The sequence below is a fragment of the Arthrobacter sp. W4I7 genome (assembly GCF_030816215.1).
Classification (GTDB): domain Bacteria; phylum Actinomycetota; class Actinomycetes; order Actinomycetales; family Micrococcaceae; genus Arthrobacter; species Arthrobacter siccitolerans_A.
The window spans coordinates 2,981,367-3,037,854 of sequence record NZ_JAUSXU010000001.1 but is presented as its reverse complement, the minus strand read 5'-3'; the positions used below and the strand labels follow the sequence as shown (position 1 = coordinate 3,037,854).

Below are 56,488 nucleotides of genomic sequence, written 5' to 3'. Positions count from 1 at the left end.
GGAACCTGCCGGGCCCACACGCACGCGGAAGCCCAAAGAGCCCGAAAGTCCGCCTGCTCCGCCCTCGGACCCTGTGCCCGCGCCTCCGGAGCAGGCCGCACCGTCGGATACGCCTCCTGCCGGAACCGACCCGGTACCGGCCGCCCCGGCGGCCGAACCGGAAGACACCGCCGCGGGTCCGTCCGCTGCGGCCGCCGCCACAGGATCTGCCGGTTCCCCGCCGCCCACCGGCGCCTCAAGCGGACAGGACTGGAACACGCCCGTCACCAGGTCCGCCCGGGCCAGCCGGGTGGCAGCCGTCAACCCTGACCGCGATCCGGGCTCCGGCGGTCCGGCCCTCCTGCCCATCATCGCAGGCGTCCTGTTGCTGGGCGCCGCGGGTGCTTCCTTCATCTGGTGGGGCAGGAACCGGTTCCGCCCAAGGGCCCACTGACCTGCCAGATTATCTGCCACATCACAGCTGCGCCCCGAGCATAGGCATCGGGTTTCGGGCAAGATAGGTCTGTGAGTACAGGACCAGGCCCCGCAGAACAGACCGCCACCCGCACCACCGAACCCGTCGAGCCGGAAGCAACCACCACCGAACCCGTCGAGCCGGAAGCAACCCCCACCGAACCAGTCCGTGAGGAATACGAGAACCTCGTCGACCTCGTCCGGAAATACAGGTTTGCCTATTACCAGGAAGACACCCCCCTGGTTTCCGACGCGGAATTCGATGAACTGTTCCGGCGGCTGGAGGAAATCGAGGCGCTCCACCCGGAACTGGTGTCCAATGACTCGCCAACCCAGGAAGTGGGAGGTGAAGTCTCCGCCGCTTTCGCCGCCGTGGAGCACCTGCAGCGGATGTACAGCCTGGAGGATGTTTTTTCCCTTGCGGAACTCGAAGCCTGGCTCACCAAAGCAGCGGCCGGCATCGAGAAGCTGGGTGACGGATCGCATCGGCCGGCCTGGCTGACCGAACTGAAGATTGATGGCCTTGCGGTCAACCTGCTGTACCGGGACGGGAAACTGGTGCGGGCCGCCACCCGCGGTGACGGCACCACCGGCGAGGACATTACGCACAACGTGCTCACCATCAAGGAAATCCCGCAGGAACTGAACGGGGAGGGGTTTCCCGCGGAGATGGAAATCCGGGGCGAGGTGTTCATCCCCTCGCAGGCCTTCGCCGAGTTTAATGAAGCGCTGATTGAAGCAGGAAAGGCGCCCCTGGCCAACCCCCGCAACGCCGCAGCCGGTTCGCTGCGCCAGAAGGACCCGGCGGAAACAGCCAAGCGTCCCTTGAAAATGTTTGTCCACGGGATCGGTGCCCGCGAGGGGCTCCAGGCACGCAGCCAGTCCGAAACCTACGCCGTGCTCAAGGACTGGGGCCTGCCGGTCAGCCCCTATTCGGAAGTGCTGGGAAGCCTGGACGAGGTCCTGGACTTTATCAAGCGGTACGGGGACAAGCGCCACAAACTGCTGCACGAAATTGACGGCATTGTCATCAAGGTGGACGATTTCGCCATCCAGCGGGCCCTTGGCTACACCAGCCGCGTGCCGCGGTGGGCCGTCGCCTACAAATACCCGCCTGAGGAGGTCCACACCAAGCTCCTGGACATCCAGGTCAACGTGGGCCGCACCGGACGTGTCACGCCTTTCGGCATGATGGAGCCCGTCAAGGTGGCCGGGTCCACCGTGGAAATGGCCACCCTGCACAACCAGGACGTGGTGAAGGCCAAGGGCGTGAAGATCGGCGACATCGTGGTCCTGCGCAAGGCCGGCGACGTCATCCCTGAAATCGTGGGCCCGGTCCTGGCCCTGCGAGACCAGCAGGATCCGCCGGTCCGCGACTTCGTGATGCCCACCGAATGCCCTTCCTGCGGCACGCCCCTGGCGCCGGCGAAGGAGGGCGATGTTGATATCCGCTGCCCCAACTCAAAATCCTGCCCCTCGCAGCTGCGGGAGCGGGTGTTCCACCTTGCCGGGCGTGGTGCCTTCGACATTGAGGCCCTCGGGTGGGAGGCAGCCATCGCCCTCACCCAGCCGGCAGAACCCGACGTTCCCCCCTTGACCACGGAAGCGGCCCTGTTCGACGTCACCCCGGAAATGCTCGCCGATGTCCGGATCAGGCGGGAAAAGCGCACCAAGGGCGTGCCCACCGGGGAGTTTGAACTGGTGCCCTACTTCTACAGCAAGGGCACTGCGAAGTCGCCGTCCAAGCCCACCGCGACTACCGAGAAGCTGTTCCGGGAGCTGGAGAAGGCGAAAACCCAGCCGCTGTGGCGGGTGCTGGTGGCGCTGTCCATCCGGCACGTGGGGCCGAGGGCTTCCCGCGCCCTGGCCACCTCCTTCGGCAGCATGGACGCCATCCGGAAGGCGTCCGAGGATGAACTGGCCCACGTGGATGGGGTGGGTCCCACCATTGCCGCCGCCCTCAAGGAGTGGTTTGCCGAGGACTGGCACGTCGACATCGTCGAGCGCTGGGCCGCGGCGGGGGTCCGGATGGAGGACGAGCGGGATGAGTCCATGCCGCGGACCCTTGAAGGGCTGACGGTCGTGGTGACGGGCTCGCTGCCGAACTTCAGCCGCGACGAGGCGAAGGAAGCCATCCTGGTCCGCGGCGGCAAGGCCTCAGGTTCGGTCTCCAAGAACACCAGCTACGTGGTGGCCGGCGAAAACGCGGGAACCAAGCTGGACAAGGCCGAACAGCTGGGCGTACCCGTGCTGGATGAGGACGGCTTCCGGCAGCTGCTGGCCCGCGGCCCGGCAGCGCTGGAGGGCGGCGCTGATTCCGGGGCGGAACCGGCAGAGGCGGAGGCGGCCCGATGACCGGCGTTACCGGACTGCTGGAGGTGGCCAGGCAGGCTGCGGCCGCCGGCGCCAGGGTCCTTGCCGGCAGGAACGCTGACGCGCTCCACGCCAGCAACAAGGGCGACGCCGGCGATTGGGTCACCGCGTTCGACGTCGCCGCGGAGAACGCGGTGCGCGATGTCATTGCCGCCGCCCGGCCCGGCGACAGCATCACCGGCGAGGAATACGGCACCACCCGGCCGGCGGATCCCACCGGCTACCGCTGGTCCATCGACCCGCTGGACGGCACCACCAACTTCATTCGCAACATCGTCTACTACGGCACCTCCGTGGCAGTGGCCGATGCCGACGGCGTCTGGCTGGCCGGCGTCGTCAACGCCCCTGCTTTAGGCCGCGTCTACTATGCTGCCCGCGGGCAGGGTGCCTGGCTGGAGGAAGCCGGGACCGTGACCCGGCTGGAAGGGCCCGTGCCGGGCCGCAAGGGGCAGATCCTGGCCACCGGCTTCAACTACGATCCGCTGGTCCGCTCGGAACAGGCCGGGCAGTTTGCCGAACTGCTGGAAGGGTTCGCGGACGTCCGCCGCTTGGGGTCCGCGGCGCTGGATCTGTGCATGGTGGCGGACGGCACCCACGACGCCTTTGGCGAACGTGGGCTCAACGAACACGACTTTTCCGCGGGGGCGCTGATCGCCGAGGAAGCCGGCTGCTGGGTCCGCCGGCCCCGGCTGACCAGCCCGCTGGACGGCGGCCCCACCGATCAGGAGCGGCTGGACGCCTGGACGTGCGCGGCCAGCCTGGAGCTGTCCGGAAAATTTCCGCTCTGACTGCCAGTTTCGCCCGGACTGCCAGTTCCGGTCTGGCTGCCAATTCCGCCTGACTGATAGTTCAGTCACGGAAAGCACCCTTTTGCCGCTTGCTACTGGGCAGTACCACTACCATTGATGGGTGCATCAGCAGATAACCGTCCGTCCCGCCGTCGAATCCGATTTCGACGCCGTTGCCCGCATCACCAGGGATTCCTACCTGGCCGCCGGGTACTTCGACGACGCCGACCACCCTTACATGCGCAAGGTCCAGGACGTTGCGCAGCGCGCCGGCCAGGCCACGGTCTGGGTGGCGGAGCGGGCCGGAAACGTGGTGGGTTCGGTCACCCTTGCCTTGGCCGGCGAGCCCTATGCGGATATCGCACTGCGGGATGAACTGGAGTTCCGCATGCTGGTGGTGGACCCGGCCGTGCAACGCAGCGGCGCAGGCAAAGCCATTATGGCTGCCATCGTGGACCACGCCAAGGCACTGGACGGGATCAGCGCCGTCTCGCTCACCACCGGAAGCACCTGGGAAAGCGCCCGCGGACTGTACAACAAAACCGGCTTCGCGCGGATGCCGGACAGGGACTGGTTCGTCCCCCGAACTGACATAAAGCTGCTGGTTTACCGGCTGGACCTGTAGCCGCCCTAAAGTGGTGCCGACTCATTCCAGCTTTGAAAGGCCCACCATGCGCAAAACCTTCGGCACCGGCTCCGTCTGGGAACAGACCCTCGGCTACTCCCGGGCCGTCCAGGTGGACAACACCCTCTACATTTCCGCCACCGCAGCCAGCGGCGAGGACGGCATCGTGGGGAACGACTTCTACACGCAGACCCAGTTCATCCTGCAGAAGCTCGGCAAGGTCCTCGCTGACGCCGGCTTCAGCCTGGAGGATGTGGTCCAGTCCAAGCTGTACCTGACGGACATCAGCAAGTGGGAAGACGCCGGACGTGCCCACGGCGAGGTATTCGGCGAGATCCGGCCCACGCTGTCCCTGGTGCACGTGCTGCCGTTCCTGGATCCGGAAATGCTCGTGGAAATCGAGCTGGTGGCCCAGAGGAGCGCCAGCTAATCTAGCCAGCCGGCAGGCCGTAGCGGTGCTCCGGCCTGCCGGTGGTCCCGTAGCGGAGCTGGATATCCACTGCGCCGTCGTCGGCCAGTGAGGACAGGTAACGCTGCGCCGTCGCCCGGGAAACACCCACGCGGCTGGCCACTTCCGCCGCCGAATACTGCTCGCCGGGGACCAGGGATTCCAGCACCGCCGCCTCAGTGGCGGACCGCGGCCTGGACGACGGCGTGACGTCACCAGGGATCAGCGCCCGCTTGGCCCGCTCCACCGCGTCCTGGTCCAGCGCCCCGGGCTGGGACAGCAGGCGCCGGTACCGCGCGTAGGACCGAAGCTGCTGCGACAGGGAATCCGCGGTAAAGGGCTTCAGCAGGTAACCCAGCGCACCGCGGCGGAATGCCACCCGGAGGGAGGCGGCGTCGGAAGCGGCACTCAGGATCACGGTGTCCACATCCAGCTGCTGGAGCAGGTCCAGGCCGGAGGCATCGGGCAGGTAGACGTCGAGCAGCACCAGGTCCGGCCGCAGACTGTGGATGGCCTGCAGCGCCAGCGACGCCGTTCCCACCGGCGCCAGCGCCAGGAACCCCGCCACCGAATCCACGTAGGCGGCGTGCAGTTTGGCCACGTGGAAGTCGTCATCCACGATCAGCACCCGAAAATCATCAGCCATGAGTGTCCTTTCCGGCTGCATCCTGCGACGCGGCGTCTTGAGATGCTGCATCCTGAGATGCGGCGTCCTGAGATGCGGCATCGTTGAACCGGGAATTCCTGGCCCCGGCAGTGGTGCCGGGGAGCGTTGCCATAAAAACTGCGCCTGGTCCGCCGGGCTGCCCGGCTTCAAGCAGGCGGACGTCCCCGCCGCGGCGCCGGGCCAGCTGGCGGGCCAGTGCCAGCCCGAACCCCTGGCCCCCGCCGGCACGTACAGGACCGGACGCCGTGGTGAAGCCTTCGGCGAAGATCGCCTCGGCGTCCGTTTCCTCCGCCAGCCCGTCCCCGGAGTCGGCGACCACCACGTGGAGCGTGCCGCCGTCGTCGCCCGGCTCATCCAGCACCTCCAGCTCAACCCACCGGTCCCGAGCTGAGCCGGCCACGGCGGCGTTGACGGCATTGTCGATCAAATTGCCCAGCACGGTGGTGACGTCCTGGGCGTCGGTGACCTGCCCGCGGACCAGGGTTTCGGGCCCGATCCGCAAGGCGACCCCGCGCTCGTCAGCCTCTACGCCCTTGGCTCCGACGAAGGCCTGCAGGTAAGGGTCCTGCAGCAGCTCGGCCTGGTCCACCGGAAACTTCAGCGGCCCTGTGGCGGCCAGCCGGGCCAGGTAGTCGCGCGCCTGCTGGTGCTGCCCCATGCTCATGAACCCCGCGATGGTATGCAGCTGGTTGGCGAACTCGTGCCGCTGGGCCCGCAATGCCGTGGACATGGTGCCCACTGCGTCCAGCTGCCGGGTGAGCTGCTGCAGCTCGGTGCGGTCACGGAGCATCACCACCCAGCCCAGGTCCTCCCGCCTGTGAAGGGCTTTGCGGGCGTTTGCCACGAGTACCCGGCCGCCAGCCACCAGTTCAATGGCGGAAGCGTCACCGGAGCCGGGCCGGGTGAGGGATTTCAACAGGTCCGGCACCGGGGCGTCCTCCCAGTGTGTTCCGGCGAGATCGCCCAGCCCCAGCAGGCGCTGCGCCGCGGCGTTGAACACGGTGATCCGGCCGTCGGCGGAAACGCCGATCACGCCGTCGTCCACACCCTGCAGGACCGCCACCTGGTCGTGGACCAGGGAGCTGATCTCTTCCGGCTCCAGGCCCAGGGTGAGGCGCTGCAGGCGGCGGCGCAGCAGGAAGGACCCCAGGATGCCGGCGAACAGCGCGCCGGTGGCCGTCAGGGCTACCGGGCCGATGTCCCGTTCCACGCTCTGGCCCACGGTTTCCATCGAATAGCCCACGCTGACCTCTCCCACCACGGTGCTGCCGCCGGGAGCGAAGACCGGAACCTTGGCGCCGGCGGAAGGCCCCAGTGTTCCCGTGTTCCGCGTGGTGACTTCCTGGCCGGACAGGGCCTCGGACGGATCGGTGCTCACCCTTTCCCCGAGCCGCTGCGGATCCGGATGGGCCAGCCGCAGGCCGGTCTCGTCGGTGATCACCACAAACAGGGCACCGGTCCGGGCACGTGCGGCTTCGGCCGACGCCATCAGCGGCCCGGCAGCGAGTTCGGAGGCCGGGGGAGTGCCGGGTTGTTCGCTGATGGCCAGTACTTTCGGCCCGCACCGAGGGATCCGCGGCCACCGTCCGGGCCAGCGTCAGTGCCTGGTTCTCCGCCTCGCGGCCCACCCGGTCATAGGTCAGCCAGGCATGCACTGCTGCGCTGAGCAGAACCACCAAAAGCACCACCGCCAGCTGCAGCAGCAGCGTCTGGGTGGAGAACCGCAGCGGCGCGCGGGAACTGGAACGCAGCATGATCCTCCTCGATCCGGGTTGGTAAATGGGGCCCGCTGAGCCCGTGAGCACAATGAGCTAAATGCTCGCAATAAGCAGTATGCCAATCAATTGCGCCAAAGGCATTGCCGTGACCCGGGCCACCCTAAAGTCTGTAGCACGCGTCACACCGCTGTGCCGCTGTTCACAAAGAAGGAGCCCAGCCGTGCTGGTATTACTTGGATTCGCCATGATCGCGGTATTCATGGTGCTGATCATGACGAAGAAGTTGACGCCAGTGCTGGCGTTGATCATCGTCCCAACAGTTTTTGGTCTTTTCGCCGGCGCCGGCCTGGGCATTGGCGACATGGTGATGGACTCGATGAAGTCGATGACCTCCACCGCAGCCCTGCTCATGTTCGCCATCATCTACTTCGGCCTGATGATCGACGTCGGGCTGTTTGATCCGCTGGTCCGGTTCATCCTGCGCAAGCTCGGCAATGACCCCGCCAAGGTGGTCCTGGGCACCGCCCTGCTGGCCGCAGCAGTCTCCCTTGATGGCGACGGCTCCACGACCTTCATCCTCACCACCGCAGCCATGCTGCCGATCTACCTCCGGCTGAAGATGAGCCCCGTGGTCCTCACCTGCGTGGCCGGCCTGGCCAACGGCACCATGAACATCGTCCCCTGGGGCGGCCCCACCGCCCGCGCTGCCAGCGCCCTGAAGATCGACGTCAACGAGGTCTTCGTCCCCATGATCCCGTCCCTGGCCGCCGGCCTGGCCGTCGTCCTGGTCTTCGCCTGGGTGCTCGGACTGCAGGAGCGCAACCGCCTCCGTGCCACACAGCCTGAAATCTGGGGCGTCCCCGATACTGCCGAAGGGTTCGACGGCGGCACGCCTGCAGGCGGAACCGGCACGTCCCGCGGTGGTTCAGGCCGCGGCGGTTCGGGACGCGGTCCCGCACCTGTTCCGGCAACGGGAGGCCCCGCCGTCGGAGGCTCCGGCGTAGCTGTCCTGGAACGCACCGAAGACCTCGTCGATGCCAGCGACACCGCCATGGCGGACACGGCACTGGATCCCAACCGCAAGACCCTGCGCCCCAAGCTCCAGTGGTTCAACCTGGCCCTCACGGTGGCCGTGATGGGCATGCTCATCGCCGACCTCGTGCCCCTGCCGTACGTCTTTATGGTCGGTTCGGCCATCGCCCTGCTGGTGAACTTCCCCCACGTCAAGGACCAGGCCGCGCAGATCGTGGCCCACGCGCCGTCAATCGTTGCCGTGGTCAGCATGGTCATGGCTGCCGCAGTCCTGACCGGCGTCCTGAAGGGCACGGGCATGGTCGAAGCGATGTCCGCGTGGCTGGTGCAGATCATCCCGTCCAGCATGGGCCCGCTGATGGCCGTCATCACCGGCCTCCTGAGCATCCCCATGACGTTCTTTATGAGCAACGACGCCTTCTACTTCGGTGTGCTTCCCGTCCTGAGCGAGACGGCTGCCCACTACGGCATCAGCGGCGCCGAAATGGCCCGGGCTTCCATCACCGGACAGCCGTTCCACATGCAGAGCCCGCTGGTCCCCGCCATCCTGCTCCTGGTCTCGCTGGCCAAGGTTGACCTCGGCGACCACCACAAGAAAGTCCTGTGGCGCGCAGCAGTGGTTTCGCTGGTCATGCTGGGAATTGGCATACTGACCGGAGCCATCGGAATCGGCTAGTCTGTAGCTGCCGCGATGTTGCCCCTGGTGGGCGGTATGCGGCAAGAAGGTGCCCGTCTGACGCCCGCTGGGGGCCGTCAGACGGGCATCATCGTTTCCCCACTAGAATGGATCGGAAATCAATTCAAACTTTGCAGGGGAGATCCATGGCTGCGATCAACCGTGACGACGTTGCGCACCTCGCGCGGCTCGCTCACATTGAGATGAGTGCTCAAGAGCTGGACAGGATGGCCGGAGAACTCGCCGTCATCGTTGATTCGGTCAAATCCGTCAGCGAAGCCGCCGGCGACGACGTGCCCGCCACGTCCCACCCCATTCCGCTGACCAACGTGTTCCGCGAAGACGTTGTGGGCCACACCTTCACCGCGGAACAGGCACTTTCCGGTGCGCCGGACTCCGACGACAACCGTTTCAAGGTTCCGGCAATCCTGGATGAGGCATAACCATGACTGACAGCAACGAACTCATCCGCCTCTCCGCCGCTGAACTGGCCGAAAAGCTGGCCGCCGGCGAGGTGACCTCCGTCGAGGTCACCCAGGCCTACCTGGACCGGATCGCCGCCGTGGACGGCGGCGAACGCGGCGTCAACGCCTTCCTGCATGTCAACGCCGAGGAAGCGCTCGCCGTCGCCGCCGAGGTGGACGCCATCCGCGCTGCCGGCGGCGCCGAAGCCGAAGCCCTGCATGTCCTGGCCGGTGTGCCCATCGCCGTGAAGGACCTCATCGTCACGGTGGGCCAGCCCACCACGGCAGGCTCCAGGATCCTCGAAGGCTGGCACAGCCCCTACGACGCCACCGTAGTGGAGCGCCTGCGCGCCGCCAGGATGCCAATTCTGGGCAAGACCAACCTCGACGAGTTCGCCATGGGCTCCTCCACCGAGCACTCCGCCTACGGCCCCACCCGGAACCCCTGGGACCTGGACCGCATTCCGGGCGGCTCCGGCGGCGGGTCCGCTGCCGCCGTCGCCGCTTTCGAGGCTCCGCTCGCCCTGGGCACGGACACCGGCGGCTCCATCCGCCAGCCCGGCGCCGTCACCGGCACCGTGGGCGTCAAGCCCACCTACGGCAGCGTTTCCCGCTACGGGGCCATCGCCATGGCGTCCTCCCTGGACCAGATCGGCCCCGTTTCGCGGACCGTCCTGGACTCGGCCCTCCTGCACCAGGTCATCGGCGGGCACGACCCCCGCGACTCCACCTCACTGCCGGACCCGCTTGCCGACCTCGTCGCCGCAGCTAAAACCGGCAACGTCGAGGGCCTGCGGATCGGCATCATCAAGGAACTGCACGGCGAGGGCTACCAGGCCGGCGTCGAAAACCGGTTCAACGATGCCCTGGAGCTCCTCAAGGAGGCCGGTGCGGAGATCGTGGAGGTTTCCTGCCCCAACTTCCAGTACGCCCTGGGCGCCTACTACCTGATCATGCCTTCCGAGGCGTCCTCCAACCTCGCCAAGTTCGACGGCGTCCGGTACGGCCTGCGCGTCCTCCCCGAAGAGGGCCCCATGACCATTGAACGCGTCATGGGTGCCACCCGCGCCGCCGGCTTCGGCGACGAGGTCAAGCGACGCATCATCCTGGGCACCTATGCCCTGTCCGCCGGTTACTACGACGCCTACTACGGCTCCGCGCAGAAGGTCCGCACCCTGGTGCAGCGCGATTTCGAAGCCGCGTTTACCGTTGCTGACGTCCTGATTTCGCCCACGGCCCCCACCACCGCTTTCCGCCTCGGCGAGAAACTGGACGATCCGCTGGCGATGTACCTGAACGACGTCGCCACCATCCCGGCCAACCTTGCCGGCGTGCCGGGCCTGTCCCTGCCCGGCGGCCTTGCCGACGAGGACGGCCTCCCCGTGGGCATCCAGCTGCTGGCCCCGGCCCGCGAAGACGCCCGCCTGTACCGCGTGGGTGCGGTGCTGGAGTCGCTGCTCGAAGCGAAGTGGGGCGGCCCGCTGCTGGCCCAGGCGCCAGCGCTGGCCACCTCGGTGGTTGAGCCTGTCGAAACCGAAACGGTTGTCGAAACCCTCGCAGCCCAGGAGGCAAAATAATGAACACCGACGCAATCCTGAGCTTCGAAGAGGCCATGGAGAAGTACGATCCCGTCCTGGGGTTCGAGGTCCACGTGGAGCTCAACACCAAGACCAAGATGTTCTCCTCCGCCCCGAACGTCTTCGGCGACGATCCCAACACCAACGTCAACGAAGTGGACCTCGGGATGCCCGGCGTCCTGCCTGTGGTCAACAAGGCAGCGATCGAGTCCTCCATCAAAATCGGGCTGGCCTTGAACTGCAAGATCGCCGAGTCCTGCCGCTTCGCCCGGAAGAACTACTTCTACCCGGACACCCCGAAGAACTTCCAGACGTCCCAGTACGACGAACCCATTGCCTACGACGGCTACCTGGACATCGAGCTCTCCGACGGCACTGTGTTCCGGGTGGAGATCGAGCGCGCCCACATGGAGGAGGACGCCGGAAAGCTGACCCACATGGGCGGCGCTACCGGCCGCATCCAGGGCGCGGACTTCTCGCTGGTGGACTACAACCGCGCCGGCGTTCCGCTGGTGGAAATCGTCACCAAGCCCATCGAAGGTGCCGGATCCCGCGCGCCTGAACTGGCCAAGGCATACGTGGCTGCCGTCCGCGAGATCGTGAAGAACCTTGGCGTGTCTGACGCGAAGATGGAGCGCGGCAACGTCCGCTGCGACGCGAACGTCTCGCTGCGCCCCCACGGCCGTGAACGGTTCGGCATCCGGTCCGAGACCAAGAACGTGAACTCGCTGCGCGCCGTCGAACACGCCGTCCGCTACGAGATCCAGCGGCATGCCGCCGTGCTGGACTCCGGCGTTCCGGTCACCCAGGAAACCCGCCACTGGCACGAGGACACCCGCACCACCACCTCGGGCCGGGCCAAGTCCGACGCGGACGACTACCGCTACTTCCCCGAGCCGGACCTGGTCCCCGTGGTGCCGGCCCGCGAATGGGTGGAGGAGCTCCGCGCCACGCTGCCCGAACCGCCGGCCGCCCGCCGGAAGCGCCTCCAGGCCGACTGGGGCTACTCGGACCTCGAATTCCGCGACGTGGTCAACGCCGGTGTGATGGACGAGATCGAGGAAACCATCGCCGCCGGCGCTTCCGCTTCTGTCGCCCGCAAGTGGTGGATGGGCGAGATCGTGGGCCGGGCCAAGAACGCCGATGTGGATCCCGGCCAGCTCGGTGTCCAGCCCGCCACCATCGTGGAGCTCGCCCGCATGGTGGAGGACGGCAAGATCAACAACAAGATGGCCACCGAGGTGCTGGACGGCGTCCTCGCCGGCGAAGGCACCCCGGCCGAGATCGTGGAGAAGCGCGGCCTGGCCGTGGTCTCTGACGACGGGCCCCTGCTCGAAGCCATCGATGCCGCACTGGCCGCCCAGCCCGGCGTCGCGGACAAGATCCGCGGCGGCAAGGTCCAGGCCGTAGGCGCCATCGTGGGCGGGGTCATGAAGGCCACCCGCGGCCAGGCTGACGCCGGCCGCGTCCGCGAGCTGATCCTGGAGAAGCTGGGCGTCACCGTCTAATCCCTCCCACCCGACTGGGTGGCGCCAAGTGTCGTTTTGACCCCGCATAACGATATTTGGCGCTGCCCAGTTGTGGTTTAAGTAGTACTCGGTTCCCACATGCCCCGGACTACTCGTGTGCAGCCGCGCATCCCAGCCCTACACTGAAGCTCCAGGGTGCCGGTTGCAGGGGCAAACAGGCCCTACTGTTGCTGTGGGAGGTAGTTTTGATGTTTGTTCCGGACCCGTTAAAGATCCGTAAGACCGTGCTGGCGGGGTCGGTGGCCTTGGCCCTAACCGGGACGGGGGTAGCGTTTGCTTGGGCAGCGGGTGACACCTTCCCGCCGTCGCCGTTGCCCTCCCAATCCCAGTCCGTGCAGGGACAGGAAAACGGCAAGGACAAGCCGGACAAAGCCCAGCGCCCGCAGCACCTTCACAGTGAAAGCGTGGTGAAGAAGGCGGACGGCACCTTCCAGACCATCCTTGAGCAGCGCGGCACGGTGGAAGCGGTCAGCGACACCTCGATCACAGTCAAGAGCGAGGACGGCTACTCCCGGACGTACACCGTCAACGCGGACACAAAAATCCACAAGGCTCCCGCCGCGGCGTCGGAGAGCTCCCCGGGATCGGAGAGCTCCGAGGGAACGGACGACGACGGCAAGCGGGTTAAGCCGACGGAGGGAACCATCAGGGACATAGCCACCGGCGACACCGTCCGGATTTCCGGAGTGAAGAACGGGGACCAGGCTACGGCTGGGCGGATCGCCGAGGGCGGCGGCGACGGTCCCGGCCTTGGGCTGGGCCGCGGCCACGGTCAGGGCCACGGCAAGGGGCACAACAACCCCAAGTGACTGGCATTAGGCGTCGTGAAAGCGCGAAATGACGACGTTGAGTGGGACCCAGCCGGGTCAGCCCTGTTCCACCAGCCCGGCCATGATCTCTTGCAGTGCCTCGGAGACAATCATGACCGAACGCCGCTTCAGGTTTTCGGGCCGGGCCAGCAGGTCGATCCGCCGCCGGGTGCTGATTCCCTCCAGCGGCCGCAGCACAATATCGGGGTTGAGTACGGGTCCCGCCGTGTATCTCGGCAGCAGTCCCACCACACTGCCGGCGGCCACGAGTGCCGCAACGGTGGAGTAGTCGTTGATTCGGTGCACAATGTTCAGCTCGCGGCTGGAAACAGCCGCGACGGCGGACAACACATCGGCGGGGGAGTAGCCGGCGTGGCTGGTCACCCAAGCCTCGCCGCCGACGTCGTCCGCTGTTACTGCAGGCTTCCCCGCCAATGGGTGGGCGGCAGGCAAGGCAACGTCGAGCGGTTCGTGGGCGAGGGGTATCACCGTGACCCGATCGGCGGGCCAGCGGGGGCTGTGGTCCATCCGATGGGCGAGGACCAGGTCATACCGCGCGGTCAGGGCGGGGAAGTCCTGCTGCGCCACGTCTTCGTCCGAGAGTTCGATCCGCGGCTGGCCGGGCGCATCGAGGATCCTGGCCAGCGGCGCAAAAACGGCCTGCCCCACGCTGTGGAAACCGGACAGCGTCACCCTGCCCGCCGCAGTGCCGTGATAACTTCCGATCGCAGTGCGCGCCTCGGCCATGGCGCTGACGACGGCGGCACCGGCGTCCGCGAGCACCTGGCCTGCCTCGGTGAGGACCAGGTTCCGGCCCTCCTTCCGGGTCAGGGGCACGTCCACGGTGCGCTGCAGCAGCGCCAGCTGCTGGGAGACGGCCGACGGCGTGACCATCAGGGTCTCCGCGACCGCCTTAACGCTGCCCAGGGCGCCGAGTTCGCGCAGGATTTCGAGCTGGTGTATCTCCACGTGTCCATTCTATGCATTAGCAAAAGCTACATCGTTGATTGAGAAATTAGCGGTTGTGCTAAAGCTTCTTCCTCGTTGTAATGGGGAGGTCAGCATCTGCCGACCACGTAGACAAAGAGTGAGGAAGCCGATGAAGGCTTTGTACAAGGCCGGCCCACAGGCAGGCTTCGAGCTGGTGGACCGCCCCGAGCCGGTGGCTGGCCCCGCCGACGTGAAGATCCGGGTCATGACCACCGGGATCTGCGGCACCGACCTCCACATCCAGTCCTGGGACTCCTGGGCCCAGGGGATCATCGAAGCTCCCCTCATCCCGGGCCACGAGTTCTACGGCGAAGTGGTGGAAGTGGGCGAGGACGTCCGCGACGTCAAGACCGGTGACCGGGTATCCGGGGAAGGCCACGTGGTCTGCGGTATCTGCCGGAACTGCCGGGCAGGCCGGCGGCAGATGTGCATCCACACGGTGAGCGTGGGGGTGCAGCGCGACGGTGCCTTCGCAGAATACGTGGTGATTCCGGAAACCAACGTCTGGGTCCACCACGATCCCTCTGTTACTCCCGAACTGGGCGCTATCTTCGACCCCTTCGGCAACGCCGTGCACACTGCCCTGAGCTTTCCGCTGGTGGGCGAGGACGTGCTGATCACCGGAGCCGGACCCATCGGCCTGATGGCCATCGCCGTCGCCCGCCACGCCGGTGCCCGCAAGATCGCCATCACCGATGTATCACCCCACCGGCTGGACCTCGCCCGCCGGCTGGGCGCAGACCTCGCCATCAACGTTGCCACCACGAGGGTCCGTGACGCCCAGCGCGAGCTGGGGATGCGGGAGGGATTCGATATCGGCATGGAGATGTCCGGCCACCCCACCGCCCTGCCGGAGATGATCGACAACATGAACCACGGCGGCCGGATCGCGATGCTGGGACTGCCCAGCCAGGACATCACCATCGACTGGGGCAAGGTGGTGACCCACATGCTCACGCTCAAGGGCATCTACGGCCGCGAAATGTACGAAACCTGGTACGCCATGAGTGCCATGCTGTCTTCCAACCCCGTACTGCACGCGGGCATTTCCGCGGTGGTCACTGATACGCTCCCTGCCACCGACTGGGAAAAGGGCTTCGACCTGGCCCGCAGCGGCGCCGGCGGAAAAGTTGTCCTCGACTGGACCCGATTCTAAGGAACACCATGTACACCTCGATCAAGGAACAGCTGGGCACCGAGCTGGAGGACATCCGCACCGCGGGACTCTTCAAGACCGAACGCAGCATCAACTCGCCCCAGTCAAGCCACATCAGCGCCGGTGCGCTCGGCCAGCCGGGGGCTGACGTGCTGAACTTCTGCGCAAACAACTACCTGGGCCTGGCTGACCACCCCGACATCATCAACGCAGCCAAGGCGGCCATGGACGAACGCGGTTTCGGCATGGCCAGTGTGCGCTTCATCTGCGGCACCCAGGACCTGCACCTGGAACTCGAAGCCCGCGTCTCCCGGTTCCTCGGGACAGAGGACACCATCCTCTTCTCCAGCTGCTTTGATGCCAACGGCGGCGTCTTCGAGTCCCTCTTCGGCCCGGAGGACGCCATCATCTCCGACGCCCTGAACCATGCCTCCATCATCGACGGGATCCGCCTGTGCAAGGCGCAACGGTACCGGTACGCCAACCAGGACATGGCGGACCTGGAGTCAAAGCTGGTGGAGGCAAAGGAAGCCCGCCGCAAGATCATCGTCACCGACGGCGTCTTTTCCATGGACGGCTACCTCGCGCCACTGGAAGCCATCTGCGACCTCGCCGAGAAGCACGACGCCCTGGTGATGGTGGACGATTCGCACGCCGTCGGTTTTATGGGGGCTACCGGTGCCGGTACGCCGGAGCATGCAGGCGTGTCGGACCGCGTGGACATCTACACCGGAACGTTCGGCAAGGCGCTGGGCGGCGCCTCGGGTGGATACGTCTCCGGCCGTGCCGAAGTGGTGGCCATGCTCCGGCAGAAGGCCCGTCCCTACCTGTTTTCGAACTCGCTGGCCCCGGCCATCGTGGCCGCCACCATCAAGGCCCTGGACCTGGTGGAGAACTCGGCCGGCCTGCGCCGGACGCTCTTCGAGAACGCCGCACTGTTCCGCCGCCGCATGACCGAAGAGGGCTTTGACCTGCTTCCCGGTGAGCACGCGATAGTCCCGGTCATGTTCGGCGACGCCGTCCTGGCCGCCAAAGTGGCTGACCGGATGCTGCAGCACGGCGTCTTCGTCACCGCCTTCAGCTTCCCGGTGGTTCCGCGCGGGGCAGCAAGGATCCGCGTCCAGCTTTCGGCCGCGCACTCAACGGACGACGTCGAAACCTGCGTGAGTGCCTTCGTCGCCAGCCGTGCCTAGGTAGCAGCCTGAAGGCAACCACAGCCTGCCTTAACTCTGCGAGGATGAACGCATGGCAGCACAATACGACGTCCTGATTGTTGGTGGCGGCATAGCCGGGTTGTCCCTGGCCTCGGCGTTGGCGGGCAACTGCTCTGTGGCACTGGTGGAGGCGGAGCAGGAACTGGCGTACCACACGTCCTCCCGCTCCGCCCGCCAGCTCATCCCCAGCTACGGCCCGCCGGTGGTGCAGGAACTGACGGTCCGGACACTGGAGTTGATCGCCGCACGCGATGCCGGGTTGCCCGAGCCCGTGCTCACGCCGCGCAGTTTTATGCTGATCGGTTCGGAGCAGGCGGTGGCAGCCGAAGCGAGCGGCCACATGCGGTCCATCACCCAGGCCGAAGCGCTGGAGCTCTGCCCGGCACTGGTCCCTGACTCGTTCGCTGCCGCCGGCCTGGACACTGGCTCCTTCGGCTGCAACGCACCGCTGCTGCTGGAGGATCACCGGCAGCGCGCGCTCGCCGCCGGGGCGGACATCATCACCGGCGCCCGGGTCCATTCCGCGCAGCGCCTCGGCTCCGGCTGGCAGGTTGGTGCGGGCGTGGAAGCCTTCGAAGCGGGCGTCCTGGTCAACGCTGCCGGCGCCTGGGCGGACGAACTCGCAGTCATCAGCGGGGTGGAGAAGCTCGGGCTGCAGCCGTACCGGCGCACTGCGGCAATTGCCGCCGTCGAACGCCCCTTGCCGGAGCACAGTCCCATGGTGGCGGCGGCGGACAACACGTTCTACTTCCGCCGTGAAGGCGGTGACGTGCTGATCTCGCCGTCCGAATCCCTGCCGAGCGGGCCCGAAGACGCCAAACCGCGGCCAGGGGACGTAGAGCGCCTGGTCGCCAGGCTGAACCAGGTGACCACGCTGGGCATCACGGAAGTCCGCCGGGCCTGGACGGGGCTCCGGACAGAAGCTGCCGACGGCGTTCCCGTGGCAGGTTTCGACGCCGAAGCGCCCGGCTTCTACTGGCTCGCCGGCCAGGGCGGGTATGGCTTCCAGACCTCATCGGCGATGGCAGAGCTGGCCGCGGCACAGATCCTGGCAGGACAGCAAAGTGCCGGTCATCAGAGTGCGGGTCATCGAAATGCTGGTGAAACAGCGGACGCGGGTCCGGCATCCCGGACAGCTCAGGCGCTGGCAGCCACCCGCTGGTCTGTCCGGCGCTGAAGAATGGTCCTATGAGCACCCTGATCACCAATATCGCCGAGCTGATGACCCAGGACCTGGAACACCGGGTCCTCAAAGATGCCGCCGTGGTGATTGAGGGTGAACGGATTTCATGGATCGGCGCCACTGCTGATGCTCCCGCCGCGGATGACGCCGTCGACGCCGATGGCCGTGCCTTGCTTCCCGGCTGGGTGGACTCCCACACCCACCTGCTGTTCGCGGGCGACCGGACGGCCGAATTCGAGGCGCGGATGGCGGGGGAATCTTACTCCGCTGGCGGCATTGCGGTGACCATGAACGCCACCCGGGCAACGTCCGACTTCGACCTCACCCGACTGGCCCTTGGCCGGGTGGCCGAAGCTGTGTCGCAGGGGACCACCTACATCGAGACGAAAACCGGCTACGGCCTGGACGTCGAGCATGAAGCCCGGAGCGCCCGCATTGCCTCCACCATCGCCGACCAGGTGACGTACCTCGGGGCGCATCTGGTGCCCGCCGGGCAGGATCCGGACGCCTACACCGACCTCGCATCCGGCCCCATGCTCGCCGCTGTCCGGCCTTACGTGCAGTGGGCTGACGTCTTTTGCGAGGACGGGGCCTTCGATGCTGAACAGTCCCGCCGCGTCCTGCTGGCCTGCCGCGACGCCGGACTTGGACTGCGCGTCCACGGAAACCAGCTCGGCGAAGGGCCCGGTGTCCAGCTGGCGGTGGAACTCGAAGCGGCAAGCGTGGACCACGTGAACTACCTCGCGGACAAGGACGTGGATGCGCTGGCGGGGACCTGGGCCGGCTGGGATGCCACCACCGGGACCGGGCGGCGGGGCACGGTGGCCACCTGCCTGCCTGCCTGCGACCTCTCCACCCGTCAGCCGCTCGCCCCGGCGCGGGAGCTCCTGGATGCCGGCGTCCAGGTGGCGCTCGCCTCCAACTGCAATCCGGGCACGTCCTACACAAGTTCCATGGCCTTTTGCGTGACGACGGCGGTGCTGCAGATGCGTTTGAGCGTCTACGAGGCGGTCCGGGCAGCGACGTACGGCGGCGCCCTGGCGCTGCACAAGGACAAGGGGAACGACGTCGACGGCGAACGGGCAGTGGGTTCCATCGCCGTCGGACACCGGGCGGACCTCCACCTGCTTAACGCTCCGTCAGCCACGCACCTTGCCTACCGTCCGGGCATGCCCCTGACATACGCTGTATGGCGGGCCGGAGCGCGGGCACGCTGACCAGCCGCTCGGAAATGACGTTAGATGATCATTTGGGTTCTGTTATGATCAGAAAGCGTCATCGAAGCTGGTGGCGGGAGTATTTGGAGGCTTTTGCATGACCCGCACCGACCGCCTGACGGCAATCCTTGACCTCCTCGCCAAAACCGGCCAGGTGGAGGTCGAAGAGATCGTCAGCAGTCTCCACGTCTCGCCTGCCACTGCCCGGCGCGACCTGGACAGCCTGGCCAAACGCCGGCTGCTCACCAGGACCCGGGGCGGAGCGACCACAGGGGCGCTGGCCTACGACCTGCCCGGCCGGTACAACCGGGACGACCACGCCGAGGCCAAGCAGCAGATTGCGCAGGCCGCTTCCGCTCTCATTGCTCCGGGCGCCGTCATTGGCCTTTGCGGCGGCACCACCAGCACGGTGCTGGCGCAGATCCTGGCCACCCGCGAGGACCTGAACGCCCCGTCCAACCAGCCCACCCTGACGGTAGTCACCAACGCCATCAACATCGCCGGGCAGTTGGCCGTGCGGCCCAACATCAAGGTCATGGTCACCGGCGGCATCCTGAATCCGCGGTCCTACGAGCTGGTGGGCCCTTACACGGACATCATCATGCAGAAGGTGGTGCTGGACATCGCGTTTATCGGGGTCAACGGCATCGATCCCGAGGTAGGGCCGACCAACACGGGTGAGGGCGAAGCCTCGGTCAACGCCCTGCTGGCCAGCAGGGCGCGTGTCTCCTACGTGCTGGCCGACTCCTCCAAAGTAGGGGTGCGCGCTTTTGCCACCATGGACGGGTACAACTTCACCCGGCTGATCACTGATGCGGGCATCTCCGCCAAGGACAAGGCCGCGTTTGAGGCCAACGGCACCGAAGTGATTGTTGCCGGCAGCTGACGCTTCCGAGCTGTAACACGTCCCTTGGGCACGGCGGGCCGGGGCACCCGGGCGCAATCAGCGCGGATCCAGAAACAGCAGGCAAGATGGGTACATGCTGGTTCCCTCCCGCCGTCGTTTGCGGATCGAAGTCTGGATAGTCCTGGGTTTGTCGCTGGGGCAGTCTGCCGTCTACTCCGTGGTGCAGCTCCTGGACAAGATGACCCGGGCGCCGCTGGCGGAAGGCACCTCCACACTCAACCGCTCACAGAGTACCCGCGAGTATTTCGACCTGACCTACCAGTTGCTGGACATCATCTTCGCGCTGGTGCCGGTGCTGCTGGTGATCTACTTCCTCACCGACCAGCGGCAGGCGGCGGCGGGCGACGGCGGCCATTCGGCTTCTGCTTTCCGAAAACTCGGGTTTAACTTTGCACGCCCGGGCCGGGACCTGCTCCAGGGGCTGGGGCTGGCGGCGGTGATCGGTATCCCGTCCCTGGGCCTCTATGCGGCGGGCCGGGCGCTGGGCATCACCACCGCCATCATTCCCAGTGCGTTGGACGCCTACTGGTGGACAGTGCCGGTGCTGATCCTGTCCGCGATCCGCCATGCCGTGGTGGAGGAAGTCATCGTGGTGGGCTACCTGCTGAACCGGTTCGGAAAGTTTGGCTGGAGCGTGCCGCTGGCCATCGCGGTGAGCTCGCTGCTGCGCGGCAGCTACCACCTTTACCAGGGCTTCGGGCCCTTCATCGGGAACGCGGTGATGGGGGTCGTCTTCGCCTGGCTGTATACCAGGACGCGACGGGTGATGCCCCTGGTGATTGCCCACGCCCTGCTGGACATCGTCGCGTTCGTTGGCTTCAGCCTCTTCGGCAAGGCAGTCGGACTGGGCTGAGGCAGCCAAGCTGGCGCAGCAAGGTGCGGTGCGACGGCGATCCCTCCGATGTTGTGAGCCTTCACTGACCCCGTGGTCGGTTTCGCTCCCCAAGTTCAGCCACCATAGGTGGTTGGTCAGGCGGGTGGGGCGTGCAGGAACCCCTCCAGGCATTCTTCTCCTGGAGAGATCCCGATGTAGACAAAATCGGGTGGGTCCCCGGACACCGCCTGCCGCTGGTTTGGCCAGTGTGGTGGTTCCCAGTCCTGGTGTTCGCTTTTGTAGTGCCGTCCGGTGGGTGAGGTCCAGCCGGGTGGTGCGGTTTTGGTGGCGGGGGTGGGTTTCCAGCCGCTGGTATGCCGTAGCCGGTGATGTTTGGGGCAGGGCTGTCCCAGATTCGATATCCCGGTAGTGCCGCCTTGATGCCAGGCGAGGATGTGGTCGGCTTCGTTGTCGAGCGAATTGTTGCTGCATCCTGGAAAGGGGCATTTGCCATCCCGCAACCTAAGCCAGTTCCGCATGGCCTGGCTGATCCGGTACTTTGTCCGGCCGATCTCCAGTGGCGCCCCGTCCCTCGGGTCCACCAGGACCCGGTAAAACGAAGCGGCCCCGTCGGCGACGAGTTGACGTGCCATCGACGGTGGAATGGGGCCGTGGCCGTCCAGCATTGCCGGCTCGTCGGTCAGGCCCATCAGGGAGAAAACCGGAACGGTGACCAGCACCTGCGCCCGGATCGACGACGACGGGCCACCCGTTCCTGCGACGACCCCGGCGCTGTCGCCACCACCGACACTTTCATCGGCACCTACCGAAGTGTTGCCGCTGCTGAGAATCGCTGTGGAGAAATTATCGGCCTTCAATTGGGCCAGGGTACGGGGCTCGTCCGGTCCCTGCATCCCCCGTGCGATGGCCGTGAGCCGGTTCCAGCCCGCCAAGGCATGCTGGGCAGGCAGGTAGGCCGAGAGCCAGGCCATGCCGTCCCGATCCGGCCGGTATTCCACCCGCCGGTCTGCCACACCCCTGGCGTGGCGCTTCTCGATGGATTCGGCGTGATGGCGTTCCCGCCAAGTCCTGGCCTTAGCTTTGAACCGGTACGCCGGCATCTCCCCGATGGTTGCCGCGTTGGCCGGCTTCGGTACCTCCTGGTCAAGGAAGTGGGCTTCCAGGGCCGCCGCACCGGCGGGGTCAAGGCTGGCCGTTTCATCAACCATGGCCAGGGCGTGCTGCCAGGTAATCGTCCCGGACTGCAACGCCGAAAGGGTGGGCGGCAACTCCTTGCACAGGGTGTGCGATGCGGCCAGGAACGCACCCGCTGCCCGGGAACCGAGGGCCAGGAGGCAGCCGATTTCCGCGGCGACAGCCATTTCAAGCGCCTGTACCGGCGCGTCCGGCGCTATGGCCTGGGCGGTATCCGCATACGTCACCGCAGCCCGCGCCTTCAAACCCGCGAACCCGGCCTCCACCACCCGCGCTCCGGCAAGAATGTCCAGGCACCCATCAGCCAGTCCGGCCAGGGGATCAGCAACCGAGAATGGCTCCGAACCCCAGCCGTCCACCTCGGCATTGAGCACAGCAAGAGCGGCCTTGATGTCCTCAAACGCCTTAGCCACCGCCGCTTTCCCCATAAACCCATCATGACAAGGGGTTACGACAATTTGTCGGGCTCCGCGAGCGAGGTGTACAGCAGAAGTTGCGTGAGCTTAAAGGCAGAAATGGATTCGGCCGCCATCGGCAGGTGACGCCGTTGTCACAAGCTGATGGCGGCCGAAGTTTGGAAGATCAGGCGCCCAGGCCGAAACCGGGCACACCACTGCGATGCCCGGGCGCCAGTGCCCGGGCATCGTAAGGAGGGTTAGATGGTGACGGCTCCGGTGGAGGTTTCGAAGGTGACGGACAGGATGCCGGGCGTTCCGTGCGGAGCCACCCAATCGACGGCCACATCCTCGAGCGGCTTCTCCACGGGCTCGCCCAGCCACTCGGTGACGCGTGCCGCCGAGCCGGCAATGGTCAGGCAGCTCATCTTGACGTTGCTCTCGTAGGCATTGGACGGGTGCAGGGACGGATCGCCCTCCCACTTGAGCATGTAGGGGACCTGGGGGTCGGCGATCAGGCCGAGGATGCCAATCTGCTGCCAGACGAGTTCGCGGCCGTCCGGAAACTTGCGGTTGCCGTTCACCGCGGAGCGTCCGAGCCGCTCCTCGAACGGGGCGAGGTCGTCCACTTCGACGCACCAGCCCATCCAGCCGCCGCCCGCAGCAGACCGCGCACGCACAGCCTGTCCGAAGGGGGCCTTGTCTGAAGCAGGGTGGTCCAGGACCTCCACGACTTCAAGGTACTTGTGGCCGGCGAGCGGGATAATCATGTTGCGGGTGCCGAACCGGGGGTGTACCCCACCCTTCACTGCCTCAACGCCGAGGGCAGAGGAAATTCGTTCGGTAGTGGCCGCCAGGCCATCGTGTTCACAGGCGTAAGAGACGTGATCCATGCGCATGCCATCATCTTGGCACTTTGTGATCGGGCTCTCAGCTAAGGTTACCCTTACTGGGGATCTTCGTTTGTTAACCCCCGCAAAACGGCGCCCGCGGAAATCTTCTGGACCATGTTCGTCACAATCCTGTCCGGCGCCGGGTGCGTGTTCCTACACTGGGCTCAGGTCATGAGTGCCAGCATCAAGCCCCGGCTCGCTGGCCGGCAACCCTCCAACCGCGGTGGGGTGCCCCGGGTGAGGACCTGGCTGTCCGGCAAGGGCCGGATGGCAAGCGCGGCCCGCATGCTTCGAGCATGCCCGGGCCCATGTCAAAGGAGCCTTGAATTGTCCAACGGATGGTCCTTCGAAACCCGCCAGATCCATGTTGGGCAGGAGCCGGACAGCGCCACCGGCGCCCGCGCCCTCCCCATCTACCAGACCACGTCCTTTGTGTTCCCGAGCGCGGAAAGTGCTGCCAACCGCTTCGCACTTGCCGAGCTGGCTCCCATCTACACCAGGATCGGCAACCCCACCCAGGAAGCCGTGGAACAGCGGATCGCCAGCCTTGAAGGCGGCCTGGGGGCCTTGCTGCTCAGCTCCGGGCAGGCCGCAGAGACGTTTGCCATCCTGAACATCGCCGAGGCGGGGGACCACATCGTGGCCAGCCCCAGCCTCTACGGCGGCACCTACAACCTCTTCGCCCACACCCTGAAGAAGTTCGGCATCTCGGTCACTTTTGTGGCAGACCCGGACAACCTGGACCAGTGGCGTGACGCCGTCCAGCCCAACACCAAGCTCTTCTTCGGCGAGGTGGTTTCCAACCCGCGGCAGGACGTCCTGGACATCGAAGGAGTGTCCCAGGTTGCCCATGACGCCGGCGTGCCCCTGGTCGTGGACAACACCCTGTCCACCCCGTACTTGATCCGGCCGCTGGAATGGGGCGCAGACATCGTGGTGCACTCGGCCACCAAATACCTGGGCGGCCACGGTGCTGCCATCGCCGGCGTGATCGTGGACTCCGGAAAGTTCGACTTCGGCAAGGACCCGCAGAAGTTCCCCGGTTTCAACACCCCGGACCCCACCTACAACGGGCTGGTGTACGCCCGCGACCTCGGCGCCGACGGAGCGCTGGGCGCCAACCTGTCCTACATCCTCAAGGCCCGGGTCCAGTTGCTGCGCGACCTCGGTTCTGCGGTGTCGCCGTTCAACGCCTTCCTGATTGCCCAGGGACTGGAGACGCTGAGCCTGCGGGTGGAACGGCACGTGGCTAACGCCGTGGACGTTGCCCGGTGGCTGGAAGGAAGGGACGACGTCGAATCCGTCGCCTACGCCGGGCTGCCCTCCAGCCCCTGGTACGAGCGCGGCCGCAAGTACGGCCCGAAGGGTACCGGCGCCATCGTGTCGTTCAACCTGGCCGGCGGGGCCGAGGCCGGGAAGCGCTTCGTGGACGCCCTGGAGCTGCACTCCCACGTGGCAAACATCGGTGACGTCCGCTCCCTGGTGATCCATCCGGCGTCGACCACGCACAGCCAGCTCTCCCCGGAGCAGCAGGAAATTGCCGGCGTGACCCCCGGACTGGTGCGACTTTCGGTGGGAATCGAACACATCGATGACATCCTGGCGGACCTCGAAGCCGGTTTCAGGGCGGCCAAGGAGGCCAGCGGCGCTTGATCCGCGGGCAGGCGCCCTGATCCAGACGGCCACCAGCGGCGACAAGCCGGGAAGTCACAACCAGTCACACTCTTGGCGGGAGGCCGGGGCTGTTTCGTACACTCGATGCAGGTCATGAGTGCCAGTGACAGCCCCGGCTTGCTGGCCGGCAACCCTCCTACCGCGGTGGGGTGCCCCGGGTGAAGACCTGGCCTGCCGGTCAGACGACGGCAGGCAAGCGCGTAGAAGAGGTCTTGCCATGACGGTTACCGTCACCCGTACCACTGTTCCCGAGCATGGGATTGTCCGCTATGCCTCCATCGGGGGACTCAAGCTGGAAGCCGGCGGATACCTGCCGGATGTCACCCTGGCCTACGAGACCTGGGGCACGCTGAATGAGGACGGCAGCAATGCAGTCCTGATCGAGCACGCGCTCACCGGCAGCACCCACGTGACAAGGGGCGACACGGATGAGCCCGGTTGGTGGGAACAGCTCGCGGGACCGGGTGCGCCCGTGGACACCGACCAGTTCTTCGTCGTCTCAATCAACATTGTGGGCGGCTGCTACGGGTCCACCGGGCCGTCGTCGCCCGCACCTGACGGCAAACCCTGGGGCTCCCGGTTCCCGCTGGTGACCCTCCGGGACACCAGCGAGGCGGAGGCCCGGCTGGCGGACCAGCTGGGCATCAGCAGCTGGTTTGCCGTACTGGGCGGCTCGATGGGCGGCGCACGTGCGCTGGAATGGGCGGTGACATATCCGGAACGAGTGCAGCGCTGTGCCGTGATTTCCGTGGGGGCCGCGAGTACCGCCGAGCAGATCGCCTTCGCCCAGGCACAGACTCTCGCCATCCGCCAGGACGCTAACTTCAACGGCGGTGACTACTACGGCGGGCCATTGCCGGAGGATGGCCTGGCCCTGGCCCGGCGCATTGCCCACATCACGTACCGTTCGCCGCTGGAACTGGACGGACGCTTCGGCCGGGCACCGCAGGCCCCCGAATCGCCCTTCCAGGGCGGGCAGCTCGCGGCGCGCGGGCGCTACCAGGTGGAGAGCTACCTGGACCATCAGGGCACCAAGCTGGTCCAGCGCTTCGACGCCAACAGCTACATCGCCATCACCGAAGCGCTGATGAGCCACGACATCTGCCGTGGCCGAGGACCCCTCGAGCAAACCCTGTCCCGTGCCGATGCGCGGTTCTTCGTAGCCGCCGTGGATTCGGACCGGCTCTACTTCCCGTCCCAGTCCTTGGAGCTGGCCCGGGCCCTCCCCGGAGACGTGGACGTCCACTTCATCGAGGCGCCCATCGGTCACGACGGATTCCTCACGGAAATAGGCCAGCTGGGAAACCAGCTCCGGACAGGTTTCCTGGTCTGACGGCGGGCTGGTCTGACCGCTGCCTGGCCTGGCTGGTTCCTGGCCTGGCTGCTTCCTAGCCGTTCATGATCTCGCTGCGGCGGGCCATGTAATCCTCCATGGAGAGCTCGCCGTTGCTGTACTTCTGGTCCAGTTCCGCAAGCTTGCGCGCGCGGTAGCCCTGCGGGGCCGACGGCGGAGGGGGAGTGGCCGGGGCCGCGGGCTGCTGCGGGGCTTCTTCGGGCTGGCCGGGCAGGGGCTGTCCGTGCTGTCCGTAACCGGGCTGTCCGTAGCCGGGCTGGCCAAACGTCGGCTGCCCGTAGGGCGGGAACTGCTGGTCCATCGGCGGGACCGGCTGAACGGGCGGCAGCGGCGAGCCCGGGAGGGGCTGGGGCTGGTCAAGCTGCCGGAATCCGCCACCGAAGTAGTCCTGCTGGGTGAAACCGTCCCGGGGCTGGTTGCTCTGCGGGCCGTTGGAACCGGGGTACATGCCGCCGCCCGGGAACTGGTCCGGGTAGCGTCCCGAAAAGCTCTGCTCGTGGTTCCTGCGGGCCACGGACTTCCGGTACATCCGCATGGCCATCGGGACCAGGAACGACAAGACGATGATCCAGAAAAACAAGTTGCTCACGGTGCCGTGCCTCTCATTGGTGTCCTTCCAGCTTAAGCCCGGGCTTGCACGCGGACCGTGCGGAGCTCCATAAAGGCGCCATACCTATCCACGGCTTCCTGAACTGCCGCAGCCAGCGGAGAGCCGGGAGCGGCATCCGCAGAGGAGAGGCGGATGTCCAGTTCGCACCGGCCCGGAAGCAGCGTGTGCCGCCATGATCCGGCCATCCGCCCGTCCAGCAGCACCACATGCATGGGTTCGCCCTTGAACGGAAAGGCCGGCGCCCCGCCTCCCATGTAATGCCGCGTGGCGGAATAGCCCATCACATACTCGTCGTAGCACTGGATCAGGTCTATCCGCGGCCGGACTTCCGAAGCACCACCAACGCCAGCACCATCAGCGCCGGCGCCACCAGCACCAGCGCCGGCCCCGGCGGCGTCGAGGCTTCCCGCGTCCAGACTTCCGTCGTCACTCCCCGCATCGAAGTAGACAACGACGCCGTCAATCACCGTTTCGGCCAGGGCTTTGGAGTGCGCCTCGACAGTGAGTTGCAGGCCCTTGCGGACGTCCGTCATGGTCAGCCCGGACCAGTCGGCGCAGTCCTTGACCGTCGCCGGGCCCCGGCTGGTGAAATAGCGGCGGGCCAATTCGGCGAGTGCTTCAGGCCCGCCGGGCGCAGGTTCCGCCCCGACGGGCACCCGCTCGTCGAAAAGCGCATACGTCTGCTTCAACGCCCCGCCCGCGCTGCGCACGGGCCTGCCGCTCACCAGGACGCCGCTGATTTCGGCGTGCATGATCAGGTAGGCAAGCTGCAGGCCCTTGGCCGGGAACCCGGCGTCGTGAAGGCTCGCGGCGAGGCCTTCCCGGGACAGGTGGTTCCCGCCCGCAACCGCGCCGGCCAGGACCTCGTCACTCCGGGCGGCAACGGCTGCATCGATGCCGGTGTGCCGGTACGTGGCGGCATTGGCTTGCTCGAGCCGCGGTGCGGAAAGCGCCAGAAGCCAGCGGAGATCATCCCGGTGGACAAAATGCCAAGTGGGCCGGAGGATATGCGTCCGCAGGATCCGCCCGTCTGCCACGGACTGCTCGATGTCCGCCGCGGTAACGGCTGGTGCAGCTGCGGCTGACACGCGCTGCGCCAAACTCCACCGGGCGTAGGTGAACTCCTGCGCTTGCACGGCGAGCAGCGCCCGCAGGGCTGTCTCCGGGGATGCGGCGCCGGGGTCGCGGAGCAGCTGCGACCGCAGCCGCCGCCGCGCCACCTGCTCCGGTTCCATGCACAACCCCTTGAAACTACTCAGCTGCCCGCACAGGCCGTCACCACAATCACTCTGCTAGCGCCGGGCAGCCTCGGTGGTCCCGAGCGGACCCTCGCCGGAACCCAACGGAACGCCCGGGCCGAACACAGGTCCCGGCGTCGGCCGCTTTGCGCTGATCCCGTCACCCGAGGACTGGTGCCGCAGCCGGCGCAGCACCCAGGGCACAAAGTACTCGCGCGCCCAGACGAGGTCCCCGGAGCGTGCCTCGCGCCAGGTCTGCGGCGGCAGTGGCTTGGGCTGCAGCGGCTTCAGCGTGTGCTCCACATTCAGTGCATCCAGGACCATGGCCGCGATGGTGTGGTGGCCCAGCGGCGAGAAGTGAAGCCGGTCCACGTCCCACATTTGGGGGTCGCTGAGCTGGCGCAGGGACCACATATCGGCGATGATCGCGTCGTGCCGCGCAGCAACCGTCCGCAGGTTCTCGTTATAGATGGCCACCTTGCTGCGGATCCTGCCCAGTACCGAGGAACCCGTGTCCGGGCCGTTGAAGAGGACCACGGTGGCGCCGCCCAGAGCCAGGAGCTGGACCACGGAATCGAGTTTCTCGGCCAGGGCGTCGGGGTCGCCGCCCGGGCGGAGCAGGTCGTTGCCTCCGGCGGAGAGGGTCACCAGGTCCGGCTTCAGCGCCAGGCACGGGGCCAGTTGTTGGTCCACCACTTGTTGGACCAACCGGCCACGCACCGCAAGGTTCGCATAGGCAAAGTCGGGCTTGGTGCGGCTGAGTTCCTCCGCCACCCTGTCGGCCCAGCCGCGGTAGCCGCCGGGGCTTGAGGGCTCGGGGTCGCCGATGCCCTCGGTAAAGGAATCGCCCATTGCCACGTACCGGGTCCAGGGGTGGGATCCGGCAGGGGCAGCGGCCGTCTGAAAGGTACTCGCGTCAGTCACGGTCCTATCCTGCCTTCCGTTTCGGAAGCTACGCGAACGTAGGTTGTTACCTTCGGGTAACTGTAAGAATGGAAACCATGACTGAAGCCGAAGTATTTCCTGCCCCTGTTGTTTTGTGGTCCCATCCCGAGGACCAGCGCGACGGCAAGCCGCTGCTGGTGCTGCTGCACGGCTACGGCGCCAACGAACAGGATCTGCTCAGCCTGGCCGACCTGCTTCCGGATGACTTCGCAGTCGCTTCCGTCCGGGCTCCGATCGCCATGGGCCCCGGCTTCACCTGGTTCCCGCTCACGGCGTCCATCGATTATTCCCTGGACCGGGTGAAGGCAGCTTCGTCGTTTGTGCTCGACTGGATCGACACCATCAAGGCGGGGCACCCCTCGGTGACCCTGCTCGGCTTTTCGATGGGCATGGCCATGGCCACCACGCTCCTGCGGCAGCGGCCCACGGACTTCGCAGCCGTCGTCGGCCTGTCAGGTTTTGTGGTGGATGCCGGGGACGATCCCAGCTTCAGGGACTCCGAACTGGACGGCACCGTCCCACTGTTCTGGGGCCGCGACCAGCAGGACCCCGTCATCACGCCGGACAAGATCGAATACACCATGGGCTGGGTCCGCCGGCACGTTAATCTCACCAAGGTGCTGTACACGGGCATGTGGCACGGGATCAACCAGCAGGAGATCGGGCACGTGGCCGAGTTCCTCACGCATGAGGTGCTGAAGAAGTAGGAGTACGACGGCGGGCGGCACCGTGTGCTGCCAGGCCTTCCGGGCGTGGGGGGGCGGGCGAGGCAGCCGGTCAGGCCTCCGGCGCGACGACTTTCACCGTCTGGTTGTTCACCGTAACCGTGTCCCCGTTGTGCAGCTGGCGGCCGCGGCGGTCGTCAATTTCCCCGTTGACCTTAACGAGCCCGTTTTTGATCAGCTCCGCCGCCTCCACGCCGTCCTCCACGAGGTTGGCGAGCTTCAGGAGCTGGCCAAGGCGGATCATACTGTCGCGGATGGGGACCTCTTCAACGTTGCTCATGAAGCAATAATGCCTGACGTAATGTGGATGCAATGACCTCCTCCCACCGCCTGCCCCTGCTCGCAGGCCTGCCGCTGGCGGTGGGCTCGGGCCTTGCCATTCCAGTCCAGGGCCGCATCAACGGTGCGCTGGGCGCCCGGTTGAACGACGGCATCGCCGCGTCCGTGGTGAGTTTCAGCACAGGCCTCCTGGTGATGATCCTCATCTCGCTGCTCCTGCCGCGGGGCCGCGCCGGGCTGGTGGGCATCCTTCCCGCTGTCCGGAACAGGGCTTTTCCCCGGGTCTACGTCCTCGCCGGCGGCATCGGCGCACTCTTCGTCTTCGCCCAGTCCTTCACCGTGGGCCTCCTCGGCGTTGCCCTCTTCACCGTGGCCACCGTCACCGGCCAGACCGTTAGCGGACTGCTGGTTGACCGGCTGGGGATCGGGCCCGCCGGCAAGAAATCGGTCACCGGGATCCGGATCATTGGCTGCCTGCTGACCATAGCGGCCGTCGCCTGGGCCGTTTCGCCCCGCTTCACCGGAGCTGCGGGCGGCACGGGAGCCGCCGGTGCCGCCGGTGCACCCGACGCCGGCCCGTCCGCCTTGCTTCTTCCGCTCCTGCTGCCCGTGCTGGCAGGCTTCCTGATGAGCTTCCAGCAGGCCATGAACGGGACGGCCACTGTCCATTACGGCACTCCCATTGCCGCCACCCTGGTCAATTTTGTTGCCGGCTGCCTGGTGCTCTGGACCGCCTACGGCATCAAACTGGCGGTGGCCGGGCCGGGCAGCCCGCTGCCGGGGGAGTGGTGGTACTACGTGGGCGGCCCGATGGGCTGTGTGTTCATCGGCCTGGGCGCGCTGCTGGTCCGCAGCCTGGGCGTGCTGGTCACAGGGCTGGGCATGATCGCCGGCCAGCTGCTCGGCTCGCTGGCACTGGATGTGATCCTGCCCGCGCCTGGAACGGTGGTGGCGCCGGCCACCGTGCTGGGAACCATCCTGACACTGGCCGCCATCGTCCTGGCAACCCTGCCCTGGCCGCGGGGAGCGTTCCGAAGACAGGCACCGGTAGGCTAGGACACGCAGCTTTCACGCATCTTTCCTTCATCCGCCCCTCCCGGCAGCCAGCGGTGCTCACCGTTGGCGCAACCGGGGCCTGAAAACCGCGGACCGCACCCAGCGGCCCTGTAGAAATTGGAGTTACCCCTATGGCAGCAAAATCCGTACTCGACCAGGTCATTTCCCTCTCCAAGCGGAGGGGCTTTGTGTTCCAGGCCGGTGAGATCTACGGAGGTTCGCGTTCTGCCTGGGACTACGGGCCCCTCGGCGCCGAACTGAAGGAAAACATCAAGCGCCAGTGGTGGCAGTCCATGGTCCGCGGCCGCGAGGACGTGGTGGGCCTGGATTCCTCCGTGATCCTGCCCCGCCAGGTCTGGGAAGCCTCCGGCCACGTTGAGGTCTTCTCCGACCCGCTGGTGGAATGCCTTTCCTGCCACAAGCGCTACCGTGCTGACCACCTCGAGGAAGAATACGAGGAAAAGAAGGGCCGCCCTGCGGAGAACGGCCTGAAGGACATTGCCTGCGCGAACTGCGGAACCCGCGGTGAATGGACCGAGCCGCAGGAATTCTCCGGCCTCCTCAAGACCTTCCTGGGCCCCGTGGCCAGCGAGGAAGGCATGCACTACCTGCGCCCGGAAACGGCCCAGGGCATCTTTGTGAACTTCAACAACGTCCTCACCACCTCCCGCAAGAAGCCGCCGTTCGGCATCGGCCAGATCGGCAAGTCCTTCCGCAACGAGATCACCCCGGGCAACTTCATCTTCCGCACCCGCGAGTTCGAGCAGATGGAAATGGAGTTCTTCGTCGAGCCCGGCACCGATGAGGAATGGCACCAGTACTGGATGAAGGAGCGCATGTCCTGGTACACCGGCCTGGGCATCCGCGAGGAGAACCTGCGCTTCTTCGAGCACCCGCTGGAAAAACTGAGCCACTACTCCAAGGGCACCACGGACATCGAGTACCGCTTCGGATTCCAGGGCTCCGAGTGGGGCGAGCTGGAAGGCATCGCCAACCGTACGGACTTTGACCTCTCCACCCACGCCAAGGCCTCCGGCACGGACCTGAGCTACTTCAACCAGGCCACCAACGAGCGCTACACCCCGTATGTGATCGAGCCCGCCGCCGGCCTCACCCGTTCCTTTATGGCGTTCCTGGTGGACGCCTACACCGAGGACGAGGCCCCCAACGCCAAGGGCGGCGTTGACGTCCGCACCGTCTTGAAGCTTGACCCGCGCCTGGCCCCGGTCAAGGCCGCCGTGCTGCCGCTGAGCCGCAACGAGGACCTGTCCCCGAAGGCCAAGGACCTCGGAACGCAGCTCCGCAAGAACTGGAACATCGACTTCGACGACGCCGGCGCCATCGGCCGCCGCTACCGCCGCCAGGACGAAATCGGCACCCCGTTCTGCATCACCGTGGACTTCGACACCCTCGAGGACCAGGCCGTGACCATCCGCGAACGGGACACCATGAGCCAGGAACGCGTCTCCTTGGACAAGGTGGAGGGCTACCTGGCCGCACGTCTGATCGGCGCCTAAGCCGTGGCCATCGAATACCGCGAATGGCGCGAGGGTGACGACCTCGCCCTCCTGGAAATCTGGGGCGGCCCTGAAACCCACCAGGCCGGGCAGTTCCGCGGCGCCCTGGCGGTGTCATCAGACGGGGTCGGCACCCCATGGCGGCGCTGCATCGTGGCCGAGGACGTCATCGACGGCGTCGGCATTCCCGTTGCGGCAGGCGTGGTGTACGAGGCATCCCTGCACCCGGAACGGCTTTGGACCTACATCGAGGTGGCCCGGGACCACCGCCGCTCCGGCATCGGTGCCACGCTCCTGACCATGCTGCGCCGCGAAACAGAACAGGCGCCGTCGGGCGTTTCCAAGCTCCGCGCCAAGGTGGAGCCGGGCACTCCGGGCGCCGCCTTCGCCGAACACTTCGGATTGTCGCCCATCCAGCGTTCCCGGCTGGTGGTGGTGGAACCGGGCGCCCTCCGGCTTCCTGTGTTCCCGGCTAACGACAGCGGCGGCGGTCCGGCCAACGACGAAAACGCCGGCTCGGACGTGGTGATGGACCTGGCCACCGGCTCCGTGGAACTGACCGACGTGGTGGGCCGCTATTACACCGCCATCCACGACTGGGATTCCCCCGGGGTACTGTCCGTGGGCCAGGTGCAGAAACTGTTCCTGGACGATCTCACCGGAGCCCACGGCGCCATCGTGCTGCGTGCCCAGCCCGAATCCGCCTTCGGTGCCGGGGTGGCGCCGAGCAAAAAGGGCCGGATCCGGGCCTTCGCCGTCAGCTACGCTGCGCCCGCGGATCCTGACGCTGCCCCGGGACGGTCTGCCGGGCAGGACGCGCCGACGGACGTGTTCGTCGGCCACGAGCCGGCGCTTGCCGCGGACGACGCTGCCGAGGCGGTCCGGGACATCCTGGCCCTGATTGCGTACCAGCACCCGGTGATGCTGGAACTGGACGACTCCATGACGGCGTTGCGCGCCGCCGTCGAGCCCCTGCTGGACAGCGGCAAGGCCCGCCTTGCCGGCCCGGAGACCCTGGTGGTCTCGGACTAACCCGCCCGGCCGGCCAAGCCACCGCCGCACCCAACTGAGTAGCGCCAAGTGTCGTTTTGACCCCTCAAAACGACACTTGGCGCTACCTACTTGGGGGTTACTTGCCGCGGGAATCACGACGCCGGCCGTTCGCAGCGTCTTCGGCGTCCAGCAGTTGCCGCTCGGCTTCGGACGGGGCGCCGCCGCCCAGGTCGGAGGGCATCCACCAGGCACCGGGCGCGGCGGGCAAGGGAAAGTCAGCGATGCAGGCATCAATTCCCGCCTGAAGCCGGGCGCGGAGTTCGGCAGTGGCGGCTTCTGCATCAACGTTCCGCGGGACGTGCAGCGGCTCACCCACCTGGACGCGGACCGGCGCACGCCAGGCCAGCCGCGGCGAAAACCCGTGGCCCCTGGTGAGCAGCAGGTGGGCGCCCCACACGGAGACCGGGATCACAGGGACGCCGGCTTCGGCGGCCATCCTGACGGCACCGGTTTTGCACTCCCGGACCTTGAAGCTCCTGCTCACGCCGCCCTCCGGGAATACCGCCAGGTACTCGCCGCCCACCAGCTTGGCCACGGCCTCGTCGAGGGCGCCGGCACGTTCGGAGTACCCCACCACCACGCTGTTGGTGGCGCTGATGGCCGGGCCTGCGAGCCAGTGGTCGGCCGCACCCTGGTGGATCATGAACCGCAGCTGCGCGTGCGCATGCTTCCACAGCACGAGTTCAGCCGCCGCGAAATCCACATAGCCGAAGTGCGTGATGGCAAAGACCGCACCGCTGCCGGGCGTCGACGCCCGGGCGATGCCCTGGCGTGGTCCGGGTGCCGGCAGGTGCTCCGTGCCGGTGACAAGGATTCTGATCTGGAAGGCCCACCGCAGGAAAAGGCCAAGGCGGACAATCAACCGGTAGAAACGGTCACTTGGCCGGGGGCGCCAAGCCATGGGGTTCCTCTCGTTTGGGATACCGGTGCAGGCAGGACGAATAAGGTGCCTACAGCGTCACCTGCACGGACGATGCGGGCAGCAGCTGGTCGAACCCGCGCGGCAGGGCCGCGTCCACTCCCGCGGACTCATTGAAGGCCTTCAGGACAAAGCCGGTGGACAGCGTGTGCCACAGCCGGATCTTGCGGAGCATGAAGTGCCCGGCGCCCTTCAAAGACACGTACTGCATCGAGGTGGCACCGGCAGCCGCGCGCCGGGCAAACGCGAGCGACGCCGAGGGGCTGGTCCACCGGTCGAAGGTGCCGTGGACAATCAGCACCTTCCTGCCGGTCACGCCGGACACCGGCGTCCCCGGGCTCAGCCATGGCGCCAGGGCCACTACCGCTTCCACTTGGGGGTGGTCCGCGGCGCAGAGGGCGGTCAGGCCGCCCATCGAATGACCTACCAGGAACACCGGGACGTCCGGGTGCTGGCTGCTGATCTGCTGGAGGGCCCACCGCGCATCCTGCAATGGCGTCATGTCCTCCCCGTTCCAGCCCCGCACGCTGTTGCGGAGGGACCACACGGCAAGCCCGTGCTGCCGGCCTGCACGGTGGATGTGCCTGGCAAAAGGCACCATCCGCGCCGGGCTCAGGTGCCGGGCCTCCACCGGCTCCCGGCTGTGGGACTTCCCGCCGTGCAGCACCAGGGCAATGCCCAGGGTGGGCACGGACGACGGCAGCACACTGAGTGCGGGCCGGTGCACCACTTCCGCGGCTGCTCCGCCCGCGTCCAAGCTGCCACTTTCCTCTGTACTGCGATTGGCCATGCCCGGTTCCTCCCCGTACTGCCGATCCATTTATCAACCCTACGGCGCCGGACGTAGAGTTCAACGTATGAGGTTCTACTGCTGATGGGGTCCGGCCACTCCCACGCGCCTACAGATCATTCGGAGCCGACCCCTGAGGCGATTGCCGCCCGGCGGCGGGCCAACCGCATCCTGGCCGCAGTGCTGATCCCGCTGGCCCTGCTGACGCTGGCGGGCATGGCGATGCTCTGGCCCTCGGGAAGCAAGGAAGGCATCTCCCTGGCCAACCCGTATTCGGCGGCCCCCGGCGTCTCCTTCGATACGGGCACCATACAGAGCGTGGTCACCGAAAACTGCATGCAGGGCGTCAGCCAGCAGAACTCCGGTGCCCAGGGCCAAACAACGCAGGGCCAAACAACGCAGGGCCAAACCCAGCAGGGCCAGGGGTCGGACTGCACGTTTGCCTTCACTGAGCCGGACAAGGGCGGAAACCCGGTGAAGGTGGTCATCAACCCGGACATCGCCATGTCCCATGGCGTCAAACCGGGCGACCAGATCCGTTACCTGAACTTGTCCAACGCGCAGGGCGCCTCGGCCGGACAGGGTTCGCCCGCCTATATCTTTGTGGACTTCGTCCGGACGCTGCCGATCGTCCTGCTCGCGTTGCTGTACGCCGCGGTGGTGATTGCCGTGGCCCGCTGGCGCGGCCTCCGGGCGCTGATCGGACTTGTCGGCGCCTACTTCGTGCTGGCCAGCTTTATGCTCCCGGGCCTGGTGGAAGGGAAACCGCCGCTCCTGCTGGCCCTGGTGGGATCCACGGTGATCATGATCGGGGTCCTGTACTTCGCCCACGGCTTCTCCGCGAGGACCTCCACAGCCCTCCTGGGCACCATCTTCGGCCTGGCGATCACAGCCCTCCTGGCGGCGTGGGCCACCGGCGCTGCCAACCTCGCGGGCGTGGGCAACCATGAGGCAACCACCCTGATGAACACCTCGGCCAACATCTCCATCTCCGGCGTGATCCTGTGCGGGCTCATCATCTCCGGGCTGGGTGTGCTCAACGACGTAACCATCACACAGTCCTCCGCGGTGTGGGAGCTGTACGAACTCGCACCGCAGAGCAGTGCACGGAAGCTCTTCACCTCAGCCATGCGGATCGGCCGCGACCACATCGCCTCCACCGTCTACACCATCGCGTTCGCCTATGCCGGCGCCGCCCTGCCGATCCTCATCATCGTGATGCTCTACGACCGTCCCCTCGCGGACACCCTCACCAGCGCGGAACTCTCCGAAGAAGTCATCCGCACCCTGGTCGGTTCTATCGGCCTGGTCCTGGCCATCCCGGTCACCACCTTGATTGCCGTGCTGGTTGTTAAGGCCACGGGTTCAGGGGCAGCTGAGGTTGACGGGTCCGGTGCCCGGGAATCGAACGACGGCGGGGGGCCGCCTTCAAGGGGACGCGTTGGTGCCGAGGCAAGAGCCCGGGCTGCTGTCGATCCGGACGATGTCACGGACACCGGTGCGCTTGCAGCCGCAGCCCTCCAAACCCGTCGGGGCCGCAGGGCCGCAGAACGAAGCTGACGGCCGCGGGTCCGGCAGCGCACGGCGGACGCGGCACCCGGAATACACGATTTGCCCGGCTTTGCGACAATGGACAGGTGACTGTTACAGCAACGCCTCCCGCCCCCAAGCTGGAACTCCCGCCCCTGAAGCTGGGCCCCATCACCGTGGACACGCCGGTGATCCTGGCGCCCATGGCGGGCATTACCAATTCGGCTTTTCGTCGTTTGTGCCGTGAATACGGCGGCGGCATGTATGTGGCCGAGATGGTCACCTCCCGCGCCCTCGTGGAGCGGACCCCGGAATCCCTGCGGATCATTTCCCACGACGAGGACGAGAAGGTCCGTTCCGTGCAGCTTTACGGCGTGGACCCGGTGACGGTGGGCGCCGCAGTGCGCATGCTCGTGGAGGAAAACCGGGCAGACCACATCGACCTGAACTTCGGCTGCCCGGTGCCCAAGGTAACCCGCCGCGGCGGCGGCTCCGCCCTGCCCTGGAAGATCGACCTCTTCACCTCCATCGTGCAGACCGCCGTCAAGGAAGCGTCCAAGGGCAACATCCCGCTGACCATCAAGATGCGCAAGGGCATCGACGAGGACCACCTGACCTACCTCGACGCCGGCCGCATCGCCCGCGATTCCGGCGTCGCCGCAGTCGCCCTGCACGGCAGGACCGCCGCACAGTTCTACTCGGGACAGGCCGACTGGTCCGCGATCGCCCGCCTCCGCGAGGCGCTGCCGGACATCCCGGTCCTGGGCAACGGCGACATCTGGTCCGCCGAGGATGCCGTGCGCATGGTGCGGGAAACCGGCGTTGACGGGGTTGTGGTGGGCCGCGGCTGCCAGGGCAGGCCCTGGCTGTTCGGCGACCTCCAGGCTGCCTTCGAAGGCAGCGACGCAAGGCACAAGCCGAACCTGCGCCAGGTGGCCGAGGGTGTGTACCGGCATGCGGAACTGATGGTGGAAACTTTCGGTGACGAAGGCAAGGCGCTGCGCGAGATCCGCAAGCACATCGCCTGGTACTTCAAGGGCTACGTGGTGGGCGGTGAACTGCGCACGCGGCTCGCCCTGGTAACCAGCCTCCAGATGTTGCGCGACACACTGGCCGAACTGGACCTCGAATCCCCGTACCCGGGCGTCGATGCTGAGGGTCCGCGGGGCCGCGCCGGCTCTCCCAAGAAGCCGGCCCTGCCCAAGGACTGGCTGGATTCCCGCGCCCTGAACGCGGACCAGTCCCGGGACATTTCCGCTGCAGAGCTGGACGTTTCCGGTGGCTGAGACCCGGACTGCCGCTCCGGTACTGCCGGGCTATGACAGCGACGATTCCGCCCGATGGGTGGAGGAGCCCACCAAGAACGTCTACCGTTCGGACTTTGAGCGTGACCGGGCCAGGGTGCTCCATTCCTCGGCGCTCCGCAGGCTCGGTGCCAAGACCCAGGTGGTGGCTCCGGACACTGACGACTTCGTCCGGACCCGCCTCACCCACAGCCTCGAGGTGGCCCAGGTGGGCCGTGAACTGGGCCGTGCCCTGGGCTGCGACCCCGACGTCGTAGATACCGCCTGTCTCAGCCACGACCTCGGCCATCCGCCGTTCGGGCACAACGGGGAGTCGGCGCTGAACGAGGTGGCGCACGCCATCGGCGGCTTCGAGGGCAATGCCCAGACCCTGCGCCTCCTGACCCGGCTCGAGCCCAAGGTGCTGACGGCGGACGGCCAGCCGGCCGGACTGAACCTCACCCGGGCCAGCCTCGATGCGGCCGCCAAGTATCCCTGGTCCGCCCTGGAAGCCCCCGTGATCCACGGCCAGCGGACCAGCAAGTTCGGTGCCTACGAGGACGATCTCCCCATCTTCAACTGGATCCGGGAAGGCGCCCCGGAGCGCCGGTCCTGCCTGGAGGCCCAGGTGATGGACCTCGCCGACGACATCTCCTATTCAGTGCATGACGTGGAGGACGCCATCGTGGCCGGGCATTTCCAGCTCCGCTGGATGGACAACCCGGACCACCGTGCCCGTGTAGTGGGGTATGCCAAGCAGTGGTACCTGCCGCACAACGATCCCGCCGCCATCGACGCCGCCCTGGCCCGCCTCGAGGCCACCGACGTCTGGGTTCGGGAAGCGGACGGCAGCCGCAAATCCATGGCCGCCCTGAAGAACATGACCAGCCAGCTGATCGGCCGGTTCTGCCAGAGCGCCCTCGAGACCACCCGCGCCGTGTACGGCCCGGAGAACCTCACCCGGTACAGCGCCCAGCTCATGGTCCCGGACGAGACCGTCATGGAGATCGCCGTCATGAAGGGCCTGGCCACCACCTTCGTAATGACCACCGAGCACCGCCAACCCATCTATGAGCGCCAGCGCGAAGTGCTGCATGCGCTGGTCACGGCCCTGAGCGCCACCGGGGACCGCCACCTCGAGCCGATGTTCGCCGCTGACTGGCGTGACGCGCCCGACGACGGTGCGCGCCTTCGCGTGGTCATCGACCAGGTGGCGTCACTCACCGACGGCTCGGCGCTGGCAATGTACGAACGGCTGGTGGGGAGCCTCCCATCGCTGTGGTGAGGAACGCCATAGGGCGCCGGCCGCCGTCGTACCCCGGGCCTGGAAGGTCACTGCCCGGGGCTAGGATTGCTCTGTGCCTGGGCTGATCAAACGTGAAGATATCGACGAAGTACGCCAGCGCACGGACATCAAGGAAGTGGTTGACGGCTACGTGACGCTCAAGGGCGCCGGCCTGGGGACCTTCAAGGGGCTGTGCCCCTTCCACGACGAGCGCTCGCCGTCCTTCACCGTCCGCCCGCAGGTAGGCCGCTACCATTGCTTCGGCTGCGGCGAGGATGGCGACGCCATCGCCTTTGTGCAGAAACAGGACCACAGTTCCTTCCAGGAAGCCGTGGAGAAGCTGGCCGCCAGGATCGGCTATGAGCTCCGGTATGAGGACGGCGGCACCGGCCCCAACCGCGAGGAAGTGGGGCGCCGGCAGCGGCTGCTGGACGCCCACAAGATCGCCGACGAGTTCTTCCAGTCGCAGCTGCTGACACCCGGCGCCGCGGAGGCGAGGACGTTCCTGGCACGGGCGCGGGTTCGACCGGGCAGCGGCGGAGCAGTTCGGCGTGGGCTACGCCCCGCAGGGCTGGGATGCACTGCTGAAGCACCTACGGAACCGCGGTTTCACTGACGCCGAGCTGAAGCTGACGGGCATGTTCTCTGAAGGCAACCGGGGCATTTACGACCGTTTCCGCGGCCGCCTGATCTGGCCCATCCGGGACATCGCGGGGGACACCATCGGCTTCGGCGCCAGGAAGCTCTACGAGGATGACCAGGGCCCCAAGTACCTCAACACCCCCGAGACCACGCTGTACAAAAAATCCCAGGTGCTCTACGGGATCGACCTCGCCAAGCGCAGCATCGCCAAGGACCGGCAACTGGTGGTGGTGGAGGGTTATACCGACGTCATGGCCTGCCACCTGGCGGGAATCCCGACGGCGGTGGCCACCTGCGGAACGGCGTTCGGCACCGAGCACATCAAGATCGCCCGCAGGCTGCTGTCCGACGACGGCACCGGGGGAGAGGTTATCTTCACCTTCGACGGCGATGCCGCAGGCCAGAAGGCGGCGCTGCGCGCCTTTGAGGAGGACCAGCGGTTTACCGCCCAGACCTATGTGGCCGTGGAGCCGACAGGAGCGGATCCCTGCGACCTGCGTCAAAGCAAGGGCGACGAGGCGGTGCACGCCCTGGTGCAGTCCCGGCGGCCGCTGTTCGAGTTCGCCATCCGCACCACGCTGAAGCAGTTCAACCTGGACACCGTGGAAGGCCGCGTACAGGGCCTAAAAGCGTCTGTGCCCGTGGTGGCCGCCATCCGTGACGCGTCCACCCGGACCGGCTACTGCCAGGCGCTGACAGGGTGGCTGGGCATGCCGGACCCCAACGAGGTGCTGCGAATGGTAACGGCCGCGGTGAAGCGCGGCGACCAGGGCGGGCCGGCCGCGTCCGGTCCAGGGACTCCCTCCCGCGCCGCCCAACCGGGCGGACCCGGCGTAGCTGCCGGACCGTCGTCGGGCGCCGTACCCTCCTTCCACCGGCCGGACCCGCGGGACCCGGTGGCGTCCATGGAGCGGCAGGCGCTGGAAGTGGCCCTGCAGGAGCCTGCACTGCTGGCTGGCGGCATGTGGGACCGCTTCGCCGCTGCCCGTTTTGCCACCCCGGCCTTCCAGGCTGTCCACGATGCGATGCGTGCCACCGGCCCGGCCCTCACCGCCGACCCCGTGCGCTGGGTGGAGCACGTGATGCACGAAGTTCCGGAACCGCTGCGGCCCCTGGTCTCCGAACTGGCCGTGGTGCCGCTCCCTGCCAGCACGGAGGAAGCGGTGCAGAAGTACTGCCGGGACATCCTGGCGAGGCTGTTCGAGCTGCAGATCACCCGGGTCAAGGCCGACAAGATGGGCCAGCTGCAGCGGCTGGACCCTGCGGCGGACCCGGAGACCTATCAGCGGCTCAACCGGGAGCTGATGATGCTCGAAATGGAACGCCGCGCCCTGCGGGCGGAGGCGTAGCAGGCTCCCGCACACTGCGGCGGCGGCCCCGATTTCGTTTCCAGCCGGGGTGTTTGCTAGGCTAATACCCGCTTCATTCCTCCTTAGCTCAATTGGCAGAGCATTCGACTGTTAATCGAAGGGTTGCTGGTTCAAGTCCAGCAGGAGGAGCGCACAATCCCCGTTCCGGGCCACCGGAACGGGGATTTTTTATGCCCCGGAGCAGTCATCCAGCCCGCAAACCCGCCGATTTCACTTTGGTGCGGATCCTTTGCTAATGTCATACCTGCTTCATTCCTCCTTAGCTCAATTGGCAGAGCATTCGACTGTTAATCGAAGGGTTGCTGGTTCAAGTCCAGCAGGAGGAGCCACACAAAAAATCCCCGTTCCTGCCTTGGGCAGGAACGGGGATTTTTCTGTCACACAAAGTCCATTTCCACCTGCAGGAAACGCTCTGCCTCCGCGATGGCGGCCAGGAAGGCCTCTTTTTCGGTGGGTGACTTCCGCGGCTGGCGCGGGTTCCATTCATGGGGTGCCGAATGGACGCGGACGAATCCTGTTTCCGGCGGCGCGTAGAAGATGCCGAACCGCTGCACGGGCCACTCGGGGGAGGCCTCAGGGGCCACGAGGAGCGCTGCCTTGAAGGCGGGGTTGTACCACTGGGCAATCGGCCGGCGGCGGTCCTCAGTGAACAGCCCTGCCGCATAAAGGGCCGCTGACTGTTCGCCGCTCTGGGCACACAACCGCTCCCACCACAGTGGCAGGATCCCGGTATCGCACCGTTGCCACGCGGCCGGGAGCTGTGGTTGATCCTGCCAGCTGGGCATGAACAACATTTTATCGCGGGAGGGGCATCCAGCGGCAGACGGCGCGGCATCCGGCACCCTGACCTGAAAAAGGTTCAGTGTCGGTTCCAGGGGCCAGGGTTGACCCGGTACAGCAACGCGGAGCCGGCCAGCATGCCCAGCACAATCCCCATGGCGGGATTGCCCAGTGCCCGCCCCGCGAAATAGCCCACGACGGCGCCCAGCACCGCCCCGAGGAAGAGTCCCCGGGGGTTTCGGTGCGGCTTGCGCCTGGCAGGGTCCTTCGGCATCAGCGGGAGGCCAATGGATCGACAGTCACTGGAGCGGCCGTCAGTGGATCCACGTCAGTGGATGGACGGGACAGTCCGGGGCCGGACCACAAGCCACAGGGCCGCGATGGCCAGCAGGATGCAGGCGGCTTGGACGGCACCCATGGGAGCTGCGCTGGTGATGCCCAGCCACCCGACCACGGGGGAGATGATCCCCGCCATCATGAAGGTCGAGAACCCGAGCAGGGAGGCCGCCGTGCCGGCCTGGGCTGAATGGCCGGCCAGGGCTAGGACCTGGACGCACGGGAACATAAAGCCCGTACCCATGATGTAGAACCACAACGGAACCAGGACGCCCCAGAGGCCGAACCCCAGCTGGTCGAACACCACGATCAGCAGTGCCATCATGAACGTCCAGGCCGTGGCGCCGGCAAGGATCCACTGCGGCGGCACCCGCCGGATGAGCCGGGAACTGGTCTGGATTCCCGCGACGATGCCGAGGGAGTTGATGCCGAAGAGCAGGCCGTACTCCTGCGCGGAAAAGCCGAAGACGTCCTGGAACAGGAACGGCGAGGCTGAAAGGTAGGTGAACAGGCCGCCGAAGTTCAGGCCGGCCACCATCAGCAGGCCAACAAAGATCCGGTCGCTGAAAAGGACCCCGTAGCGCTGCCGGGCGGTCATGCCGCCGTTCTGCGAACGCTTTTCCGGCGGCAGCGTCTCGCGTACCAGGAACAGGGCAGCGACGATGACCACGGTTCCGTAGCAGGCAAGAAACACGAAGATCCCCGGCCACGGCATCACCAGGAGCAGCTGTGAACCGATGACGGGGGCCAGGATGGGTGCCAGTCCATTGACCAGGGACATCCGGGAAAACATCTTGACCATGGCATACCCCGAAAACAAGTCCCGCACCATTGCCATGGCCACCACACCGCCGCCTGCAGCGCCCACACCCATCAGCACGCGGAAGATTCCGAGGGTGGTGATGTCCGTGGACAGCGCGGCGCCCACCGATGCTGCAATGTGCACCCCCGTAGCCAGGATCAGCGGCATCCGCCGGCCCACTTTGTCGCTGAACGGCCCCACCACCAGCTGGCCGAGGGCAAACCCCACCGTGGTCCCGGCCAGGGTCAGCTGGACCTGGGCTTCGGTGACGCCCAGGCTGGCCTCCAGGGCCGGGAAGGCAGGAAGGTAAAGGTCGATCGTGAATGGACCCAGGGCAGTCAGGGCGCCGAGAAGGAGAATGTACAGAAGTTTGCGGCGGCGGCTCAACAGATCGCCCGGATTGCTGGGAATGGTCACGGAGATCAATCCTAGGCCCGGGCCAGCGGTTTTTGCAGCGTTGTAGTCCACGCCGTCCGGCAAGCCCCGAAGTTGGCCCTGAACCTGAATGATAGTTTTGGGGGCGGGGACGGTGCAGCTGCACTTTCCCGCAGCACATGGAAGCCGAATCCACCATGAACAGTAAGGCGGGACCGATGAGCGGACGTCACAGCGGGCGGACCAGCCAGGGAGTGCGCATCGCTGCACTGCCCGGGACGCTTAAACTTCTTTTCCGGCTGGCACCCCGCCAGCTGAACGACGAGATCGCCTTCGCAAAGATCGAGCTTAAGCGCAAAGGTGTCCAGGTCGGAGTTGCCGCTGCCTTCCTCGCTGTCGCCCTGATCTTCGTCCTCTTCCTGGTGGTGGGGCTGATCGTGGCCGCCATCATGGGCCTCGCCACCATCATGCCCGCATGGCTGGCCGCCCTGATCGTCTCCGCGGCGTTCCTGCTCATTGCACTGATTGGCGGCCTGATCGGCGTCAACAGGTTCAAGAAGGCCATGCCGCTGCTGCCGGAGGAGACCATCCGCGGCATCAAGCACGACATCGGCGTTGCCAAGGAGGGGTCGGCCTTCAACCCTGCGGTTCTGGATCCCCAGAGCCCTGAGGCAAAAGCTGCCAAGGCCGCCAAGGCGGAGGCAGCTGCCAAGGCTAAGGCTGAAAAGGAAGCCAAGGCCGAGGAGCACAACAAGGAATTCCCGCAGGCCTCCGAGCCGGAACTTGCCCGCCGCCTCAGCCAGCGCCGCCACCACATCACCGAGGTCCGCGACGACCTCGGTGATGAGCTCGACGTCAAGACCCAGGCCCGGTTCCTGCTGGGTGCCGCGCAGGGCAAGCTGCGCGAGGGGCAGCTTATTGCCGGCCGGAGCAAAGACCTCGCTGCACGCCGGCTGGCCGCTCTGTCTGAATCCACCGGCGGGCTGGGCAACCGGTGGAAACCGCTGGCCGCTCTCGCAGCCGCCGGCACCGTCTTCGTAGTGCTGGTCCGCAAGCTCCTTCGGACGTACTAGTACATAACGGGGCTGCCTCCGGCGGCCGGAGGCAGTACACAGGCACAAAATCGATAATCCACGCCGGAGCGCAGCAGGAAGGGAAAGGGGACGGGATGAAATTCATCGGTGCCGGCTCCCGTCCCGGCCGCCCCCACGTGGACCACGACCGCGTCTTCACCATCCCCAACCTGCTCACCGTGGTGCGGTTTATGGGCGTACCGCTGTTCATTTGGCTTGTCCTGGGGCAGAAACAGTACGCCGCAGGCGTGGTGGTTCTCGCGGTCATGGCCGGCACTGACTGGATTGACGGGTACGTGGCCCGCCGCTTCGACCAGGCCTCCAAGCTCGGCCGCGTCCTGGATCCCATCGCCGACCGCCTGGCGCTGATCGCCGTCGCCGTCACACTGGTGATTGCCGGCGTCGTGCACTGGCTGTACCTTGCCGCGCTGGTCATCCCGGACGCCATCCTGCTGGCCCTGACACTGTCCTTCTTCGGCGGCCACCCGGATCTTCCGGTCAGTGTTGTGGGCAAGGTCCGCACCGGCCTGCTGCTTCTCGGGACTCCGCTGCTGGTCCTCTCGCGGCTGGACACGGGGTTGTCCGATGAACTCTTTGTCGCGGCATGGATCGTGCTGGGCCTTGGACTGCTCGGCCATTGGATCGCCGCCTACAACTACTTCTGGGCCATCCTGCGCAAGGGCAGAAGGCTTCATGACGACGGCGGGACCACCTGATGGTCTGGCTCGCCGTTGTGCTTGCGGTGCTGGGTGCTTGCTGCCTGGCCTTCGGAGCGCAGCGCCAGGGGAGTGCGGTCAAGGCCGACACCGGCGGCCTGGCGCTGAGTTCGAACGGGTTCCTCCGCCTGCTGAGGAACCCCCGCTGGGTGTTCGGCCTCCTGCTGCTGTGCGCCGGGATGGCGATGAACGCGGTGGCCCTCGTCTCAGCCCCGCTCACCGTTGTCCAGCCCATCGGGGCCATCGCGCTGGTCATCACCACCATCGTCAACGCGAGGGACCAGGACCTCACCATCAACCGGGCCACCGTCGTGGCCATCGCAGCGTGCGTCACGGGCTCCGCCCTTTTTGTGCTCCTGGCGGTTAACGTGACCCAGGAGAACCATCACGTAGGCCTCGATGCCGAGCTCACCATCGTGCTGCTGCTGGCCCTCGCCGTCGGACTCTTCGGCACCCTTGCCGTGATGTTCAAGCACCGGCTGAACGCATTCGTCTACATCCTCGGCGCCGGCGTCCTTTTTGGTTTCGTAGCCGTGCTGACCCGGATCATCGGCAAGCACCTGCTGGACCCCAACGGCCTGTTCCTGCTGAACGTGCAGTGGTACTCGGTGCTGGCCATCATCGCCGCGGGCGGCCTCGGATCGTGGTTTGTCCAAAGCGCCTACTCCACCGGTCCGCCGGACCTGGTGATCGCAGGGCTTACGGTGATTGATCCCATCGTGGGCATCGCCATCGGCATCACCATCCTCGGAGAACTCCGGCCGGATGTGCAAGCCGTGATGGCCATTGCCATGGGAACCGCCGCATCCCTTGCTATCGTGGGGGTAATCGCCCTTTCCAGGCACCATCCCGAGGTCACCAAGCGCAAGAAGGACGCGCGACGGGCCGCGGGCAAGCCGTCCCTGTAATCCGTTCCAGCCACACCCTTCGAGCCAGTCCCTTCCAGCCAGCAAATACACGAGGCCCCGGCGCCAGCCGCGGCCGGCCGTGCTGTCAGTACCCGCTGTCCGCACCGTGACCATCAGGAGCCCTCCACGTGACCACGCCAGCAGACCAGCAACCCCTGACCGTCCTGATAGCGGCGGACACCTACCCGCCGCATATCAACGGTGCAGCCCAGTTCGGCTACCGCCTGGCGAAGGGAATGACCGGCCGCGGCCACAACGTGCACGTGCTGGCCTGCCGTGCCGACAACGGGAAGAGCTTCACAGAGTTCCGGTCAGAAGCAACCGTCCACCGGCTCCGCTCCCACGGCGTCCCCACGCATGAGTACTTCCGGATCTGCCTCCCCTGGGAAATCAAGAAGGAAATCAGCCTCCTCTTCGACCGCGTCCAGCCCGACGTGGTGCACATCCAGAGCCACTACATGATCGGCGAGCACGTTCTCTACGAGGCTGTCCGGCGAGGCATCCGCGTTGTTGCCACCAACCACTTCATGCCGGAAAACCTCAACCCGTTCCTTCCGTTTCCCCAGTGGTTCAAGAACATCATCGGGCGCATCTCCTGGAAGGACATGGGCAAGGTCATGGGCCAGGCGGATGTGGTCACCACCCCCACCCCGCTGGCGGCCAAAGCCATGCACCAGCACGCCTTCCTTCGCAAAGTCCTTCCGCTGTCCAACGGCATCGACTCCGCGGCCTACGAGCTGGAGCCCGGAGAGCAGATCGAGCCGCATGCGCACCCCACCGTGTTGTTCGTGGGCCGCCTGGCGGAGGAAAAGCACGTGGACGTGCTGATCGAGGCCGTGAGCAAGACGCCCCCCGAGCTGAAGGTGCACCTGGAAATCGTAGGTGGCGGCGAGGTCCGGTCCGGCCTCGAAAACCTCGTGCAGCGGCTCGGACTGGGGGACCGGGTGAAGTTCCTGGGCCTCGCCAGCGACGAGGAACTGCGGAAGGCCTACATCCGGGCTGACCTCTTCTGCATGCCCGGCACCGCCGAACTCCAGTCGCTGGTTACCCTCGAGGCGATGTCAGCGTCCACCCCGGTTGTACTCGCAGACGCCATGGCCTTGCCGCACCTGGTGCGCGACGGCGACAACGGATACCTGTTCACCCCCGGCGACAGCGATGACCTGGCCAAAAAGATCACCCTGATCCTGGAGCTGCCCGCCGACCAGCGGGCGGTTATGGGCCAGGCCAGCCGGCAGATGGTGGAACCGCACAGCATCCAAGGCACCCTGCAGACCTTCGAGGACCTGTACCGGGGCGCAGGCTTCGAAGACAAAGTGGTCTGAATGCTTTCCCGGGTTTGCTAGAGTAATTTTGCCCTGCAGGCATCTCCCGTTTTGAGGAGGCCGGCCAGGGCTTGGGGGCTATAGCTCAGCTGGTTAGAGCGCGGGACTCATAATCCTAAGGTCCTCGGTTCAAGTCCGAGTAGCCCTACAACAACGCGGAAACCGCGGCCGGCGTCCATTGCCGGCCGCGGTTTTTTCGGTTGCAGAGACGATTTGGGGAACGCTCCATCACGTCCTGCACCGGATTGGGGAACGCTCCATCACGTCCTGCAACGATTTGGGGAGCGCTCCATCACGTCCCGCGACGATTTGGGGAACGCTCCATCACGTCCCGCGACGATTTGGGGAACGCTCCATCACGTCCCGCGACGATTTGGGGAACGCTCCATCACGTCCTGCATGGGGGATCGGTCCGTTACGTCCTGCACCGGATTGGGGGTCGCATCATCATTCTTCGGAATCTCCCGGAGGTACTCTCCGGCGCGGCCTGCTGCGGCAGTTCCGCCGTCGAACCGCGCAGGAACTGATAGGGCGTTGTCCTAAAAGCTGCAGGAGGTGATGGGGCGTCGCAGGGAGAGCTGCAGGAGGTGATGGGGCGTCCGGAGCGCCGGGGCAGTCCTTCAACCTTCCCTTTCATACAATCCCGAGATGCGGTATGTTACTGAGCAGTAACTTACCGTGCTCATTCCGCGAGCCCCGGTCACCGCTGATCACTTGCGAGGTATTCATGTCCACTTCCGCTGCCGGCCTCAACTTGCCCTACCCTGACGGCGACTTCTATGCCTTCGAGCAGATGCTCAGTGCCAAGGAGCAGGACCGGCTGGCGGAGATCCGGGACTTCCTGGCCCGTGAGGTGCGGCCCATCGCGGTGGATTGCTGGAACCGGGGTGAATTCCCCATGGATCTGATTCCTAAGCTTGCGGACATCGACCTCGTCAGTCCGGTCCGGCGGCAGGGCCACTCAAACCTCTTCGCCGGCCTGATGCACGCCGAGGTGACCCGCGCCGACGCGTCCATCTCCACCTTTATGGGTGTGCACGACGGACTCTTCACCGGTTCCATCGAGGCGCTCGCCTCCCAGGAACAAAAGGACGCCTGGCTCCCTGACATCTACGCGCTGAAAAAAATCGGGGCATTCGGCCTGACGGAACCCCTCGGCGGATCGGACGTTGCCGGCGGGACGCGCACCACCGCCCGGCGCGAGGGTGACTCATGGATCCTCAACGGCGCCAAGCGCTGGATTGGCAACGCCACTTTCTCCGACTGGGTGGTCATCTATGCTCGCGATGTCGAAGACAATAAGGTCAAGGGCTTCCTGGTGGACACCACGCTGGAGGGCTTCAGTGCGGCGAAGATCGAGAACAAGATCGCCCTCCGGACAGTCCAGAACGCCGACATCACCCTGGACAACGTGGTGGTACCTGACTTCTTCAAACTCGCCCACGCCAACAGCTTCCGCGACGTCAACAAAGTCCTTAAAGTCACCCGCCTCGGCGTCGCCTGGCAGGCCGTGGGCCAGCAGCTTGCCGCCTTCGACGTCGCACGCCGCTATGCCGTGGAGCGCCGGCAGTTCGGCCGGCCACTGGCCTCATTCCAACTGGTCCAGAGCCAGCTGGTGCAGATGCTGGGCAACTCCGTCAGCTCAATGGGCATGATGGTGCGGCTGTCGCAACTGGAGGACGCCGGTGAGGCCAAGGACGAGCAGTCCGCTCTGGCCAAGGCCTTCACCACAGCCAGGATGCGTGAAAGCGTGGCCATCGGGCGGAACCTTCTGGGCGGCAACGGCATCGTGACCGACTTCGAGATGGCAAAGATCTTCGCCGACGCCGAAGCCATCTACTCCTACGAAGGCACCCACGAGATCAACACATTGGTAACCGGGCGGGCGATCACCGGGATCTCCGCCATCGTCTGAGCGGTATCGCCGGCATTCGGCTGATATATCGATGGCTCAGCCCAGTGGCAGCAGGATGGATGGCCGCAGGTCCATCACAAACTGCAGGGGATTGACGTAGTCGTCACCGCGCCGGACACCCCAGTGGACGCAGGACGCGGCAGCGCAGTGGCCGGCAAGGAGCGTCCCGATCGGCTGCCCGGCAGCCACCACACTTCCTGCGGCCAACGTACTCTCCACCGGTTCAAAGCTGCTGCGCAGCCCATTGCCATGGTCGATGGTGATCACCGGCCGGTCCACCACCACGCCCACAAAGCTGACGGTGCCCGTCGCCGGCGAGGTGACCTGTACGCCGTCGGATGCTGCTTCCAGGTCCACGCCGCGGTGGCCGCTGAGCCAGGGCTTGGGCGGTGGATCAAAAGCCCGCAGCACGGCCGGTCGCGGGGTGAGCGGCCACCGCCACGAGGGCGCCGCCACCGCTGAAGTCCCAGGCGTAACAGTGCCAGGCGTAACAGTGCCAGGCACTGCAGTGGAAGAGGCCGCAATGAAAGCTCCGGGCCCGGGCGTCAGTACCTCCCCGCTAGGGGCCAGGGATGCGGGCAGCAGGAGCAGGGCCGCAAGCAGTGCCGGTGGTTTCATGTGCCCAGTCTGCGCCGGTTGAAAAGCTGCCGGCAGGGGCAGCTTCCCCTATGTGGATAAGGCGCGGTGCCGCCGTCGTGCATGTCCCGCACATGTCCTCCGCCTGCGGGTGCCTGTAGTACACTTGATGGAGCAGTTTGCTGCGCCCTCAACGCTTTCCGTCCAGCGGCTACCCAAAGGTTTTTCCCAACGGTATATGCCCCTGTCCGGCCTGCGTCGGCACATCTCATTCAGGAGTGTGGGGGAGCAGTGGCTGACTACGCGTGTCCAGCTCTCCACGAGGATCGGGCTTCTTGCGGTCAGGACCACGGTCCTGATGAGAAGCGCGATGGACGCCAGGAGCACGGCCCGCCCGGGCCACGCTAATCAACCGTCAACTATTGGCAGGGTAAGAAGCCCCAGGGGTTTCTCATGAATGACCTGCCGGAAGGAGCGTCGGCATGCCCGTCGTAACTATGCGCCAGCTGCTTGACAGCGGCGTCCACTTTGGACACCAGACCCGTCGTTGGAACCCGAAGATGAAGCGCTTCATCTTCACGGAGCGCAACGGCATCTACATCATCGACCTTCAGCAGTCGCTGTCCTACATCGACCGCGCCTACGAGTTCGTGAAGGCCACCGTTGCACACGGCGGCACCGTACTCTTCGTCGGTACCAAGAAGCAGGCCCAGGAAGCAATTGCCGAGCAGGCAACCCGCGTGGGCCAGCCGTACGTGAACCAGCGTTGGCTCGGCGGTATGCTGACCAACTTCCAGACCGTCGCCAAGCGCATCCAGCGCATGAAGGAACTCGAAGAGATCGACTTCGACGACGTCGCCGGCTCCGCTTACACCAAGAAGGAGCTCCTGCTCCTTAGGCGTGAACTCACCAAGCTCGAGTCCAACCTCGGCGGTATCCGCAACCTGACCAAGGCACCGTCCGTGCTCTGGATCGTGGACACCAAGAAGGAACACCTCGCCGTTGATGAAGCCAAGAAGCTGAACATCCCGGTTGTGGCCATCCTGGACACCAACTGCGATCCGGACGAGGTCGACTTCCCGATCCCGGGCAACGATGACGCCATCCGCTCCGTGAACCTCCTGACCCGCGTTGTTGCCGACGCCGTTGCTGAGGGCCTCATCGCCCGCAACAACCGCGGCACGGGCGCCACTGAGGCTCCGGAAGAGCCGCTGGCCGAGTGGGAGCGCGAGCTCCTTGAAGGCAGCAAGGCTGAAGAAGCCGCCGCTGCCCCGGCCGCTGAAGAAGCTGCTCCGGCTGCCGAAGAAGCTGCTCCGGCTGCCGAAGAAGCTGCTCCGGCCGCCGAGGAAGCCCCGGCTGCTGCCGAGGCTCCCGCCGAAGACGCCAAGTAGCACAAGTAAATCCGGATTCTCCGCGCTGCCCGCAGCCGGAGCTGCTGACAGGATGGCCGCCCACTTTGGTGGGCTGCCGTCCTGTCGGTCCGTACACCACATCAAATTTCTAGACAGAGGGGTTCACATGGCGAACTACACTGCCGCGGACATCAAGGCCCTGCGCGAGCGCACCGGCGCCGGCATGATGGACGTCAAGAAGGCTCTTGACGAAGCCAACGGTGACGCCGAGAAGGCCATCGAAATCATCCGCATCAAGGGCCTCAAGGGCGCTACCAAGCGTGAAGGCCGCTCCACCGCTGAAGGCCTCGTGGCCGCCAAGGTCAGCAACGGCGTCGGCGTCATGATCGAGGTCAACTGCGAAACCGACTTCGTTGCCAAGGCTGACAAGTTCATCCAGCTGGCGGACAAGGTCCTCGCCATCGCCGTTGAGTCCGGTGCCGCCGATCTTGAGACCCTGCTCGCCACCGAAGTTGACGGCAAGCCGCTCTCCGAGGTCGTCGTCGAAGAGGGCGCAATCCTGGGCGAAAAGGTTGTTGTCCGCCGGATCTCCCGCATCGAGGGTGGCACGGTTGACGCTTACCTGCACAAGACCTCCAAGGACCTGCCGGCCCAGGTTGGCGTGCTGTTCGCTGTTGAGGGTGAAGGCGAAGCCGCTGCCACCGCAGCACACGACGTCGCCGTCCACATCGCCGCCATGGCTCCGAACTACCTGACCCGCGAAGACGTTCCGTCGGACCTGGTCGAGTCCGAGCGCCGTATCGCCGAAGAGACCGCCAAGGCCGAGGGCAAGCCCGAAGCTGCACTCACCAAGATTGTGGAAGGCCGCGTGACGGGCTTCTACAAGGGTGAGGTCCTGGTTGACCAGGCATTCGCCAAGGACGCGAAGAAGTCCGTGGCACAGGTCCTCGAAGAGGCCGGTGTCAAGGGAACCGCTTTCGCGCGCTTCCGCGTCGGCTCCTAGTCGAAACTGTGAGGGGGTGGCCACTTCGGTGGCCGCCCCTTTTGCATGCACCGGCTTTGCATGCACCCGGTTGCATGCCACGGGCCGGTTCCAAGCATCGGCCCCAGCACGATAACCTTTTTTCAGACCCCCAACCGGAAGGCATCATGGAAGCCGTCAACACTGTAATGCAGCCAGAGAAAAGTCGGCGCCGCGTCCTCCTGAAGCTCTCCGGCGAGGTTTTCGGCGGCGGGAAGCTGGGCGTTGACCCGGAAACCGTCCGCGACGTCGCCAAGCAGATCGCCGCAGCAGTCCCTGAGGTGGAAGTGGCCATCGTGGTTGGCGGCGGCAACTTCTTCCGCGGCGCCGAACTGTCCCAGAGCGGCATGGACCGCTCCCGGGCCGACTACATGGGCATGCTCGGAACTGTGATGAACTGCCTGGCACTGCAGGACTTCCTGGAGCAGGCCGGCGTCGAAACCCGGGTCCAGAGCGCCATCACCATGGGACAGGTGGCCGAAGCCTACATTCCGCGCCGTGCCATCCGGCATATGGAAAAAGGCCGCGTGGTCATCTTCGGTGCAGGGGCCGGGCTGCCCTACTTCTCCACCGACACCGTAGCCGCCCAGCGTGCACTCGAAGTCCATGCCGACGTCGTCCTGATGGCCAAGAGCGGCGTGGACGCCGTGTACACGGCCGACCCCAAGAAGGACCCCACCGCCGAGCGCCTTGAGACCCTCAGCTACGACGACGCGCTCCGCCGCGACATCCGCGTGATGGACCAGACGGCCATGACCATGTGCAAGGACAACAACCTCTCCATGGTGGTCTTTGGCATGGAGGGTGAAGGAAACGTCACCCGCGCCATCCTGGGCGAAAAGCTCGGCACGCTGGTCACCGCCTAGCTGCGGCTAGGATGTTTTCAGGACAGTTCCGCCCCCTGCCTTCCGGGACCGGGGACGGAAACAGCAACCGAGAACCATGTGCACGGAGCCGGCGCCCCGGACTGCACCAGAATCGTCAGGAGAGACCGTGATAGAAGAAACCTTGCTCGAAGCCGAAGAAAAGATGGACAAGGCTGTCGAAGTAGCCAAGGAAGACTTCGCTGCCATCCGTACCGGCCGGGCAAACCCGGGCCTCTACAACAAGGTCCTGGTGGACTACTACGGTTCCCCCACGCCGCTGCAGCAGCTCGCGTCGTTCGCCATCCCGGACGCCCGTACCATCCTGATCACCCCGTTCGACAAGACCGCGCTGCGGGACATCGAGCGTGCGCTCAGCGACTCCGAGGTCGGCGCCAACCCGTCCAACGACGGCAACGTCATCCGGATCACCATCCCGGAGCTGACCAAGGAACGCCGCAAGGAATACGTCAAGATCGTCAAGACCAAGGGCGAGGACGCCAAGGTTTCCATCCGCAACATCCGCCGCAAGGCCAAGGAAACCCTGGACCGGCTGGTCAAGGACGGCGAGGCCGGCGAGGACGAGGGCACCCGGGCCGAAAAGGAACTGGATGGCCTGACCAAGGCGCACGTGGACGGCATCGACGAGCTGCTTAAGCGCAAGGAAGCAGAGCTGCTCGAAGTCTGATGGGCCAGGCAGAGCAGGCCCCCGCACAACGGGCGCGCACAAGGGGGAAGCAGCCCAGGAGCAACCCAACACCAAAGGCCGGGCGGAACCTGCCGGCCGCGGTGGGGGTGGGCCTGGCCATGCTGTTCGCCGTGCTGGGCGGACTGCTGTTCCTCCCGCTGGGGTTCGTGGCGGTCACCACTGCATTCGCCGTCTTCGGGGTGTGGGAAATCTACCGTGCCCTGGAAGCGAACGGCACCAGGATGCCCATCGTGCCGGTGATGACGGGTACGGTTGCCATGCCGTTCTGCGCCTACCTCGGCGGCATTGAAAGCCTGCTCTTTGCCATGCTGCTGAGCTCTGTGGCCGTCCTGCTGTGGCGGTCTGTTGAAAGCGCGGCCGGCTCCGCCAACAGCATCTTCGCCGGTGTGTTCACCCTGGGTTGGGTGCCGTTCTTCATCAGTTTCGCCGCGCTTCCGCTGCATGCCTCGGGAGCCGCCACCCCGCTGGGGCTCTGGCCGGGCGGGACCATTCCCGACGGCGCGTGGCAGGTGGCGGTGATGCTGCTGCTGGTGGTGTCCAACGACACCTTCGGCTACCTGGTGGGCGCGTCCCTGGGCAAGCATCCCATGGCCCCGAAGATCAGCCCGAAGAAATCCTGGGAAGGGTTCGCCGGCTCGGTGGCGGGGGCCATGCTGATCGGCGTCCTGGCCAGCCTTTTTGTGCTGGACAAGCCCTGGTGGGTGGGGATCATCCTTGCGGTAGGAACGGTAACGGCCGCCACTGCGGGGGACCTCGCCGAATCTATGGTGAAACGCGAACTCGGTGTCAAGGACATGAGCAGCATCCTGCCCGGGCACGGCGGCGTCATGGACCGACTTGATTCCATTGTGTTCGCCTCCCCGGTGGTATTCGTCCTGTACGGGCTGCTCGCCGGAGCCTGACACGGACGCGGCCTGACACAAATCCTTGCCGGATCCCGGCGCCCCTAGACTGGGGCAGAACCGATACGGCTGAAAGAGCATCGAAGGAATCAAAGTGGCATTGGACATTCATCGGCAGATCCCTGCGTCCTTTGAGCGCGTACAGCGCAGCGAATATGGCTACAACGCCAAACAGGTGGACCAGTTTCTGCAGCGTGCCCGGGTTTCCCTTGAAACCCCCGAAGCCGCGGCGCACCCCATCAACAGCTCGGATGTCCGGGCCGTCTCCTTTGATCCGGTCAAGGGCGGCTACTCCGCCGCCGTAGTGGATGCGGCACTGGACCGCCTCGAGGACGCCTTCGCCCGCCGCGAACGGGACGAGCTGATCGCTGCGCGGGGCGAGGAGGCATGGCTGCGGGAAATCGGAAACCTGTCCGGCATCCTCCGCGGCAGGCTGCACCGCCCCGACGGTGAGCGGTTCCGCCGGCCCGCGAAGAAGAGGGCCCGCAGCTACAACACCGCGGACGTGGACCGGCTGTGCCGCGAACTTGTCGCGTACCTTGAACAGGACAAGCCGCTCAGCGTGGACAATGTCCGCCGGGCCGTCTTCCGTCCCGCAGCTGGCCAGGATGGATATGAGGAAGCCCAGGTGGACGCTTTCCTGGACCGGGTGGTCGAACTGATGGCGGCCATCGACTGATATGTAGGTTCTGGTGTCAAGAGGGCATAGATGAGCGGCTCCTGGGTTTGTTCCGGGGGGCCGCTCATCGTGTGCCGGTCGGGTGTGGCGGGGGTAGTGCTGGCGAGTCGTTGTCGACGGCAGTGTCAGACTGATATGCGCGGGTTGGCTACCGCATGACGATGTTCGGCTGGAGCGTTGATCGGTGTCTAAGGTCGAGCGTCGACGGGGGTGATCCGTCTGCTCATAGTCGAGTCCCGGGTTAGCTCCGCGTGCTGCCACGTCACTTCCCACCACGTTCGAGGGGCACGTTCGGGGGTTAGGCCGCGGTCATGCTTTCTCCTCGCTGGAGCGGTGCGGCCAGTGACCAGCACCAGCCCGCGAGCTCGCGGGCGATCGCGGTGTTGGCTTTGACGGACGTTTTGTGGCGTTCATCGAAAACTTCCCATTTGTGGTGGAGGCGGTGGTTTCCTTCCAGGGCGCGGATCCGGGTTGCCGGCGCGACGAGATCGAGTTGGCGCAGCAGCCGTTCCCCGGGCCGGGAGTAGGGGCGCCGGTGTTGCCAAGCGGCCTCGATGAGGAGCTTGCGGGCGTAGGTGTTCCCGGCCTTCGTGATCGCGCCCAAGTGCCGGGACTGGCCCGAGGAGTTCTCGCTGGGCACGAGCCCGAGGTAAGAGCCGATGGACGAGCCGGTGAAGCGCGTCCAGTCCCCGATTTCCACGGCCAGCCCGAACGCGGTCGTGATCTGGATTCCGCGCATGCAC

At 66.1% G+C, this 56,488-nt stretch carries 51 protein-coding genes, 3 tRNA genes, 2 pseudogenes and 2 riboswitches (2 of these 58 only partly in view); of the genes and pseudogenes, 40 read left to right on the top strand and 16 right to left on the bottom strand.

Annotation, left to right across the window (positions count from 1 at the left end; all coding sequences use genetic code 11):
* The 5 genes from QF047_RS13895 to QF047_RS13875 form a co-directional block, all read left to right on the top strand.
* Positions 1 to 433, top strand: partial view of a hypothetical protein gene (locus QF047_RS13895; RefSeq protein WP_307278059.1) — the 3' portion only. 185 nt of this gene lie to the left of the window's left edge; the window shows 433 of its 618 coding nt (coding positions 186-618); the start codon falls outside the window, past its left edge; it ends in the stop codon at positions 431 to 433.
* Between the two features lie 71 nt (positions 434 to 504).
* Complete coding sequence (gene ligA, locus QF047_RS13890) at positions 505 to 2,808, top strand: NAD-dependent DNA ligase LigA (protein ID WP_307278058.1); 2,304 nt, start codon at positions 505 to 507, stop codon at positions 2,806 to 2,808.
* Positions 2,805 to 3,614, top strand: coding sequence for an inositol monophosphatase family protein (locus QF047_RS13885; protein ID WP_307278055.1), 810 nt, complete (start codon positions 2,805 to 2,807; stop codon positions 3,612 to 3,614). Before ligA ends, QF047_RS13885 begins: the two co-directional genes overlap by 4 nt.
* Before the next feature lie 121 nt (positions 3,615 to 3,735).
* Positions 3,736 to 4,239 carry a GNAT family N-acetyltransferase gene (locus QF047_RS13880; protein ID WP_307278052.1) on the top strand — a complete coding sequence of 168 codons (504 nt, stop codon included), beginning with the start codon at positions 3,736 to 3,738 and terminating at the stop codon, positions 4,237 to 4,239.
* A 46-nt stretch (positions 4,240 to 4,285) separates the two neighbouring features.
* Entirely contained in the window at positions 4,286 to 4,669 is a 384-nt protein-coding gene (locus QF047_RS13875) for a RidA family protein (protein WP_307278049.1), read from the top strand.
* Position 4,670: 1 nt separating this feature from the next.
* Here the strand turns inward: QF047_RS13875 and QF047_RS13870 are convergent, their stop codons facing one another.
* Together QF047_RS13870 and QF047_RS13865 are read right to left on the bottom strand one after the other, a co-directional pair.
* The gene (locus tag QF047_RS13870; RefSeq protein WP_306638800.1) at positions 4,671 to 5,333 is read right to left on the bottom strand and encodes a response regulator; all 663 of its coding nucleotides are present in this window, start codon (positions 5,331 to 5,333) and stop codon (positions 4,671 to 4,673) included.
* A pseudogene (locus QF047_RS13865) lies at positions 5,326 to 7,108 on the bottom strand (ATP-binding protein). Before QF047_RS13865 ends, QF047_RS13870 begins: the two are co-directional and overlap by 8 nt.
* 184 nt (positions 7,109 to 7,292) lie before the next feature.
* On the opposite strand from QF047_RS13865, the gene QF047_RS13860 reads away from it, so the two are divergent.
* The 5 genes from QF047_RS13860 to QF047_RS13840 all read left to right on the top strand — a co-directional run bounded on the left by QF047_RS13860 (position 7,293) and on the right by QF047_RS13840 (position 13,159).
* Positions 7,293 to 8,780, top strand: coding sequence for a CitMHS family transporter (locus QF047_RS13860; protein WP_307278046.1), 1,488 nt, complete (start codon positions 7,293 to 7,295; stop codon positions 8,778 to 8,780).
* 146 nt (positions 8,781 to 8,926) lie between these two features.
* Positions 8,927 to 9,223 (top strand): Asp-tRNA(Asn)/Glu-tRNA(Gln) amidotransferase subunit GatC, encoded by a 297-nt coding sequence (gatC, locus tag QF047_RS13855; RefSeq protein ID WP_013600429.1) that lies wholly within the window; start codon positions 8,927 to 8,929, stop codon positions 9,221 to 9,223.
* 2 nt (positions 9,224 to 9,225) lie between these two features.
* Positions 9,226 to 10,821 (top strand): Asp-tRNA(Asn)/Glu-tRNA(Gln) amidotransferase subunit GatA, encoded by a 1,596-nt coding sequence (gene gatA, locus QF047_RS13850; protein ID WP_307278040.1) that lies wholly within the window; start codon positions 9,226 to 9,228, stop codon positions 10,819 to 10,821.
* Positions 10,821 to 12,329 carry an Asp-tRNA(Asn)/Glu-tRNA(Gln) amidotransferase subunit GatB gene (gatB, locus tag QF047_RS13845; protein ID WP_307278039.1) on the top strand — a complete coding sequence of 503 codons (1,509 nt, stop codon included), beginning with the start codon at positions 10,821 to 10,823 and terminating at the stop codon, positions 12,327 to 12,329. Before gatA ends, gatB begins: the two co-directional genes overlap by 1 nt.
* A gap of 209 nt (positions 12,330 to 12,538) precedes the next feature.
* Positions 12,539 to 13,159 carry a DUF5666 domain-containing protein gene (locus tag QF047_RS13840; protein WP_307278035.1) on the top strand — a complete coding sequence of 207 codons (621 nt, stop codon included), beginning with the start codon at positions 12,539 to 12,541 and terminating at the stop codon, positions 13,157 to 13,159.
* A 57-nt stretch (positions 13,160 to 13,216) separates the two neighbouring features.
* Here the strand turns inward: QF047_RS13840 and QF047_RS13835 are convergent, their stop codons facing one another.
* On the bottom strand, positions 13,217 to 14,128 hold the full coding sequence (locus QF047_RS13835) for a LysR family transcriptional regulator (RefSeq protein WP_307278032.1): 912 nt from the start codon (positions 14,126 to 14,128) through the stop codon (positions 13,217 to 13,219).
* Between the two features lie 130 nt (positions 14,129 to 14,258).
* Here QF047_RS13835 and tdh point away from each other — a divergent pair, with 130 nt between their 5' ends.
* The 6 genes from tdh (at position 14,259) to QF047_RS13805 (ending at position 20,679) form a co-directional block, all read left to right on the top strand.
* Positions 14,259 to 15,305 carry an L-threonine 3-dehydrogenase gene (gene tdh, locus QF047_RS13830; protein ID WP_307278030.1) on the top strand — a complete coding sequence of 349 codons (1,047 nt, stop codon included), beginning with the start codon at positions 14,259 to 14,261 and terminating at the stop codon, positions 15,303 to 15,305.
* 8 nt (positions 15,306 to 15,313) lie between these two features.
* Complete coding sequence (locus QF047_RS13825) at positions 15,314 to 16,498, top strand: glycine C-acetyltransferase (RefSeq protein WP_307278026.1); 1,185 nt, start codon at positions 15,314 to 15,316, stop codon at positions 16,496 to 16,498.
* A 52-nt stretch (positions 16,499 to 16,550) separates the two neighbouring features.
* Entirely contained in the window at positions 16,551 to 17,696 is a 1,146-nt protein-coding gene (locus tag QF047_RS13820) for an FAD-binding oxidoreductase (protein WP_307278023.1), read from the top strand.
* An 11-nt stretch (positions 17,697 to 17,707) separates the two neighbouring features.
* Entirely contained in the window at positions 17,708 to 18,919 is a 1,212-nt protein-coding gene (locus QF047_RS13815) for an amidohydrolase family protein (RefSeq protein ID WP_307278021.1), read from the top strand.
* Positions 18,920 to 19,016: 97 nt separating this feature from the next.
* Positions 19,017 to 19,805, top strand: a complete 789-nt coding sequence (locus QF047_RS13810; protein WP_306638813.1) for a DeoR/GlpR family DNA-binding transcription regulator — start codon at positions 19,017 to 19,019, stop codon at positions 19,803 to 19,805.
* A gap of 94 nt (positions 19,806 to 19,899) precedes the next feature.
* A complete protein-coding gene (locus QF047_RS13805) occupies positions 19,900 to 20,679 on the top strand; it encodes a CPBP family intramembrane glutamic endopeptidase (RefSeq protein WP_307278016.1) in 780 nt (259 codons plus the stop codon).
* 116 nt (positions 20,680 to 20,795) lie between these two features.
* Here the strand turns inward: QF047_RS13805 and QF047_RS13800 are convergent, their stop codons facing one another.
* A complete protein-coding gene (locus tag QF047_RS13800) occupies positions 20,796 to 22,283 on the bottom strand; it encodes an HNH endonuclease signature motif containing protein (RefSeq protein ID WP_307278012.1) in 1,488 nt (495 codons plus the stop codon).
* A 227-nt stretch (positions 22,284 to 22,510) separates the two neighbouring features.
* Complete coding sequence (locus QF047_RS13795; RefSeq protein WP_307278009.1) at positions 22,511 to 23,149, bottom strand: VOC family protein; 639 nt, start codon at positions 23,147 to 23,149, stop codon at positions 22,511 to 22,513.
* Between the two features lie 161 nt (positions 23,150 to 23,310).
* Positions 23,311 to 23,426: riboswitch (SAM riboswitch) on the top strand.
* Positions 23,427 to 23,470: 44 nt separating this feature from the next.
* Between QF047_RS13795 and QF047_RS13790 the strand changes: the two genes are divergently transcribed.
* Both QF047_RS13790 and QF047_RS13785 read left to right on the top strand, forming a co-directional pair.
* Positions 23,471 to 24,796: a bifunctional o-acetylhomoserine/o-acetylserine sulfhydrylase gene (locus tag QF047_RS13790; RefSeq protein ID WP_307278006.1), complete on the top strand. Its 1,326-nt coding sequence runs from the start codon at positions 23,471 to 23,473 to the stop codon at positions 24,794 to 24,796.
* Positions 24,797 to 24,906: 110 nt separating this feature from the next.
* Positions 24,907 to 25,022, top strand: a riboswitch (SAM riboswitch).
* Between the two features lie 12 nt (positions 25,023 to 25,034).
* A complete protein-coding gene (locus tag QF047_RS13785; protein ID WP_307278004.1) occupies positions 25,035 to 26,150 on the top strand; it encodes a homoserine O-acetyltransferase in 1,116 nt (371 codons plus the stop codon).
* A gap of 55 nt (positions 26,151 to 26,205) precedes the next feature.
* On the opposite strand, the gene QF047_RS13780 is transcribed toward QF047_RS13785, so the two are convergent.
* Genes QF047_RS13780 through QF047_RS13770 form a run of 3 tightly spaced genes read right to left on the bottom strand, consistent with a single transcriptional unit; the run spans position 26,206 to position 28,871 of the window.
* A complete protein-coding gene (locus QF047_RS13780; RefSeq protein ID WP_306638819.1) occupies positions 26,206 to 26,760 on the bottom strand; it encodes a hypothetical protein in 555 nt (184 codons plus the stop codon).
* A gap of 32 nt (positions 26,761 to 26,792) precedes the next feature.
* A complete protein-coding gene (locus tag QF047_RS13775; RefSeq protein ID WP_307278001.1) occupies positions 26,793 to 28,016 on the bottom strand; it encodes a winged helix DNA-binding domain-containing protein in 1,224 nt (407 codons plus the stop codon).
* 57 nt (positions 28,017 to 28,073) lie between these two features.
* On the bottom strand, positions 28,074 to 28,871 hold the full coding sequence (locus QF047_RS13770) for an SGNH/GDSL hydrolase family protein (protein ID WP_306639287.1): 798 nt from the start codon (positions 28,869 to 28,871) through the stop codon (positions 28,074 to 28,076).
* A 149-nt stretch (positions 28,872 to 29,020) separates the two neighbouring features.
* Here QF047_RS13770 and QF047_RS13765 point away from each other — a divergent pair, with 149 nt between their 5' ends.
* Positions 29,021 to 29,671 carry an alpha/beta hydrolase gene (locus tag QF047_RS13765; RefSeq protein ID WP_307277998.1) on the top strand — a complete coding sequence of 217 codons (651 nt, stop codon included), beginning with the start codon at positions 29,021 to 29,023 and terminating at the stop codon, positions 29,669 to 29,671.
* A gap of 70 nt (positions 29,672 to 29,741) precedes the next feature.
* Here the strand turns inward: QF047_RS13765 and QF047_RS13760 are convergent, their stop codons facing one another.
* Positions 29,742 to 29,969 (bottom strand): RNA-binding S4 domain-containing protein, encoded by a 228-nt coding sequence (locus QF047_RS13760; RefSeq protein ID WP_307277995.1) that lies wholly within the window; start codon positions 29,967 to 29,969, stop codon positions 29,742 to 29,744.
* Between the two features lie 32 nt (positions 29,970 to 30,001).
* On the opposite strand from QF047_RS13760, the gene QF047_RS13755 reads away from it, so the two are divergent.
* The 3 genes from QF047_RS13755 to QF047_RS13745 all read left to right on the top strand — a co-directional run bounded on the left by QF047_RS13755 (position 30,002) and on the right by QF047_RS13745 (position 33,573).
* Positions 30,002 to 31,024: a DMT family transporter gene (locus tag QF047_RS13755; protein ID WP_307277993.1), complete on the top strand. Its 1,023-nt coding sequence runs from the start codon at positions 30,002 to 30,004 to the stop codon at positions 31,022 to 31,024.
* Between the two features lie 131 nt (positions 31,025 to 31,155).
* On the top strand, positions 31,156 to 32,541 hold the full coding sequence (locus tag QF047_RS13750; RefSeq protein WP_306638825.1) for a glycine--tRNA ligase: 1,386 nt from the start codon (positions 31,156 to 31,158) through the stop codon (positions 32,539 to 32,541).
* Between the two features lie 3 nt (positions 32,542 to 32,544).
* Positions 32,545 to 33,573: a GNAT family N-acetyltransferase gene (locus tag QF047_RS13745; RefSeq protein ID WP_307277989.1), complete on the top strand. Its 1,029-nt coding sequence runs from the start codon at positions 32,545 to 32,547 to the stop codon at positions 33,571 to 33,573.
* 97 nt (positions 33,574 to 33,670) lie between these two features.
* On the opposite strand, the gene QF047_RS13740 is transcribed toward QF047_RS13745, so the two are convergent.
* Both QF047_RS13740 and QF047_RS13735 read right to left on the bottom strand, forming a co-directional pair.
* Positions 33,671 to 34,495 carry a 1-acyl-sn-glycerol-3-phosphate acyltransferase gene (locus QF047_RS13740; RefSeq protein ID WP_307277986.1) on the bottom strand — a complete coding sequence of 275 codons (825 nt, stop codon included), beginning with the start codon at positions 34,493 to 34,495 and terminating at the stop codon, positions 33,671 to 33,673.
* A gap of 49 nt (positions 34,496 to 34,544) precedes the next feature.
* Positions 34,545 to 35,303, bottom strand: a complete 759-nt coding sequence (locus QF047_RS13735; protein WP_307277983.1) for an alpha/beta hydrolase — start codon at positions 35,301 to 35,303, stop codon at positions 34,545 to 34,547.
* Between the two features lie 84 nt (positions 35,304 to 35,387).
* Here QF047_RS13735 and QF047_RS13730 point away from each other — a divergent pair, with 84 nt between their 5' ends.
* From QF047_RS13730 to QF047_RS13705, 6 genes and pseudogenes are all read left to right on the top strand, one after another.
* On the top strand, positions 35,388 to 36,863 hold the full coding sequence (locus QF047_RS13730) for a YibE/F family protein (protein ID WP_307277980.1): 1,476 nt from the start codon (positions 35,388 to 35,390) through the stop codon (positions 36,861 to 36,863).
* Positions 36,864 to 36,940: 77 nt separating this feature from the next.
* Positions 36,941 to 38,119 carry a tRNA dihydrouridine synthase DusB gene (gene dusB, locus QF047_RS13725; protein ID WP_307277977.1) on the top strand — a complete coding sequence of 393 codons (1,179 nt, stop codon included), beginning with the start codon at positions 36,941 to 36,943 and terminating at the stop codon, positions 38,117 to 38,119.
* Complete coding sequence (locus tag QF047_RS13720) at positions 38,112 to 39,401, top strand: deoxyguanosinetriphosphate triphosphohydrolase (protein WP_306638835.1); 1,290 nt, start codon at positions 38,112 to 38,114, stop codon at positions 39,399 to 39,401. Before dusB ends, QF047_RS13720 begins: the two co-directional genes overlap by 8 nt.
* A gap of 73 nt (positions 39,402 to 39,474) precedes the next feature.
* Positions 39,475 to 41,392 (top strand): annotated as a pseudogene (gene dnaG / locus QF047_RS13715) (DNA primase).
* Between the two features lie 77 nt (positions 41,393 to 41,469).
* Positions 41,470 to 41,542: transfer RNA gene (locus tag QF047_RS13710), tRNA-Asn, on the top strand.
* A gap of 124 nt (positions 41,543 to 41,666) precedes the next feature.
* Positions 41,667 to 41,742: transfer RNA gene (locus QF047_RS13705), tRNA-Asn, on the top strand.
* Between the two features lie 48 nt (positions 41,743 to 41,790).
* Here the strand turns inward: QF047_RS13705 and QF047_RS13700 are convergent.
* The 3 genes from QF047_RS13700 to QF047_RS13690 form a co-directional block, all read right to left on the bottom strand.
* Positions 41,791 to 42,198, bottom strand: a complete 408-nt coding sequence (locus QF047_RS13700) for a hypothetical protein (protein ID WP_306638839.1) — start codon at positions 42,196 to 42,198, stop codon at positions 41,791 to 41,793.
* Between the two features lie 74 nt (positions 42,199 to 42,272).
* Entirely contained in the window at positions 42,273 to 42,467 is a 195-nt protein-coding gene (locus tag QF047_RS13695; RefSeq protein ID WP_307277975.1) for a hypothetical protein, read from the bottom strand.
* 54 nt (positions 42,468 to 42,521) lie between these two features.
* The gene (locus QF047_RS13690; RefSeq protein ID WP_307277971.1) at positions 42,522 to 43,748 is read right to left on the bottom strand and encodes a multidrug effflux MFS transporter; all 1,227 of its coding nucleotides are present in this window, start codon (positions 43,746 to 43,748) and stop codon (positions 42,522 to 42,524) included.
* Positions 43,749 to 43,924: 176 nt separating this feature from the next.
* On the opposite strand from QF047_RS13690, the gene QF047_RS13685 reads away from it, so the two are divergent.
* The 6 genes from QF047_RS13685 (at position 43,925) to QF047_RS13660 (ending at position 49,643) form a co-directional block, all read left to right on the top strand.
* Positions 43,925 to 44,779, top strand: a complete 855-nt coding sequence (locus tag QF047_RS13685; RefSeq protein ID WP_307277965.1) for a phage holin family protein — start codon at positions 43,925 to 43,927, stop codon at positions 44,777 to 44,779.
* A 95-nt stretch (positions 44,780 to 44,874) separates the two neighbouring features.
* Entirely contained in the window at positions 44,875 to 45,495 is a 621-nt protein-coding gene (locus QF047_RS13680) for a CDP-alcohol phosphatidyltransferase family protein (protein ID WP_307277959.1), read from the top strand.
* Positions 45,495 to 46,403, top strand: coding sequence for a DMT family transporter (locus tag QF047_RS13675; protein WP_306638845.1), 909 nt, complete (start codon positions 45,495 to 45,497; stop codon positions 46,401 to 46,403). Before QF047_RS13680 ends, QF047_RS13675 begins: the two co-directional genes overlap by 1 nt.
* Positions 46,404 to 46,531: 128 nt before the next feature.
* The gene (locus QF047_RS13670; protein ID WP_306638846.1) at positions 46,532 to 47,728 is read left to right on the top strand and encodes a glycosyltransferase; all 1,197 of its coding nucleotides are present in this window, start codon (positions 46,532 to 46,534) and stop codon (positions 47,726 to 47,728) included.
* Positions 47,729 to 47,802: 74 nt separating this feature from the next.
* Positions 47,803 to 47,876 (top strand) — tRNA-Ile (locus QF047_RS13665).
* A 579-nt stretch (positions 47,877 to 48,455) separates the two neighbouring features.
* Complete coding sequence (locus QF047_RS13660) at positions 48,456 to 49,643, top strand: acyl-CoA dehydrogenase family protein (RefSeq protein ID WP_307277952.1); 1,188 nt, start codon at positions 48,456 to 48,458, stop codon at positions 49,641 to 49,643.
* Between the two features lie 36 nt (positions 49,644 to 49,679).
* Here QF047_RS13660 and QF047_RS13655 read toward each other — a convergent pair whose 3' ends face one another.
* Positions 49,680 to 50,261 (bottom strand): M23 family metallopeptidase, encoded by a 582-nt coding sequence (locus QF047_RS13655; protein WP_307277950.1) that lies wholly within the window; start codon positions 50,259 to 50,261, stop codon positions 49,680 to 49,682.
* Positions 50,262 to 50,701: 440 nt separating this feature from the next.
* On the opposite strand from QF047_RS13655, the gene rpsB reads away from it, so the two are divergent.
* From rpsB to QF047_RS13625, 6 genes are all read left to right on the top strand, one after another.
* Positions 50,702 to 51,610 carry a 30S ribosomal protein S2 gene (gene rpsB, locus QF047_RS13650; protein ID WP_307277947.1) on the top strand — a complete coding sequence of 303 codons (909 nt, stop codon included), beginning with the start codon at positions 50,702 to 50,704 and terminating at the stop codon, positions 51,608 to 51,610.
* A gap of 127 nt (positions 51,611 to 51,737) precedes the next feature.
* The gene (gene tsf, locus QF047_RS13645) at positions 51,738 to 52,574 is read left to right on the top strand and encodes a translation elongation factor Ts (protein ID WP_307277944.1); all 837 of its coding nucleotides are present in this window, start codon (positions 51,738 to 51,740) and stop codon (positions 52,572 to 52,574) included.
* Positions 52,575 to 52,720: 146 nt separating this feature from the next.
* On the top strand, positions 52,721 to 53,458 hold the full coding sequence (gene pyrH / locus QF047_RS13640; protein ID WP_306638851.1) for a UMP kinase: 738 nt from the start codon (positions 52,721 to 52,723) through the stop codon (positions 53,456 to 53,458).
* Between the two features lie 127 nt (positions 53,459 to 53,585).
* Positions 53,586 to 54,143, top strand: coding sequence for a ribosome recycling factor (frr, locus tag QF047_RS13635; RefSeq protein WP_306638852.1), 558 nt, complete (start codon positions 53,586 to 53,588; stop codon positions 54,141 to 54,143).
* Positions 54,143 to 55,066, top strand: a complete 924-nt coding sequence (locus QF047_RS13630) for a phosphatidate cytidylyltransferase (RefSeq protein ID WP_307277936.1) — start codon at positions 54,143 to 54,145, stop codon at positions 55,064 to 55,066. The genes frr and QF047_RS13630 overlap by 1 nt, the downstream gene beginning before the upstream one ends.
* Positions 55,067 to 55,160: 94 nt before the next feature.
* Entirely contained in the window at positions 55,161 to 55,745 is a 585-nt protein-coding gene (locus QF047_RS13625; RefSeq protein WP_307277933.1) for a DivIVA domain-containing protein, read from the top strand.
* Positions 55,746 to 56,043: 298 nt separating this feature from the next.
* Here QF047_RS13625 and QF047_RS13620 read toward each other — a convergent pair whose 3' ends face one another.
* A protein-coding gene (locus QF047_RS13620) for an IS110 family transposase (protein WP_307273914.1) crosses the window boundary here: on the bottom strand, positions 56,044 to 56,488 show its final stretch. 662 nt of this gene lie beyond the right edge of the window; only the last 445 of its 1,107 coding nucleotides appear in the window; the start codon falls outside the window, past its right edge; its stop codon occupies positions 56,044 to 56,046.

Excerpts from the sequence above, each read along its gene's own strand:
- QF047_RS13885 (WP_307278055.1), top strand. The coding sequence starts at position 2,805 with ATGACCGGCGTTACCGGACTGCTGGAGGTGGCCAGGCAGGCTGCGGCC.
- QF047_RS13875 (WP_307278049.1), top strand. The coding sequence starts at position 4,286 with ATGCGCAAAACCTTCGGCACCGGCTCCGTCTGGGAACAGACCCTCGGC.
- QF047_RS13870 (WP_306638800.1), bottom strand. The coding sequence starts at position 5,333 with ATGGCTGATGATTTTCGGGTGCTGATCGTGGATGACGACTTCCACGTG.
- gatC (WP_013600429.1), top strand. The coding sequence starts at position 8,927 with ATGGCTGCGATCAACCGTGACGACGTTGCGCACCTCGCGCGGCTCGCT.
- gatA (WP_307278040.1), top strand. The coding sequence starts at position 9,226 with ATGACTGACAGCAACGAACTCATCCGCCTCTCCGCCGCTGAACTGGCC.
- gatB (WP_307278039.1), top strand. The coding sequence starts at position 10,821 with ATGAACACCGACGCAATCCTGAGCTTCGAAGAGGCCATGGAGAAGTAC.
- QF047_RS13840 (WP_307278035.1), top strand. The coding sequence starts at position 12,539 with ATGTTTGTTCCGGACCCGTTAAAGATCCGTAAGACCGTGCTGGCGGGG.
- tdh (WP_307278030.1), top strand. The coding sequence starts at position 14,259 with ATGAAGGCTTTGTACAAGGCCGGCCCACAGGCAGGCTTCGAGCTGGTG.
- QF047_RS13825 (WP_307278026.1), top strand. The coding sequence starts at position 15,314 with ATGTACACCTCGATCAAGGAACAGCTGGGCACCGAGCTGGAGGACATC.
- QF047_RS13820 (WP_307278023.1), top strand. The coding sequence starts at position 16,551 with ATGGCAGCACAATACGACGTCCTGATTGTTGGTGGCGGCATAGCCGGG.
- QF047_RS13815 (WP_307278021.1), top strand. The coding sequence starts at position 17,708 with ATGAGCACCCTGATCACCAATATCGCCGAGCTGATGACCCAGGACCTG.
- QF047_RS13810 (WP_306638813.1), top strand. The coding sequence starts at position 19,017 with ATGACCCGCACCGACCGCCTGACGGCAATCCTTGACCTCCTCGCCAAA.
- QF047_RS13805 (WP_307278016.1), top strand. The coding sequence starts at position 19,900 with ATGCTGGTTCCCTCCCGCCGTCGTTTGCGGATCGAAGTCTGGATAGTC.
- QF047_RS13800 (WP_307278012.1), bottom strand. The coding sequence starts at position 22,283 with ATGGGGAAAGCGGCGGTGGCTAAGGCGTTTGAGGACATCAAGGCCGCT.
- QF047_RS13795 (WP_307278009.1), bottom strand. The coding sequence starts at position 23,149 with ATGCGCATGGATCACGTCTCTTACGCCTGTGAACACGATGGCCTGGCG.
- QF047_RS13785 (WP_307278004.1), top strand. The coding sequence starts at position 25,035 with ATGACGGTTACCGTCACCCGTACCACTGTTCCCGAGCATGGGATTGTC.
- QF047_RS13775 (WP_307278001.1), bottom strand. The coding sequence starts at position 28,016 with ATGGAACCGGAGCAGGTGGCGCGGCGGCGGCTGCGGTCGCAGCTGCTC.
- QF047_RS13770 (WP_306639287.1), bottom strand. The coding sequence starts at position 28,871 with ATGGGCGATTCCTTTACCGAGGGCATCGGCGACCCCGAGCCCTCAAGC.
- QF047_RS13765 (WP_307277998.1), top strand. The coding sequence starts at position 29,021 with ATGACTGAAGCCGAAGTATTTCCTGCCCCTGTTGTTTTGTGGTCCCAT.
- QF047_RS13760 (WP_307277995.1), bottom strand. The coding sequence starts at position 29,969 with ATGAGCAACGTTGAAGAGGTCCCCATCCGCGACAGTATGATCCGCCTT.
- QF047_RS13755 (WP_307277993.1), top strand. The coding sequence starts at position 30,002 with ATGACCTCCTCCCACCGCCTGCCCCTGCTCGCAGGCCTGCCGCTGGCG.
- QF047_RS13750 (WP_306638825.1), top strand. The coding sequence starts at position 31,156 with ATGGCAGCAAAATCCGTACTCGACCAGGTCATTTCCCTCTCCAAGCGG.
- QF047_RS13740 (WP_307277986.1), bottom strand. The coding sequence starts at position 34,495 with ATGGCTTGGCGCCCCCGGCCAAGTGACCGTTTCTACCGGTTGATTGTC.
- QF047_RS13735 (WP_307277983.1), bottom strand. The coding sequence starts at position 35,303 with ATGGCCAATCGCAGTACAGAGGAAAGTGGCAGCTTGGACGCGGGCGGA.
- QF047_RS13730 (WP_307277980.1), top strand. The coding sequence starts at position 35,388 with ATGGGGTCCGGCCACTCCCACGCGCCTACAGATCATTCGGAGCCGACC.
- QF047_RS13700 (WP_306638839.1), bottom strand. The coding sequence starts at position 42,198 with ATGCCCAGCTGGCAGGATCAACCACAGCTCCCGGCCGCGTGGCAACGG.
- QF047_RS13695 (WP_307277975.1), bottom strand. The coding sequence starts at position 42,467 with ATGCCGAAGGACCCTGCCAGGCGCAAGCCGCACCGAAACCCCCGGGGA.
- QF047_RS13685 (WP_307277965.1), top strand. The coding sequence starts at position 43,925 with ATGAGCGGACGTCACAGCGGGCGGACCAGCCAGGGAGTGCGCATCGCT.
- QF047_RS13680 (WP_307277959.1), top strand. The coding sequence starts at position 44,875 with ATGAAATTCATCGGTGCCGGCTCCCGTCCCGGCCGCCCCCACGTGGAC.
- QF047_RS13675 (WP_306638845.1), top strand. The coding sequence starts at position 45,495 with ATGGTCTGGCTCGCCGTTGTGCTTGCGGTGCTGGGTGCTTGCTGCCTG.
- QF047_RS13660 (WP_307277952.1), top strand. The coding sequence starts at position 48,456 with ATGTCCACTTCCGCTGCCGGCCTCAACTTGCCCTACCCTGACGGCGAC.
- QF047_RS13655 (WP_307277950.1), bottom strand. The coding sequence starts at position 50,261 with ATGAAACCACCGGCACTGCTTGCGGCCCTGCTCCTGCTGCCCGCATCC.
- rpsB (WP_307277947.1), top strand. The coding sequence starts at position 50,702 with ATGCCCGTCGTAACTATGCGCCAGCTGCTTGACAGCGGCGTCCACTTT.
- tsf (WP_307277944.1), top strand. The coding sequence starts at position 51,738 with ATGGCGAACTACACTGCCGCGGACATCAAGGCCCTGCGCGAGCGCACC.
- pyrH (WP_306638851.1), top strand. The coding sequence starts at position 52,721 with ATGGAAGCCGTCAACACTGTAATGCAGCCAGAGAAAAGTCGGCGCCGC.
- QF047_RS13630 (WP_307277936.1), top strand. The coding sequence starts at position 54,143 with ATGGGCCAGGCAGAGCAGGCCCCCGCACAACGGGCGCGCACAAGGGGG.